The 53,418-nt window shown below is 66.6% G+C and carries 35 protein-coding genes; 23 read left to right on the top strand and 12 right to left on the bottom strand.

Annotated features, from left to right (window positions below):
* From ACO1P8_RS19770 to ACO1P8_RS19740, 7 genes are all read left to right on the top strand, one after another.
* A partial coding sequence (locus ACO1P8_RS19770) for a 2-oxoglutarate dehydrogenase E1 component (RefSeq protein ID WP_486297583.1) occupies window positions 1–2,106 on the top strand: 2,106 nt, incomplete at its 5' end.
* An 89-nt stretch (window positions 2,107–2,195) separates the two neighbouring features.
* Window positions 2,196–3,416, top strand: coding sequence for a 2-oxoglutarate dehydrogenase complex dihydrolipoyllysine-residue succinyltransferase (odhB, locus tag ACO1P8_RS19765; RefSeq protein WP_486297582.1), 1,221 nt, complete (start codon window positions 2,196–2,198; stop codon window positions 3,414–3,416).
* A gap of 165 nt (window positions 3,417–3,581) precedes the next feature.
* Window positions 3,582–5,009 (top strand): dihydrolipoyl dehydrogenase, encoded by a 1,428-nt coding sequence (gene lpdA, locus ACO1P8_RS19760; RefSeq protein WP_094843043.1) that lies wholly within the window; start codon window positions 3,582–3,584, stop codon window positions 5,007–5,009.
* Between the two features lie 156 nt (window positions 5,010–5,165).
* Window positions 5,166–6,257: a cell division protein ZapE gene (gene zapE / locus ACO1P8_RS19755; protein ID WP_486297581.1), complete on the top strand. Its 1,092-nt coding sequence runs from the start codon at window positions 5,166–5,168 to the stop codon at window positions 6,255–6,257.
* A gap of 31 nt (window positions 6,258–6,288) precedes the next feature.
* Complete coding sequence (locus ACO1P8_RS19750; RefSeq protein ID WP_486297580.1) at window positions 6,289–7,674, top strand: tryptophan--tRNA ligase; 1,386 nt, start codon at window positions 6,289–6,291, stop codon at window positions 7,672–7,674.
* Between the two features lie 404 nt (window positions 7,675–8,078).
* The gene (locus tag ACO1P8_RS19745) at window positions 8,079–13,127 is read left to right on the top strand and encodes an NEL-type E3 ubiquitin ligase domain-containing protein (protein ID WP_486297579.1); all 5,049 of its coding nucleotides are present in this window, start codon (window positions 8,079–8,081) and stop codon (window positions 13,125–13,127) included.
* Window positions 13,124–17,905 carry an NEL-type E3 ubiquitin ligase domain-containing protein gene (locus ACO1P8_RS19740; protein WP_486297578.1) on the top strand — a complete coding sequence of 1,594 codons (4,782 nt, stop codon included), beginning with the start codon at window positions 13,124–13,126 and terminating at the stop codon, window positions 17,903–17,905. Before ACO1P8_RS19745 ends, ACO1P8_RS19740 begins: the two co-directional genes overlap by 4 nt.
* Before the next feature lie 67 nt (window positions 17,906–17,972).
* Here ACO1P8_RS19740 and tex read toward each other — a convergent pair whose 3' ends face one another.
* Complete coding sequence (gene tex / locus ACO1P8_RS19735; RefSeq protein ID WP_486297577.1) at window positions 17,973–20,375, bottom strand: RNA-binding transcriptional accessory protein Tex; 2,403 nt, start codon at window positions 20,373–20,375, stop codon at window positions 17,973–17,975.
* A 162-nt stretch (window positions 20,376–20,537) separates the two neighbouring features.
* Between tex and ACO1P8_RS19730 the strand changes: the two genes are divergently transcribed.
* A complete protein-coding gene (locus tag ACO1P8_RS19730) occupies window positions 20,538–22,700 on the top strand; it encodes an ATP-dependent DNA helicase (protein WP_486297576.1) in 2,163 nt (720 codons plus the stop codon).
* A gap of 143 nt (window positions 22,701–22,843) precedes the next feature.
* On the opposite strand, the gene ACO1P8_RS19725 is transcribed toward ACO1P8_RS19730, so the two are convergent.
* On the bottom strand, window positions 22,844–23,701 hold the full coding sequence (locus ACO1P8_RS19725; protein ID WP_486297585.1) for an outer membrane protein assembly factor BamD: 858 nt from the start codon (window positions 23,699–23,701) through the stop codon (window positions 22,844–22,846).
* A gap of 49 nt (window positions 23,702–23,750) precedes the next feature.
* On the opposite strand from ACO1P8_RS19725, the gene ACO1P8_RS19720 reads away from it, so the two are divergent.
* The 11 genes from ACO1P8_RS19720 to ACO1P8_RS19670 all read left to right on the top strand — a co-directional run bounded on the left by ACO1P8_RS19720 (window position 23,751) and on the right by ACO1P8_RS19670 (window position 34,216).
* Window positions 23,751–24,710, top strand: coding sequence for an RluA family pseudouridine synthase (locus tag ACO1P8_RS19720; protein ID WP_486297575.1), 960 nt, complete (start codon window positions 23,751–23,753; stop codon window positions 24,708–24,710).
* 56 nt (window positions 24,711–24,766) lie between these two features.
* A complete protein-coding gene (gene pgeF / locus ACO1P8_RS19715) occupies window positions 24,767–25,507 on the top strand; it encodes a peptidoglycan editing factor PgeF (protein ID WP_486297584.1) in 741 nt (246 codons plus the stop codon).
* 125 nt (window positions 25,508–25,632) lie between these two features.
* A complete protein-coding gene (gene phaC / locus ACO1P8_RS19710) occupies window positions 25,633–27,273 on the top strand; it encodes a class I poly(R)-hydroxyalkanoic acid synthase (protein WP_486297574.1) in 1,641 nt (546 codons plus the stop codon).
* 56 nt (window positions 27,274–27,329) lie between these two features.
* Window positions 27,330–28,067 carry an acetoacetyl-CoA reductase gene (gene phbB / locus ACO1P8_RS19705; RefSeq protein WP_094843034.1) on the top strand — a complete coding sequence of 246 codons (738 nt, stop codon included), beginning with the start codon at window positions 27,330–27,332 and terminating at the stop codon, window positions 28,065–28,067.
* A gap of 151 nt (window positions 28,068–28,218) precedes the next feature.
* Entirely contained in the window at window positions 28,219–28,782 is a 564-nt protein-coding gene (gene phaR, locus ACO1P8_RS19700) for a polyhydroxyalkanoate synthesis repressor PhaR (protein ID WP_486297573.1), read from the top strand.
* 466 nt (window positions 28,783–29,248) lie between these two features.
* Complete coding sequence (locus tag ACO1P8_RS19695) at window positions 29,249–29,785, top strand: iron transporter (RefSeq protein WP_094843032.1); 537 nt, start codon at window positions 29,249–29,251, stop codon at window positions 29,783–29,785.
* A complete protein-coding gene (locus ACO1P8_RS19690; RefSeq protein WP_486297572.1) occupies window positions 29,785–30,135 on the top strand; it encodes a cupredoxin domain-containing protein in 351 nt (116 codons plus the stop codon). Before ACO1P8_RS19695 ends, ACO1P8_RS19690 begins: the two co-directional genes overlap by 1 nt.
* A 30-nt stretch (window positions 30,136–30,165) precedes the next feature.
* Window positions 30,166–31,023 carry an FTR1 family iron permease gene (locus ACO1P8_RS19685; RefSeq protein ID WP_486297571.1) on the top strand — a complete coding sequence of 286 codons (858 nt, stop codon included), beginning with the start codon at window positions 30,166–30,168 and terminating at the stop codon, window positions 31,021–31,023.
* A gap of 37 nt (window positions 31,024–31,060) precedes the next feature.
* On the top strand, window positions 31,061–32,446 hold the full coding sequence (locus ACO1P8_RS19680; RefSeq protein WP_486297570.1) for a 4Fe-4S binding protein: 1,386 nt from the start codon (window positions 31,061–31,063) through the stop codon (window positions 32,444–32,446).
* Window positions 32,447–32,509: 63 nt separating this feature from the next.
* Window positions 32,510–33,409 (top strand): PhzF family phenazine biosynthesis protein, encoded by a 900-nt coding sequence (locus ACO1P8_RS19675; RefSeq protein ID WP_486297569.1) that lies wholly within the window; start codon window positions 32,510–32,512, stop codon window positions 33,407–33,409.
* A 348-nt stretch (window positions 33,410–33,757) separates the two neighbouring features.
* A complete protein-coding gene (locus ACO1P8_RS19670; RefSeq protein ID WP_486297568.1) occupies window positions 33,758–34,216 on the top strand; it encodes a hypothetical protein in 459 nt (152 codons plus the stop codon).
* 247 nt (window positions 34,217–34,463) lie between these two features.
* Here the strand turns inward: ACO1P8_RS19670 and ACO1P8_RS19665 are convergent, their stop codons facing one another.
* The 4 genes from ACO1P8_RS19665 to cphA (ACO1P8_RS19650) form a co-directional block, all read right to left on the bottom strand.
* Window positions 34,464–34,808 carry a BON domain-containing protein gene (locus tag ACO1P8_RS19665; RefSeq protein WP_486297567.1) on the bottom strand — a complete coding sequence of 115 codons (345 nt, stop codon included), beginning with the start codon at window positions 34,806–34,808 and terminating at the stop codon, window positions 34,464–34,466.
* A gap of 45 nt (window positions 34,809–34,853) precedes the next feature.
* On the bottom strand, window positions 34,854–35,015 hold the full coding sequence (locus ACO1P8_RS19660) for a DUF1328 domain-containing protein (protein ID WP_066353213.1): 162 nt from the start codon (window positions 35,013–35,015) through the stop codon (window positions 34,854–34,856).
* A 247-nt stretch (window positions 35,016–35,262) separates the two neighbouring features.
* Window positions 35,263–37,845 carry a cyanophycin synthetase gene (gene cphA, locus ACO1P8_RS19655; protein ID WP_486297566.1) on the bottom strand — a complete coding sequence of 861 codons (2,583 nt, stop codon included), beginning with the start codon at window positions 37,843–37,845 and terminating at the stop codon, window positions 35,263–35,265.
* Between the two features lie 47 nt (window positions 37,846–37,892).
* The gene (gene cphA, locus ACO1P8_RS19650) at window positions 37,893–40,508 is read right to left on the bottom strand and encodes a cyanophycin synthetase (protein ID WP_486297565.1); all 2,616 of its coding nucleotides are present in this window, start codon (window positions 40,506–40,508) and stop codon (window positions 37,893–37,895) included.
* A gap of 274 nt (window positions 40,509–40,782) precedes the next feature.
* On the opposite strand from cphA (ACO1P8_RS19650), the gene ACO1P8_RS19645 reads away from it, so the two are divergent.
* Together ACO1P8_RS19645 and ACO1P8_RS19640 are read left to right on the top strand one after the other, a co-directional pair.
* Window positions 40,783–43,086 (top strand): cyanophycin metabolism-associated ABC transporter, encoded by a 2,304-nt coding sequence (locus ACO1P8_RS19645; RefSeq protein WP_486297564.1) that lies wholly within the window; start codon window positions 40,783–40,785, stop codon window positions 43,084–43,086.
* The gene (locus ACO1P8_RS19640) at window positions 43,061–43,543 is read left to right on the top strand and encodes a cyanophycin metabolism-associated DUF1854 family protein (RefSeq protein ID WP_094843023.1); all 483 of its coding nucleotides are present in this window, start codon (window positions 43,061–43,063) and stop codon (window positions 43,541–43,543) included. Before ACO1P8_RS19645 ends, ACO1P8_RS19640 begins: the two co-directional genes overlap by 26 nt.
* 12 nt (window positions 43,544–43,555) lie before the next feature.
* Here ACO1P8_RS19640 and ACO1P8_RS19635 read toward each other — a convergent pair whose 3' ends face one another.
* The gene (locus tag ACO1P8_RS19635; RefSeq protein WP_486297563.1) at window positions 43,556–45,022 is read right to left on the bottom strand and encodes a mannitol dehydrogenase family protein; all 1,467 of its coding nucleotides are present in this window, start codon (window positions 45,020–45,022) and stop codon (window positions 43,556–43,558) included.
* A gap of 48 nt (window positions 45,023–45,070) precedes the next feature.
* Here ACO1P8_RS19635 and manD point away from each other — a divergent pair, with 48 nt between their 5' ends.
* Complete coding sequence (gene manD, locus ACO1P8_RS19630) at window positions 45,071–46,279, top strand: D-mannonate dehydratase ManD (RefSeq protein WP_486297562.1); 1,209 nt, start codon at window positions 45,071–45,073, stop codon at window positions 46,277–46,279.
* 100 nt (window positions 46,280–46,379) lie between these two features.
* Window positions 46,380–47,102 carry a GntR family transcriptional regulator gene (locus tag ACO1P8_RS19625; RefSeq protein WP_486297561.1) on the top strand — a complete coding sequence of 241 codons (723 nt, stop codon included), beginning with the start codon at window positions 46,380–46,382 and terminating at the stop codon, window positions 47,100–47,102.
* 1 nt (window position 47,103) lies between these two features.
* On the opposite strand, the gene ACO1P8_RS19620 is transcribed toward ACO1P8_RS19625, so the two are convergent.
* From ACO1P8_RS19620 to ACO1P8_RS19600, 5 genes are all read right to left on the bottom strand, one after another.
* Window positions 47,104–48,120, bottom strand: coding sequence for a diguanylate cyclase (locus ACO1P8_RS19620; protein WP_486297560.1), 1,017 nt, complete (start codon window positions 48,118–48,120; stop codon window positions 47,104–47,106).
* Between the two features lie 17 nt (window positions 48,121–48,137).
* On the bottom strand, window positions 48,138–49,160 hold the full coding sequence (cheB, locus tag ACO1P8_RS19615) for a chemotaxis-specific protein-glutamate methyltransferase CheB (protein WP_486297559.1): 1,023 nt from the start codon (window positions 49,158–49,160) through the stop codon (window positions 48,138–48,140).
* The gene (locus tag ACO1P8_RS19610; RefSeq protein ID WP_486297558.1) at window positions 49,157–51,493 is read right to left on the bottom strand and encodes a response regulator; all 2,337 of its coding nucleotides are present in this window, start codon (window positions 51,491–51,493) and stop codon (window positions 49,157–49,159) included. Before ACO1P8_RS19610 ends, cheB begins: the two co-directional genes overlap by 4 nt.
* Window positions 51,490–52,224, bottom strand: a complete 735-nt coding sequence (locus tag ACO1P8_RS19605) for a chemotaxis protein CheW (RefSeq protein WP_486297557.1) — start codon at window positions 52,222–52,224, stop codon at window positions 51,490–51,492. Before ACO1P8_RS19605 ends, ACO1P8_RS19610 begins: the two co-directional genes overlap by 4 nt.
* Window positions 52,217–53,418 (bottom strand): CheR family methyltransferase (locus ACO1P8_RS19600; protein WP_486297556.1); only part of this gene is annotated, 1,202 nt, incomplete at its 5' end. The genes ACO1P8_RS19605 and ACO1P8_RS19600, both read right to left, overlap by 8 nt.

Genomic DNA, 53,418 nt, shown 5'->3' with positions numbered 1-53,418 from the left:
GAAAACGGCGTGCAGGAAATCGTGGTCGGCATGGCCCACCGCGGCCGCCTCAACATGCTGGTCAACATCATGGGCAAGATGCCCGGCGATCTCTTCGCGGAGTTCGAAGGCAAGCACGCCGAAGGCTTGAGCGACGGCGACGTGAAGTACCACAACGGCTTCTCCAGCGACCTGTCCACGCGTGGCGGCCCGGTGCACCTGTCCCTGGCCTTCAACCCCTCGCACCTGGAAATCGTCAACCCGGTGGTCGAGGGCAGTGTCCGCGCCCGCCAGGAGCGCCGCGGCGACCATGAAGGCATGCAGGTCCTGCCGGTGCTGGTGCACGGCGATGCCGCCTTCGCCGGCCAGGGCGTGGTGATGGAAACCCTGAACCTGGCGCAGACGCGCGGCTACGGTACGGGCGGCACGCTGCACATCGTCATCAACAACCAGATCGGCTTTACCACCTCCGATCCGCGCGATTCGCGCTCCACGCTGTATTGCACCGACGTGGTCAAGATGATCGAGGCGCCGGTGTTCCACGTGAACGGCGACGATCCCGAAGCCGTGGTCTTCGTGACGCGCCTGGCGCTGGACTACCGCGCCCAGTTCCACCATGACGTCGTGGTCGATATCGTCTGCTTCCGCAAGCTGGGCCACAACGAACAGGACACGCCGTCGCTGACGCAGCCGCTGATGTACAAGCGGATCAGCCATCATCCCGGTACCCGCAAGGCCTACGCCGACAGGCTGGTGGCGCAGGGCATCCTCACGGACGCAGATGCCGATCAACTGGTCAAGGATTATCGCCAGCTGATGGAAGATGGCCATCGCACCATCGAACCGGTGCTGACCGACTACAAGAGCAAGTACGCGATCGACTGGTCGCCCTTCCTGGGTGCGAAGTGGACGGATCAGGCCGACACCGGCGTGCCGCTGGCCGAACTCAAGCGCATCGGTGAGCGGATCACCACCGTGCCGGAAGGCTTCACGGTCCATCCGCTGGTGGCCCGCCTGCTGAACGACCGCCGCGCCATGGCGCGCGGCGAGCTGAACCTGGACTGGGGCATGGGCGAACATCTTGCGTTCGCGACCCTGGTATCGTCCGGCTATGCCATCCGCATTACCGGCCAGGACTCGGGCCGCGGCACGTTCACGCACCGCCACGCCGTGCTGCATGACCAGAACCGCGAACGCTGGAACGATGGCACCTATATTCCGCTCCAGAACGTGTCGGAAGGCCAGGCGCCGTTCGTGGTGATCGACTCGGTGCTGTCCGAAGAGGCGGTGCTGGGCTTCGAGTACGGCTACTCCAGCGCGGAACCGAATACCCTGACCATCTGGGAAGCGCAGTTCGGCGACTTCGTCAACGGTGCCCAGGTCGTGATCGACCAGTTCATCAGTGCCGGCGAAGCCAAGTGGGGCCGCCAGTCCGGCCTGACCATGATGCTGCCGCACGGCTACGAAGGCCAGGGTCCGGAACACTCCTCCGCCCGCATCGAGCGCTTCCTGCAGCTGTGCGCCGACAACAATATGCAGGTCGTGCAGCCCACGAGCGCGGCGCAGATCTTCCACCTGCTGCGCCGCCAGATGATCCGGCCGTTCCGCAAGCCGCTGGTCATCCTGACGCCCAAGTCGCTGCTGCGCAACAAGGACGCCGGCTCGCCGTTGTCCGACCTGGCGGGTGGCGGTTTCCGTCCCGTGATCGGTGAAGTGGACGAAAGCATCAAGGGCGCTTCCGTCAAGCGCGTGCTGGCGTGCTCGGGCAAGGTCTATTACGACCTGGTGAACGCGCGCAAGGAACGCGGGCTGGATAACGTCGCCATCATCCGCGTCGAGCAGCTCTATCCCTTCGCCCACAAGGCGTTCGAGGCGGAACTGCGCAAGTATCCCAATGCCACCGAAGTCATCTGGGTTCAGGACGAACCGCAGAACCAGGGGCCGTGGTTCTACGTGCAGCACCACTTGTACGAAAACATGGCCGAAGGCCAGAAGCTGGCCTATGCTGGCCGTCCCGCGTCGGCTTCGCCGGCCGTGGGGTATCTGGCCAAGCACCAGGAACAGCAGAAGGCCCTGGTGGAGCAGGCCCTGGCGGCCAAGTACAAGGGCTTCATGCTGACCAAGTAAGCGCGCATTGGCACAGGGCCGTGCATCCCGGCGCGGACACGGCCCCGCGCGCGTAGATCTCACGAATATCTTCTTTTACGGAAAAAATAATGGCCAATACCGATGTCGTAGTTCCCCAGCTGTCCGAGTCCGTCTCCGAGGCAACGCTGATGACCTGGAAGAAGCAGCCCGGCGCAGCGGTCCAGGCGGACGAAATCCTGATCGAAGTCGAGACCGATAAAGTCGTGCTCGAAGTGCCGGCGCCGGCTTCCGGCGTGCTGGCCGAAATCGTCAAGGCCGACGGCAGCACGGTGACCTCCGGCGAAGTGATCGCCCGGATCGACACGGCTGCCAAGGCTGCCGCCCCCGCCCCCACCGCGCCCGCCGCCGAGGCCCCCAAGGCCGCCCAGGCCGCTGCCGCCGCCGCACCCGCTGCCGCGCCGGCCGCCGCCGCCAGCACGGTGGCCTCTCCCGCCGCCGCCAAGATCCTGGCCGACAAGGGCGTCTCGCCCGACAGCGTCTCCGGTACCGGCCGCGGTGGCCGCATCACCAAGGGCGATGCGCTGGAAGCCGCCGCCAAGCCCGCCGCAGCCGCTCCCGCGCCGGCACCCACCCAGCTGTCGCTGGATGGCCGCCCGGAACAACGCGTGCCCATGAGCCGCCTGCGTGCCCGCGTTGCCGAGCGCGTGCTGCAGTCGCAGCAGGAGAACGCGATCCTGACCACGTTCAACGAGGTCAACATGCAGGCCGTGATCGACCTGCGCAATAAGTACAAGGACAAGTTCGAAAAAGAGCACGGCGTCAAGCTGGGCTTCATGTCGTTCTTCGTCAAGGCCGCCGTTGCCGCGCTGAAGAAGTACCCGGTGCTGAATGCGTCGGTCGACGGCAAGGACATCATCTATCACGGCTATTTCGATATCGGGATCGCTGTCGGCAGCCCGCGCGGCCTGGTGGTGCCCATCCTGCGCAATGCCGACCAGCTCAGCATCGCCGAGATCGAAAAGACCATCGGCGACTTCGGCAAGCGTGCCGGCGAAGGCAAGCTGGGCATCGAGGAAATGACCGGCGGTACGTTCTCCATTTCCAATGGCGGCGTCTTCGGTTCGATGCTCTCCACGCCCATCATCAATCCGCCCCAATCGGCCATCCTGGGCATCCACGCCACCAAGGAGCGTCCGGTGGTCGAGAACGGCCAGATCGTGATCCGTCCGATCAACTACCTGGCCATGTCCTATGACCATCGCATCATCGACGGCCGCGAAGCCGTGCTGGGCCTGGTCGCCATGAAGGAAGCGCTGGAAGACCCGCAACGCCTGCTGCTGGAGCTGTAAGCCGCGCATGCGGTCCCGGTGGATGTATCCCGGGACCGCGGGTTCCCCCTGGCGGCCGCGTGCCAAGGCGCCGCCAGGCGTGGGACGGAATCAACGCCTTGCGCCTCACCCCGTCGGTCGGCCGGCAGCATGCCGGCCCGCACCGCACCAACCCGCGAGAAATTCATGTCCAAACAATTTGACGTCATCGTCATCGGCGCCGGCCCCGGCGGCTATATCGCGGCCATCCGCGCCGCCCAGCTCGGCATGTCGGTTGCCTGCATCGATGCATGGCAGAACGCGCAGGGCGGCCCCGCTCCCGGCGGCACCTGCACCAATATCGGCTGCATTCCGTCCAAGGCCCTGCTGCAGTCGTCCGAGCACTACGATCAACTGAATCATCACTTCGCCGAGCACGGTATCGAAGTGAAGGGCGCCAGCGTCAAGGTCGAGACCATGGTGGCGCGCAAGAATTCGGTGGTCAAGCAAAACAACGACGGCATCCTGTACCTGTTCAAGAAGAACAAGATTTCCTTCTTCCATGGCAAAGGCGAATTCGCCGGCCAGGTCGAAGGCGGCTGGGGCGTCAAGGTAACGGGCCCGACCCAGGACGACCTGGTGGGCAAGCACATCATCGTGGCGACCGGTTCGGCGCCGCGCGCGCTGCCCGGCCTGCCGTTCGACGAAAAGAACGTCCTGTCCAACGACGGCGCGCTGTCCATCGGGGCGGTGCCGAAGAAGCTGGGCGTCATCGGCGCCGGCGTGATCGGCCTGGAAATGGGCAGCGTGTGGCGCCGTCTGGGTTCCGAAGTCACCATTCTGGAAGCGATGCCGGAATTCCTGGCCGCGGCGGACCAGCAAGTGGCCAAGGAGGCGCTGAAGGTCTTCACCAAGCAGGGCCTGAACATCCAGATGGGTGTGAAGATCGGCGAAGTCAAGGCGACGGCCAAGTCCGTGACGGTGCCCTACACCGATGCCAAGGGCGAGCAGCAGACCCTGACGGTGGACAAGCTGATCGTCTCCATCGGGCGCGTTCCGTATACCGACGGCCTGAAGGCCGATACGGTCGGCCTGAAGCTGGACGAGCGCGGCTTTGTCGCGGTGGACGCCGAATGCAAGACCAACCTGCCGAATGTCTGGGCGATCGGCGACGTGGTGCGCGGCCCGATGCTGGCGCACAAGGCGGAAGAAGAAGGCGTCGCGGTGGCCGAGCGCATCGCCGGCCAGCACGGCCACGTCAACTTCGATACCGTGCCTTGGGTGATCTATACGTCGCCCGAGATCGCCTGGGTCGGCAAGACGGAACAGCAGCTCAAGGCCGAAGGACGCGAATACCGGGCCGGCAGTTTCCCCTTCCTGGCCAACGGCCGGGCCCGCGCGCTGGGCGACACTACCGGCTTCGCCAAGGTGATCGCCGATGCCAAGACCGACGAAGTCCTGGGGGTGCACATCATCGGGCCCATGGCGTCGGAACTTATTTCCGAAGCCGTAACGATCATGGAGTTCCGTGGCGCGGCGGAAGACATCGCGCGCATCTGCCATGCTCACCCAACCTTGTCGGAAGCCGTCAAGGAAGCCGCGCTGGCGGTGGACAAGCGTACGCTGAACTTCTAAGGCATGGCCGCCTTCCGGCCTTGCCGCGGTACCCACGCGGGGCCGCGCGGGCCGGGACGGTGGCTGGACCAACGCCGGCCGCCCCATGACGGGGCGCCGGCGCGGCCGGGCGGATTTCGACGATCCGCTTTTTTTTTGGGTTTTCGGGAACACCCCATGAATGTCCGCGAGTATTACGAGCATGCCCTGGCAGAGCGCGGCTATCGGTCCGACGCGGCGCAGGAACGCGCCGTGGATCGCCTGCAGAAGTATTACGACGACTGGGTGGGGTTCAAGGCCTTGCGTTCCAACGCCTTGAAAAAGCTGTTGAATCGCCCCGACGTTCCGCGCGGGGTGTACCTGTGGGGTGGGGTGGGGCGCGGCAAGAGCTTCCTGATGGATGCCTTCTATGCCACGGTGCCGGTGGTGCGCAAGACGCGCGTGCATTTCCATGAATTCATGCGCAGCGTCCATCGGCAACTGCAGGAAGTCAAAGGCATGCAGGATCCGCTGGATGAAGTCGCCCGGCGCGTGTCCAAGCGCTACCGGCTGATCTGCTTCGATGAGTTCCACGTTTCCGACGTGGCCGACGCGATGATCCTGCATCGGCTGCTGCTCAAGCTGTTCGAAAACGGCACGTCCTTCGTGATGACGTCGAACTACGAGCCGGACAAACTGTACCCCGAAGCACTGTACCGCGAACGCATCCTGCCCGCGATCGCACTGATCAAGTCGCGCATGGATGTATTGAACGTCGATGCCGGCGTGGATTATCGCCGGCGCACGCTGGAGCAGGTACAGGCCTACCATACGCCGCTGGGACCGGAGGCAGACGCTGCCCTGCGGCTGGCTTTTGACAAGCTGGCGGACCGCCCTCCGGAAAAGCCCGTGCTGCATATCGAGCATCGCGAGCTGCAAGCCAAGGCGCTGGCCGGCAGCGTGGTGTGGTTCGACTTCGCCACGCTGTGCGGCGGGCCGCGTTCGCAGAATGACTATCTGGAGCTGGCCAGCCGCTTCCAGGCGGTGATCCTGTCCGACGTGCCCAGGATGGCACCGCGCAATGCCTCCGAGGCGCGCCGCTTTACCTGGCTGATCGATGTTTTCTACGACCATCGTGTCAAGCTGATCATGTCGGCCGCGGTGGAGCCGGAACTGCTGTACACGGAAGGTTCGCTGGCCAACGAGTTCCACCGTACCGTATCCCGGATCATGGAAATGCAGTCCAGGGAATATCTGGAGTCGACACGGCGCGATACGGTGGCGCTGTAAACTTGCCCTTTGTTCTATTCGTGCGAACGCCATGCATACCCGCGTCCTTACCGGTATCACCACTTCCGGCACACCCCACCTGGGCAATTACGCCGGTGCCATCCGCCCCGCCATCCAGGCCAGCGAGCAGCCCGGCGTAGACGCGTTTTTTTTCCTGGCGGACTATCACGCGCTGATCAAGACCACCGAGGATCCGGCGCGCGTGGCGCGATCCCGGCTCGAGATCGCGGCCACCTGGCTGGCCGCCGGGCTCGATCCCGAACGCGTCACCTTCTATCGTCAGTCGGACATTCCAGAGATCCCGGAGCTCTGCTGGTTGCTGACCTGCGTGACGCCGAAGGGGTTGATGAATCGCGCGCACGCCTACAAGGCGTCGGTGGACCAGAACACTGCCAAGGGCGTGGACCCGGACGACGGTATCAGCATGGGGTTGTTTTCCTATCCCGTGCTGATGGCCGCGGATATCCTGCTCTTCAACGCGCACAAGGTGCCGGTCGGCCGCGACCAGATCCAGCATCTGGAGATGGCGCGTGACATCGCGCAGCGTTTCAACCATATATACGGCGCCGATTATTTTGTCTTGCCGGAAGTGGTGATCGCCGAAGATGTCGCGACCTTGCCGGGCCTGGACGGCCGCAAGATGTCCAAGAGCTACAACAACACCATTCCGCTGTTCGAGGGCGGCGCGTCCGCCTTGCGCGCCGCCGTCATGCGCATCGTGACGGATTCGCGCCAGCCCGGCGAACCCAAGGACGCGGAGAATTCGCATTTGTACACGCTGTACCGGGCCTTCGCGCCGGCGGACAAGTCCGGCGCTTTTCGCAAGGCGCTGGAGGACGGCATGGGCTGGGGCGATGCCAAACAGGCCTTGTGCGAGCTGTTGGAGGCCGACCTGGCGCAGATGCGCGAGCGATATGTCGAATTGATGGGCCGGCCCGAACGCATCGAGGACATCCTGATGGCGGGCGCGGAGAAGGCCCGCAAGCTCGCCATACCTTTCATCGCGCGGCTGCGCGATGCCGTCGGCCTGCGTCGTCTGGTGGCCGTGAAACCGGCCGCCACGGGCCAGGGCGGCAAGAAGGCTGTTGCCCGGGGGCCGCGCTTCGTGAGCTTCCGCGATGAATCGGGCAGCTTCCGTTTCCGTCTGCTGGCCGCGGATGGCGAGGAACTCCTGTGCTCGATACCCTACGCCGATCCCAAGGCGGCGGGCGCGGTGATGCGTCGCATGCAATCCGAAGCGGTGGATTTGCGGGATTCGACGCAGCAGCAGGGCGTGGCCTTTGCCGCGCTCCTTGACGGCGAGGAAGTTGCGCATGGGCCGTGTCAGGCGGACGCGGCGGCACGCGATGCCGCGGTGGCGCGCGTGCGCGCCGCGCTGGACGCGCTGGCGCAAGCCATGCGCGATTCGGCGTCCTGACGGCCGTTAGATGCGACATCACTAGGAACTTCGCCCGCTTCGTATCGACCCACGGCGGCATGGGCGTCATCCGCCCATGATCCGCGCCGGCCGGCGAATATCTTCGGCCGGTACGTTTGTCGAGGGCGCGCGTTGAGTGAAACAGTCGCACGCGTGGGCGGCCGGGTGGCCGGCCACGCACGAATTCATGGATCGACAGATGCGGAGACGCGTCCGGCTCGATGGCGCCGGACGACGACTCCTTGCCGGCGCCGACGACCCGTCGCGTCGGCGCAATCCATTTGTCGAGGTGCCGATTGAGTGTCCAGGTTCGGGGGGCGGGTACGACCGTCCAGGGCAGCATCCATGATGTCAACACTACGCGGGAACGCAATGACGCAGCGGTCGCGACCCTGGGCAAAAACATGGCAGAGCTGCTCGCGACGGTGGCCCCAGCCAGGGATGTTGCCGTGGCAAAGGCAACCGACGGCACGCCACGGTTCGCGCGTGATGCCGGGCGGCCGGGCGCCCCGGCCGGCGGCGATTCGCCGGCAGCGCGCGTGCTCGGTCATGCCGATGTCCTGAAACCGCTGCCGCCTGGCGCGCCGGCCGCGGAGCAGGCGTCGGAGTCGGGCGCCGACATCGCGGTGCCCGAAGAGATCGGCGGGGATGGCCGGCGCCGGATGCTGTTCAAGTTGGGCGTGCTTGCCGCGCGCGAGCTCGCATTGGACACGGGCGAGCTATCGGCGCAGGACCTGTTGGCCCTGGGCCGGCAGACGGTGGCCGATCATATGATGGCGGGCACGGCCGACAACGTTCTCCTGGCCATGGCGCGCGCCGAAGGCAAGGTGGACGACGCGGCGTGGAAGGCTCGCGATAGCGAGAAGATCGCCGACCAGGTCGATGCGTTCGTACGCACCGAATTCAAGGACGAGATCGCGTTGCACCGGTCGCTGGCGGGGCTGGCGGCCGAGCCGCCCTTGCTGGGACGGCGCGAGCTGGCCGATGCCTTGTTGCGCGAGCAGGGTATCGATACGGAAGCGCGCCTGGGCGGCCGCGACGTGAGCGCCGAGGAGTTGGCGCAGGGGGAGCTGGATTACGAGCACAGCAGCATCGCGGGATCGTCGGCGCCGCTGATTCGCAAATGGCAGGCCGGACAGGAGTATTTCAACCGGGACACGCTTACGGCAGGGCTGCTGCGCAAGATGCGCATGCGCGGTGGCGGCACGCCGAGCGAAGACGACATCGCACGGATACTTCGGGCCTTGCCGGCGTCGCTGGACGAGGAGTTCACGCGCCGCTTCGATGAGCACCAGCGCAGGATGTCGGGGTACTTGTCGGACTGGATCGCCGCGCGGCTGTCCTTGTACGCCAGAGAGCACGGCATCGATCTGGCCGGCACGACGGTGACGGTGTCGCGCGCCACCCTGCGGTTTCTCAGGTCCATGGCGACGCTCGGCGGCCGATATTCGGCCCAGAACACCATCGTCAAGCCCTTGTGTGGTTTCACGATTGCCATCCAGGGCCGGGATAAGACCTCACATTGCTTTGTTTCGAGCCGTACCGGCGCTGTCCATGCGGTGCCAACCGATACGTCCATGGAGTCGTGGCTGAGAGAGCACCACGAGCTGGCCTTCGAGGACGCGGCGACGCGCGCCGAACTGGATGCCCGTCCCGGACGGTGGGTCAGCAGCATCAGGGCGGAGGAGGCGGTGTCGGGGCCGCATGACACGATCCGGGAACGCCTGGCCGGCATGTTCCATGGGGAGATCGAGCAAGGTCGCGAATCCGCCCGCGGCGAAAACCTGACCGAGGGGCTGATCGACGGGCTTCTCAACCTCATTCCGTTCCGGGCAATGGTGGTATCGCTGCGCAAGGGCGATATCCCGGCGGCGATCATGATGGGTGCGCTGGATGTGCTGTCCTTGCTGCCGCTGGTGGGCGCGGGGGTACGCCTGGGAGGGGCGGCGGCGAAGTCGGCGGCGCCCTGGGTGGCGATGGGGATGCGGTTCGGCGGTACGGCGGGGCGACAGGGATTGAGCAGCGGCCTGCGGCGCGCGGCTGCCGGCATAGGTACGGCTTCGGCGCGGTATGACGGTATCAGGACGAATCTCGCGTTGTCCGCGATGCGCGGATGGGGACGTTTGCGCCCGCTGGACTTGCAGCGGATCGTAGCCGCTCTACGCGCGACGTCGCCCAAGCTGGCCGATCTGCTGGGCGGGATTGCCGCGCGCGCCCGCGGCGAGACGATTCCCGCCGGCGTCTGGCGCGTCGGCGGGCACGCGGCGACCGCTGCCGAAGCAGGGCATGCGATCGGCGCGATATCGCCGGTCAGCGCGCGCAGCCTGGGCGGTGCGAGGCTGCCACTGGTGCCCTACGGCAGCCGTGCCGGCGTTTATACGCAAATCGATGCCGCCGGACGGAGGATCGGGGCACTGCTGGTGTCCGATAGCGGCGGGTGGCTGCACCAGGCCCTGCCCGTGGACAGTCTGGAGCGCTACCGCGTTGCCGCGCCCGATGTACTGGCCGCCTTGACGGACAAGCGCGCCGGACCGGACGGGACCGTGGCGTTGGGCGATACGCGCTATGTCCGCCTGGGGGACGACTACCTGGAGGTCATCCACGACGTGGCTGTGTCGACGCCGGGGCGTTCCATATGGCGAGCGGTGGCGCCCACGCATATGGCGCCGGATGTCATCGCCCATCGACTCGCCTACGACGCGAACGAGGGTTTGTGGCGCCAGGCCGACGTTGCGGGCCTGGCCGGTGGCGGAAGAGGCCTGTGCAGCGTGCCGGCGTGCGCAACGGTTAATGTCGAGACTGCTTCGGGCGCCGGGTTGTTGCCGGATGCCGCGCAGCTGGCACGTTATCGGGCCACGCTCGCCGCCGGTCTGCGCGGCGGGACACCGGAACAGGTCCAGGCGTTCGAGGCGCTATTGGGCCGGATCGGGAGCGATAAGCGCGGTGCCGCGATTCTGCGGGCGATGGCGGTCCACCATGAGCTGCTGGGGCAGGCGCCCGACATCATCCTGCGCCAGACGGCCGATGTACCGCGAGCTCGAGCGCAACCGCAAGGCCAGTCACAACCCCAAGGCGAGTCCCACCTCCAAGGCCAGGCAGAGCCGCAGCCACAGCCGCCTTCGCATCTTCGGCCATCGCTGGATCGGCCCGTGCCCGGCACTGCCTGGAATATCGATCTGGAAGCGCTCAGGTTCGGTACGACGGACGCGGCGGTCCAGGAGCTGGCGGCGGTCTACAACAACATGACGGGGCTCCTGCAAAACGAGGATCCCTACGCCGATATGCTGGCGCTGGGCCAGCCCGCGCTGGATCCGGGCCTGGAACAGCAGTGGGCGGACTGGATCATGGAGACCCCGAACTCGATCGAGCGCGTTTCGACCAGGAACTATCTTGCGGGGCAGTTGCGCGAGATGCGCTGCTATGGCGGATTGAGCCGGGAGACCTTCAAATCGCTGTTGAGAAACCAGCCGGGTACCTGGACCGTAAGAGTCAAGCTTTCCTTTCGCGGCCTGACCAGCATACCGCCGTTGCCCCCCGATACGGACACGCTGATTGTTTCCCACAATCTTATCGAGGATTGGCGTCATCTGCCCAAGAAGCTGCGGGTCCTCCACGCGGACCACACGGGTATGGCGAAATTGCCCGCGAACCTGTCCATCGACCTGGAAGAGCTGAATGTGTCCAGCAACTTCCTGCGCGGCGCTTCGCTGGCACTGCCGCCCAAACTCAAACGCCTGGAGATCGCGGGAAATAATCTGAAGGCAGCGCCCGCGCTGCCAAACTCGCTGGAGGAGCTTGTCATGTATGACAACGCCATCCAGGCGCTGCAGCGCCGTCTGCCACCCGGGCTGCGGTTGCTCGACGTGTCGGGCAATGCGCTGACCCGCGTGCCGAACGAGTGGCCGTCCAGCCTCCGGCAGCTTTATCTCGCGGATAACCGGTTAACGGACTTGCCCGACCTCTCGCGTACCGGTTTGCTGGAGCTGGACGTATCTTCCAATAATCTCCAGACCCTGGCGTCGCTGCCCGACACCTTGGTCGAACTGGATGCCAGCGGCAATGCGCTCACTGAATTGGTCATCGACCTGCCGCGCGACCTGCGGCTTATGCGCGTGGACCGGAATCGCTTGACGCGTGTGCCCAATCTATCGCGCACGCGCTTGGAACAGGTTGATTTTTCCGACAACAGCATCGAGACATTGCCGGCGCTTCCGGACACCTTGCGTACGCTGATCGCGGATGGAAACCTGTTGAGCGAGTTATCGGCGGGCCTGCCGCGCGGATTGAAGATTATCCGGGTTTCCGGCAATCAGCTCAGGCGCTTGCCGGACGATTTGCCCACGGGGTTGACTATTCTCTCGCTGGAAAGAAACCTGCTCGGCCGGCTTCCCCTGAATATCACCGAACTGGAATCGTGCGAGGTCTACCTGCATGGGAATCCACTGCCGATGGTCGGCGTTCCCAGCGTGGCCGCCCATCGTGCCGGACCGAGCTTCTTCCTGACGGCGCTGAGCTTCAGCGGTGGTGCGACGCAAGCGGTACGTCCGCTGGCGCAGGCGGTGCGGCATTGGTGGAGCGAATCAATCGACGCTCAGGCGCGATGGAAGGTCATCGAGCAAAAGGTCGGAACGCAGCGCGATGCCATGGAATTTTCCCTGTTCCTGGACAGGCTGCGGCGTACGGTCGGCTATCGGGACGAGGCGTTCCGGGCCCAGGTCGCGGAATGGCTGGTGGAGTTGTCCAAGCCTGAACGCAAGGACTTGTTCGAGCAAAGCCTGCAGACCTGCCTGGGGGCGACGGAGACCTGCGGCGACCGTGTCATCGCCACGTGGAACGATCTGCAAACCCTGCGCCGGAATGATGACATCGAACATGGTATGTACGACAACCGCGAGAAAGACGTCATACAGGTCGCGCGGGAAATGTTCCGTCTTGGCGTCCTGACCGATATCGCACGCGACAAGGAGCGCGAACTGACCCGTATAGGTTCGCCTGGAGGACGGGAGCCTGACGAGGTCGAGGTTTACCTTGCCTATGTGTTCGGCCTGCGCGAATCGCTGGGCCTGAGGACGATAGCGCCCTATATGCGGTTTCACCATTTATCCGGTGTGACCGAGCAGGACCTGGCGACCGCGAGGGAAGCCGTGCTCGCGCAGGAGCGCGTGGAGTTCGACGCGTTCCTGACGCTGGACTACAGGCCGTGGCAAACATTGCTGCGGCGCAAGAATGCCAGAGCGTATGCCGATGCGGAGGCCGCCGCGCTGCGGGGGCTGGAGGACCGATTCGAGTCCGAGCTGCAGCAGGAGCTGGATAAGCTCGGTCTCGATGCCAACGACACGCCTGCGCTGGCGGACGCCCGCAAGCGGCTGGGACCGGACGTCATGAGGCGGATACGCTACGACGCGATGGCGCCGCTGACCCGGCAGGCGCGGCCTGAAGGGGATACACGTTGAGCGCGCCAATCGGCGGCGCGAGCCCCGCGTCGGCGCGCGATGGCATGAGCGGACAGGGCGCGCAGGATTGCGCCGCGTCCGGCCATGCGGCCGACATGAGCGGGATGTTTGCCGCGGTGCGCGCGCCACGAGACGCCGCGCGGGCGCCCGAGGCGGAATTGGAGGCAGCGGACGTATTGCGCCTGTTGCCGCTCTTGCTACCCCATGCGGCGCGGCAGCCCGGGATGGGCGCGATCGAAGTCCCGGAGGCGGTCGGCCGCGACAGCCGAAAGCGCATCGCCTACAAGGTGGGCGTGCATGCGGCACGCGAACTCGGTTTGGAGAGCCGCGCGCTGGGTACCGAAACCCTGGTGGCCCTGGGTCGGCAGGCCGTGGCCGATCATGCGCTGTCCGGCACGCCTGAAGGCCTGCTCGTCGCGGTCGCGCGCATGGAAGGCAAAGTGGACGACGGAGCCTGGGCGAGCGGGGACAAGGACAGGATCGCCGCGCAGGTCGACGACTTCCTGCGCGCCGAATTCAAGGACGAGATGGATCTTTACCAGGCGCTGGATGGGCTGGCCACCGAGCCACCTTTGTTGGGGCGCGGGGAGTTGGCCGACACGCTGTTGCGCGAGCAGGGCGTCGATCCCGAAGGCCTCCTGGAGGGACCCCGTTACGACACGGAGTATCCCAGCGTTTCGGCCTCGTCGCCGCCGTTGGTGCGCAGCCAGCGGGCGGGGGACTACTACTTCAATCGCGACAAGCTGACCGCCGACGGGGTCCGCAGGATGAGAGCGAGCGGTGGCGCGACTTTGACGGACGAGCACGTCGAGCGGGTGTTGCGCGCGCTGCCCGATTCCCTGGACGCGGAATTCACCCGGCGCTTCGATAGTCACCAGCAACGCATGTCCGCGCGGCTGGCGCAATGGCTGTCCGCCCGCCTGTCCCTGCATGCCAGAGAGGCCGGTATCGGCCTGACCGGCGCGACGGTATCGATATCGAGGGCGACGATGCGTCTTTTCGCGCCGGCTCCGGGCATGCGGATAGGCAACGGGGGCAAGTACTCCGAGGTCTATGGCACCCGGCCATCGCGCGGCTTCCTGGTGTCCATCCAGAGCGCCGGCAAGACGCACCCGTGCTTTGTGTCCAGCCAGACCGGCGCGGTGCGGGTGCTGCCCGAGGATGCGTCGGCCGAGTCCTGGCTGCGCAAGGAGCACGAGCTGGCGTTCGACGATGGCGCGGCGTTGGCCGAGCTGGCGGCCACTCCGGGCCGTTGGCTTGCCCGCGTGACGGTGGAAGAGAAAGCGTCCGGTCCTTCCGATTCCATTCGGGAATGGTTGCGCGCCATGTTTCATGCCGAAATCGAAAAGGGACGCGAAGCCGCACGCGGGGAGACGCTTGCGGAGGCGGGCGTGGATGCCTTGTTGAACCTGATCCCGTTCCGCGCCATGGTGGTCGCGCTGCGCAAGGGCGACATCCCCACATCGATCGTGATGGGCGCGCTGGATACGCTTACCCTGATCCCGCTGGTTGGCGCCGGCGTGCGGTTGACCGGCGCGGCGGCTAGGTCGGCGACGCCCTGGCTCGCCATGGGCGTGCGGTTCGGCGGTGCAGCGGCCCGGCCTGGTCTGAATGGTCTGCGGCGCCTGGCTGGCGGGGTCCCGCAGTTGCGGGACCGCATCAAGCAAAGCCTGGTGGGGTCCGCCGCCCAGGGCTGGGGGCGCCTGCGGCCGCTGGATGTCCAGCGGGTGGCGCAGGCGCTTCGGCCCACCGCACCGGGACTGGCCGATGTCCTGGAGGGCGTCGTCGCCCGTTCACGCGCGGCAGCCGTCCCCGATGGCGTGTGGCGCATTCGCGGCGCGGCCGCGGCCACGGCCAGGGCGGAGGCGGGCGATACGATCACGGCGGTCCGCGCCGTTACCGCGCGCAACATGCGGGGCGGCATGCTGAATCTGCTTCCCTACGGCGAACGTGGCGGCGTTTACACGCAGGTCGACGCGGCGGGACTGCGGACGGGCGCGCTGCTGCTTGCCGACAGCGGCGGCTGGCTGCACCAGACCATGCCCGTGTCCAGCCTGGAGCGCTATCGCGTCGCCACACCGGCCGATATACGGATGCTGGAGCACGGGCGCGTCGAGCCGGACGGCACCGTTGGCTTGAATGGCAACCGCTATGCGAGGCTCGGGGCCGACTACGTGCGGGTGATCCCGGACGCCGCAGTGTCCACAGTGGCTCGACCGATATGGCGCGTCGCCGCTCCGCCGGGCGTGGTTCCCGACCTTATCGTGCATCGACTGTTTTACGACGGGCGGGATGGCTTGTGGCGCAGCGCGGACGTGCCCGGTCTGGCCGGCGGCGGCAATCAGTCGTCACGTTACGGCCTGCGCGGCCGCTGGCGGGGCAGCGTCGCGCCCGGGATGGACGTCCGGGTGAGTCCCGACTCCAGGCGGCTGGCGCGGCTACAGGATGCCATGGCGGCCAGCGCGCTGCGCGGTGCCCTTCCCGATGAGATCGATGTACTGCGCGCGCTGTTCGATCGGATCGCGCGCGATCGCCGGGGGCTGGCCATCATGCGTGCCATGACGGCGCACTACGAACTGACGGGGCAGGCGCCGGAGATCGTTTTGCGCGCCGCGGGCGATGCGGTGGCGCGGCCGTCGCTGGACCATCCGACGCGTACCCATATCTGGCACCTGGACCTGGATGCCATCGGGAATGTGGGCGAACAGGCGATCGACGAGTTCGCGGCGGTCTACAACAACATGACGGGGCTGCTGCAGAACGACGACCCCTTGGCGGCCCTGCGGGCCGAGGGCCTGCCCGCGCTGGACCCGCGGTTGGAGCAGGCCTGGGACGAATGGCGCCGGCAAGGAGCCGAGGCGGCGCGGTCGGGCGGGATGCCGGCCGGGCAAGGGGCGACCGCGATCGCGCCACGGGAATTGGCCGTGCGCAGCCTGCGCCGGCAACTGGAGGAAATCCTGTGCTATGGCGGCGTCGACAAGGCGACCTTCAAGGCGATCCTGAGGAATGAGCGTACAAGCCGCGGGATGAAGATCGATCTGTCCCATCACGAACTGGACAGCGTGCCGCCCCTGCCGGCCGACGTCAGGGTTCTGATCATGTCCCATAATCCCGTCCGCGACTGGAGCAACCTGCCGGAGAGGCTGAGCGTCCTGCGCGCGGAGGGTACGCGCATGACGCGATTGCCCTCCAACCTTCCCGCCGGCTTGTTGGAGCTCGATGTTTCCGGGAACCTGCTGAGAACGCCGGCACTCGTGCTCCCGTCACGGCTCCGTCGGCTGGATATCGGCCGCAATCGGCTGGGGTCGTTGCCGCTCCTGCCTTCATCGCTGCGCGAGCTTATCAGCGACGGCAACCACCTGCGCGATCTGCCGGGCCTTCCCCCCGATCTGCGCCTGCTCGACGTGTCGGACAACCAGATCGCGCGACTGCCGGCGAATCTGCCGCCGAGCCTGAAAGTGCTGTATGCGAGCCGCAACCGCCTGGCGCAGTTGCCCGGCCGGCTACCCGCGACGCTCGATGAACTCGACGTCTCTTCCAATCGCCTGCGTGAGTTGACACGTTTGCCGGATACACTGCGTATCCTCGACGCGGACACCAATCTGCTGGAGGAATTGCCGGACAATCTGCCGCGCGGAATGCAAATACTCGCCGTTTCCAGCAACCGGCTGCGGGGGCTACCGAGGGACCTGCCCCCGGACCTGCGGATCCTGGCCCTGCAGCGCAATGACATCGTCGAACTCCCGCCCGGCATCGCGACATTGGAGGCGGCGCGGATACACCTGGACGGCAATCCTTTGTCACTGGAGGACATTCCGGTGATTTCCGCCGATCGCGCCGGACCGCGGATTTTCTTTTCGATGCTGAGAACGAGCGACCAGCGGGTGCAGCATGTGCGGACGCTGCTGCAGGCGGTGCAGCAGTGGTGGTCGAAGTCCGGCAGGGAAGACCGGGCCAGGTGGGAAGCCGTCGCGCAGGCAATGGGCAGGCATGACGGCGCCACGCAGTTCTCGCTGTTCCTGGATCTGCTGCGTACCAGCGTCAGCTACAGCGACGCGGCGTTCCGGACCCAGGTCGAGGACTGGCTGGTGGAACTGGCGAAGCCGGAGCGCAATGCGCTGCTGCAGGACACATTGGCGGTATGCCAGGGAGCCGCGGAAAGTTGCGAGGATCGTATCGTTTCGGTCTGGAACGATATGCAGAAACTGCGGCTGAACGACGATGTACGGCAAGGAGTGTACGACAGCCGCATGGCGGATGTGGTGGCCATCGCCCGCCAGATGTTTCGTATCGACGCACTGACCGACATCGCCCGGCAAAAGGAGCGCACGCTGAGCGTATCCGACGAAGTGGAGGTGTATCTCTCTTACGTGGTGAAGCTGCGCGATTCGCTGGGCCTGACGACCGTGGCGCCCGGAATGCGGTTCTACGACCGCAGGGAGGTCACCGCCGAGGATCTGGAAGTGGCGCTGGAACAGGTACGTGCGCGCGAGCGCGATGGCTTCGAAAAATTCCTCGTCCTGGATTATGAACCGTGGCAAAACCTCCTGAAGCGCCGGGATGCGAAGGCATACGCCGATGCCGAGCAACGGTCGCACGATATGCTGGAGGCTTTCGAACGGCGTTTGCAGCAGGAAATCGATAGGCTCGGCCTGGACCCGCAGGACCAGACCTTGGTGGCCGACGCGCGCAAGGATCTCGGTCCGGGCATCATGCGCCAGATCCGGTATGAGGCGATGGCGGAGCTGACGACCGGTTACCTTCGGTCAGAGGGTTAGCCTGGACGCAGGCGCGCGATGCGCCCGTATCCAGGCCCTACCGCCATGCGGCGGCTCCGCTGCGGTGCTAGCGCTTCAGCTTGGCCAGGGCCTGCGCCATCGCATCGGCCATGGCACCGCCGGCAGCGGGCGCCGCACCGCGATTATCCTGGCCGGCGCGCCGCGACCGGTCACCCCCTTGCCGGGATGCGGGGGTGGGGCGGTTGTCGCCACCGCCCGCGCGACGGGCCGGCGCGGCGCTGTCGTTCAAGCGCATGGTCAAGGCCACGCGCTTGCGCGCCACGTCGACTTCCAGCACCTTGACCTGGACGGTTTGCCCCACGCGGACCACATCGCGCGGATCCTTGACGAATTTTTCGGACAGGGCCGAGATATGCACGAGGCCATCCTGGTGCACGCCGATATCGACGAAGGCGCCGAAGTTGGCGACGTTGGTGACCACGCCTTCCAGGATCATGCCTTCGTGCAGGTCGTTCAGCGTCTCTACGCCTTCCTTGAACTGCGCGGTCTTGAATTCCGGACGTGGATCGCGGCCCGGCTTTTCCAGTTCGGCGAAGATGTCGCGCACCGTGGGCAGGCCGAAACGTTCATCGGTGAACTCGGCCGGCGACACGCCCTTCAGGGCCTCGCGCTGCCCCATGACGGCGCGCACGTCGGCCTGGATGCGGGCGAGGATGCGCTCGACCACCGGATAGGCTTCCGGATGCACCGAGGAGGCGTCCAGCGGGTTTTCACCTTCACGGATGCGCAGGAAGCCGGCCGCCTGCTCGAACGCCTTGTCGCCGAAGCGCGCCACTTTGCGCAACGCGTCGCGCGAAGGAAAGGCGCCGTGTTCGTCGCGCCAGGCGACGATATTCTTGGCGAGCAAGGAATTCAGGCCCGACACGCGCGACAGCAGCGGCGCCGAAGCGGTGTTGACGTCGACACCCACCGCATTCACGCAGTCTTCGATGACGGCATCCAGCGACCGGGCCAGCTCGCGCTGGTTGACGTCGTGCTGATATTGTCCGACGCCGATGGCCTTGGGTTCGATTTTGACGAGTTCCGCCAGAGGGTCCTGCAGGCGGCGGGCGATGGAGACGGCACCGCGCAGGCTGACATCCAGTTCCGGGAATTCCAGCGCCGCCAGTTCCGACGCCGAGTAGACCGAGGCGCCCGCCTCGGAGACGACCACGCGGGTCAGGCTCAGTTCAGGGTGGCGTGCCATCAGATCGCCGACCAGCTTCTCGGTTTCGCGGGAGGCCGTGCCGTTGCCGATGGCCACCAGTTCGATCTTGTGCCGGGCCGCGATGGCGGCCAGCGTCGCGATGGCGCCTTCACGGTCGCGGCGGGGCTCGAAGGGGTAGACGGTTGCCGTCTGCACCACTTTGCCCGTCTGGTCGATGGCCGCGACCTTGACGCCGGTGCGGATGCCGGGATCCAGCCCGAGGACGGCGCGCGGACCGGCCGGCGCAGCCAGCAGCAGATCCTTCAGGTTGGCGGAGAAGACCCGGATGGCCTCGGCTTCGGCGCTTTCGCGCAGGCGGGCCACCAGTTCGCTTTCGAAGGCCGATAGCAGCTTGACGCGCCAGGTCCAGCGGCATACTTCGCCCAGCCAGCGGTCGCGCGGCGAGGCGTCGATGTCGAACAGCCGCGTGCCCAGCTTGAGCAGCCTGGCGATGCGCGCCACGCAAGGGTGCGGCGTCAGCGCTTCCTGTTCCGCTTCCAGGCCCAGGCGAAGTTCCAGCACGCCCTGCTGGCGACCGCGCAGCAGCGCGAGCACGCGGTGCGAAGGCAGGGTGCGCAAGGGCTCGTTGAAGTCGAACCAGTCGCGGAAGTTCGCACCTTCCGCTTCCTTGCCTTCCGCCACCTTGGAATACAGCAGTCCGGTGGACCAAAGGTGTTCGCGCATGTCGGCCAGCAGGTCGGCGTTTTCCGCGTAGCGTTCGGCCAGGATGTCGCGCGCGCCGTCCAGCGCTGCCTTGGCATCGTTGATCGAGGCTTCGGGATTCAGGTATTGCTGGGCCAGTGGCGCCGGATCGCAGGCCGCATCGGCGAGGATCGCGTCTGCCAGGGGCTCCAGGCCGGCCTCGCGCGCAATCTGCGCACGCGTGCGGCGCTTGGGCTTGTAGGGCGTGTAAAGATCCTCCAGGCGCTGCTTGGTATCCGCCGTTTCGATTTCCTTTCGCAATTCGGGCGTGAGCTTGCCTTGCTGGCCGATGGAGTCCAGGATCGCGGCGCGGCGTTCTTCGAGTTCGCGCAGGTAGCCCAGGCGGACTTCGAGATTGCGCAGCACGGTATCGTCCAGGCCGCCGGTTGCTTCCTTGCGGTAGCGCGCGATGAAGGGAACCGTGGCGCCGTCGTCCAGCAGTTCGACCGCGGCGGCGACCTGGTTGGGCCTTGCGCCGAGCTCGGCGGCGAGCTGGGCAATGATGCGGGCTTGGTCGACGGCGGGTGCCGCGGCGGACGTGGTAGCGGAGGTCTCAGGCATCTCTTGGGCGACAAAGAAGGAAAAACTACGAAAAACAAGCGCCGGATTTTGCCACAAGGGCGGACGGCGAAAAAATGCGCCCGGGATGATTTTGTCCCTCATTAGGGTCGGGCACCGCCACGGACGGTATGATTCCAGCCTGTACCGCCACCTTATCTTTCCATGTTGCATCTGCAGCTTGCCGAGTATTTCGCCGAAGACGGCCCGCTTGCGAAGGCGTCGCCCGGCTATCGCCTGCGCCAGTCCCAGGTAGAGCTGGCGCAGGCCATCGAACAGACCATTTCACGCCGCTCCACCCTGGTCGCCGAGGCGGGCACGGGCATCGGCAAGACCTGGGCCTATCTGGTGCCGGCCTTCCTGGGCGGCGGCAAGGTGCTGATTTCCACCGGCACCCGCACGTTGCAGGACCAGCTCTTCAATCGCGATCTGCCCCGCGTGCGGGCTGCGCTGGCCGTGCCGGTGACGGCCGCGCTGCTGAAGGGGCGGGGCAATTATCTCTGCCATTATCATCTGGACCGCCTGTCCGGCGATGACCGCGCGCTGAAATCCCGCGCGGAAATCAGCCAGCTGCGGCATATCCAGCGCTTCGCCGCGCACACCAGCACGGGCGACCGCGCCGACCTGGCCCAGGTGCCGGAAGACGCCGACATCTGGCAGCGCGCGACTTCCACCCGCGAAAACTGCCTGGGCCAGGAATGCCCGCGCATCCGCGATTGCTTTGTGGTGAAGGCCCGCCGCGAAGCGCAGGAGGCCGACGTGGTGGTCATCAATCACGCGCTGTTCATGGCGGACCTGGTGCTGCGCGAAGAGGGGATTACCGACCTCCTGCCGGAAGCCGACACGGTTATTTTCGACGAAGCGCACCAATTGCCGGACACCGCCACGCGCTTTTTGGGCACCAGCCTGTCCACGCACCAGTTGCTGGACTTCGGCCGCGCCGCCGAAGCCGCCGGCCTGGCCTATGCCCGCGAAGCGATGAACTGGGGCGAAGCGTCGCGCAAGCTGGAGCACGCCGCGCGCGAATTGCGCCTTTCCTGCGGGGCGATCGAGCATATGCCCGGCCGCAAGGCCAACTTCGAGGCCGTACCGGACGCCGATGGCTTTCATGAAGCGCTGCATACCCTCAACGATGCGGTGCACGCGGTCACGCGCGGCCTGACCCAGGTGGCGGAAAAGCATCCGGACCTTGCCGCGGCCGCGCGGCAGGGCGCGGACATCCTGCTGCGGCTCAAGCGCTGGGCACCGCCCGCGCGGCCGGATGCCGCGGGGGCGCCCGGGCCAGAGGAAAGCGACGACGCGGTCATCGCCGCCTGGTCGGCCGCAATGGCCGCGGGCGTATCGGCGGCCATCGCATCGGACGCATCGCACGCGGCGGCCACCGGGTCCGATGCGCCCCGCGCGCCGGCGCCCGACGGCACGCGCCCCAGTCCCCAGGCGATGGTGCCGCCATTGGCCGACTGGACCGGCCCTTCCGTGCGCTGGGTCGAACACGGCACTCATCATGTGCGTCTGCATGCGGCGCCCCTGTCCGTTGCGCAGGCTTTCTCCAAGTACCGCAAGCCGGGCCAGGCCTGGGTACTTACATCCGCGACGTTATCGGTGCATGGCGACTTCGGCCATTTCACCCGGCAGCTGGGCCTGGACGATGCCGTGACGGGGCATTGGGAGTCCCCCTTCGATTACGGCTCGCAGGGGCTGCTTTTCGTGCCCAAGGACCTGCCGGAACCGCAGGCGCCGTCCTTCGCCGAACGCTTCGTCGCGACGCTGATGCCCCTGCTGCACGCCAGCCCCGGCGGTGCGCTCGTCCTGTGCACGACGCTGCGCGCGGTGGACCGCTTCGCGGGCCTGCTGGCCGATGCCTTCGATGCCGACGGGGTCGAATGGCCATTGCTGCGGCAGGGCGAGGGGACTCGGCGCGACCTGCTGGAACGCTTTCGCACGCTGACCCATCCGGTGCTGGTGGGCAGTGCCAGTTTCTGGGAAGGCATCGACCTGCCTGGCGATGTGCTGACACTGGTGGCGATCGACAAGCTCCCGTTCGCGCCGCCGGACGATCCCGTCATCGAGGCGCGTTTGCGCGAGTGCCGCGCGCGGGGCGGCAATCCCTTCGCCGAATACCAGCTGCCCGAAGCAGCCATCGCCCTGAAGCAGGGCGCCGGACGCCTGATCCGCACCATGGGCGACTGGGGCGTGCTGATGGTCGGTGATGTCCGGTTGGTCGAGAAAAGCTACGGCAAGCGCCTCTGGCGCGGCCTGCCGCCCTTTGCCCGTACGCGCGAGCTGAACGAGGCCCTCGCGTTTCTGTCGCGCAAGGCGCAGGGTTAAGCCCACCCCCGAAGCGCTTCGCGCTTCCCCCTCAAGGGGGCGACGCTGGCGGACCGGCGGAGCCGGATCCGCTGCGTCCCTGATGGGGCCAGACTGTTTCAGGATACGGTGCGGTGGCGCGTAGCGTCACCGGGCTGGCCGGTTTACATCCAGCTCCAGGGATCCCACCAGTTCTTATCCTTTTTGAACCCTTGGCTGGGGAATGTGCTGTTGGGGAAATTGGTGTTCAACACCCGGCGGGCGTCGGCTTCCAGCTTCGGCATTTTCAGCTTTTCGTAGGATTTGTAGAGGATGTACAGGGCCTCTTCCGATGCCGGCGCTCCCTGGAAATCCGTGATGACGGTCTGGGCGCGGTTGGCCGCCGCCACGTAGGCGCCGCGCTCGTAGTAGTAGCGCGCGACGTGGACTTCATTCATCGCGATGGCGTTCACCAACCACACCACGCGCAGGCGGGCGTCGGCCGCGTATTTGCTGTCCGGGTAGCGCTTGATCAATTCGTTGAAGGCGTCATAGGACGCACGCAGCCCCTTGGGGTCCCGTTCGCTGGGATCCTGGCCAGTGATGTTGGTCATGAAGGCGCTGGCCGGCGTGAAATTGATCAGCCCCTTCAGGTAGAGCACGTAGTCGGTGCCGGGATGATTCGGATACAGCTGCTGGAAACGGTCGATGGCCGCCAGCGCCTGATCGTTTTCGCCGTCCTTCCAGTTGACGTAGGCCAGGTTGATCAGCGCCTGCTGGGCGTAGACACCGAAGGGATAGCGGCTTTCGACGGCCGTCAGGCGTTCGCGGGCGTCTTTCCAGTTGCCGGCATCCATTTCCTGCTTGGCGTCGTTGTAGAGCTGTTCCGCGCTCCAGTTGGCGGTTTTGTCGTACTTGGCGCCGCTGGTGCCGCACGCTGCCAGGAGGGCGGTAAAGGCGAGCGCCAGACACAGGCGCGCGACCGACCCGAGGCGGAGGGCGGCAAACGGGGAGGCGGGAACGCGGGGAGTCACGACGGTCATTTCCTTGGTGTTAGCATGGCTGGCTGCGTCGATTATATGATTTGTCTCCATGTCCGAGTTAGCCGCCAGCGCGGATCTCCCTTCCGATGACGAACCGCAAACGCTGCGGGTCCCGGAAACCGTCCAGGCCGACCGGCTGGACAAGGTGTTGTCCGGGCTGCTGCCCGAGCATTCCCGCAGCCGCCTGCAGGGATGGATCGAGGCCGGCTACGTGCAGGTGAACGGCGCACCCGCCAAGGTCCGCCAGGCGGTCGGTCCCGGCGATCTCATCGCCGTCTGGGAGCAGCCGGCGCCGGACGCAATGGCGTTCGAACCGGAACCGGTGGATTTCCACGTCATCGCCGACAGTCCGGCCTGGGTCGTCGTCGACAAGCCGGCCGGCCTGGTGACGCATCCCGGCGCCGGCAACTGGCGCGGCACGTTGCTCAACGGTTTATTGTTCCGCTACCCGGAGCTGCGCGGCGTGGCGCGCGCGGGCATCGTCCATCGCCTGGACAAGGACACCTCCGGATTGCTCGTCGTGGCACGCACGGAACAGGCGCAGACCCATCTGGTGCGCCAGTTGCAAGCCCGTACCATGGGGCGCGAATACGTGGCGCTGGTGCATGGCCAGGTGGCCGGGCCCGGCACGGTGGACCGGCCGTTGGGCCGCGACGCCCGCGTGCCGGTACGCATGAGCGTGGACCGTCCCATCGCCCCCAAGCATGCCGTGACGCATTACACGCCCGTAGCCCGCGGCCTGGCCGATGGCGCGCGGGTTTCCCGTGTCGTGTGTCGCCTGGAAACCGGCCGTACGCACCAGATCCGCGTCCACCTGGCCAGCCTGGGGCACCCTTTGCTGGGAGATACCCTGTATGGTGGCAAGGCGCTGGCGGGGGCCACGCGCCAGATGTTGCACGCGCGCGCCTTGCGCTTCGAGGACCCGGCGGGCAGCGGCCCCCTGTCGTTCGAGGCGCCGGTGCCGGCGGACATGGCAACCGTCTGCCAGGCCATCGCCTGGGACGCATGAGAGGGCAACCCGTGAACTTTCCCGCATCCGCATCCTTCGGGGCCGAGTCGACCGTCCTGCCCGTGGTGACAGGCCCCCAATGGGCCGGTGTGCGCTATTTCTGCACTACCCGGGCCGGCGGCGTGGGCACGGCGCCGCATGACACCTTGAACCTGGGCCTGCGCGCCGACGACCAGCCGGAAGCGGTGGCGGAAAACCGGCGCCGCGTGCGGGCCGTGCTTCCGGCCGATCCCCTCTGGTTGCGGCAAGTGCATGGCGCCCGGGTCGTCGATGCCGATGCCCCCCTGGAAGAAGAGCCGGCCGCGGACGCCGCGGTCACCGCGGCCGCGGCCCGCCCGCTGGCCATCATGGTGGCCGACTGCCTGCCGGTGCTTATTGCCGATGCCGGCGGCCAGGTCCTGGGCGTGGCGCATGCCGGCTGGCGGGGGCTGGCAGGCGGTGTCCTCGAAAATACCTTGCAGGCCCTGCGGCGCAAGTGCCCTGAGGCATCGGCATGGCGGGCGTGGATCGGGCCCGGTATCGGTCCGGATGCGTTCGAGGTCGGCGCCGACGTGCTGGACGCGTTCGCCGCCGACGGGCCGGACGCGGCCGGGCTGTTCGTCCCGCGCGCGGGCCTGGCCGGCAAGTGGCTGGCCGATCTGCCGGCCCTGGCCGCGCTGCGCCTGGCCCGCGCCGGTGTCGGCGTGGTGCACCGCAGCGGGCTTTGCACGGTGTCGGATCGCGAGCGCTTCTTCTCGTATCGCCGCGACGGCCGCACGGGGCGGATGGCGATGCTGGCCTGGCTGTCGCCGCAATGAGCGATCAACCGGCAGGCCGCATCGCCGGGAACGCGTTGGCGCGCCCCCTGCGAATACCCGCATTGACACTCCATGCACCGCAATGCACCATCCTTTTTGAAAAGCGACCATAACAAGGTGTCGAGTTGACTGCCCATCCATCCGCAGCATGGCCCGTTCCAGTGGGTGTCGCGCCGGATATCCTGGCGCAGATACAGGCCGACTTTTCCCGCGACTGGCAGCGCCTGGCCGACGATGCCCGCGCCGGGCGCCTGGAGCCGCCCGCGGATAAGCGGTTCGCCGGCGAAGCCTGGCGGCGCAGCCCCCATCATCTGGCCATGGCACACGCCTATCTGTTGTCCGCCCGTGCCATGCAGCGCATGGTGGACGCCGCCAGCGTCAGCGAACCGCTGCGCGACCGGCTGCGGTTTTCCATCATGCAGTGGCTGGACGCCATGGCGCCGTCCAACTTCCTGGCCTTTAATCCCGATGCGCAGGAATCCATCTTCGCCTCGGCCGGCAAGGCCCTGAACGAAGGCATGGCCAATCTGCTGAACGACCTGCGCAAGGGCCGCATCACGCAGACCGACGAAAGCCAGTTCGAAATCGGCGTCAACGTTGCCGTGACCCCCGGGCAGGTGGTCTTCGAGAACCCGCTGTTCCAGTTGATCCAGTATTCGCCTTCGACGCCCAAGGTGCACGAGCGGCCCCTGGTTATCGTGCCGCCGAATATCAACAAGTTCTACATCCTGGACTTGCAGCCGGCGAATTCCTTCGTACGCCACGCGGTCGATGCGGGCTTCACTGTTTTCATGATGTCCTGGCGCAACCCCGTATCCGCCGACGGCGACGGGGTCGATCGGGCACAGTGGGACGATTACCTGCTGAACGCCGTCCTTCCCGCCTTGCGCGTGGCGCGCGAGATCGCCGGCGTGGAGCAGGTAAACGCGCTGGGTTTCTGCGTGGGCGGGACGCTGCTGGCGTCGGCGCTGGCCCTGGCGCACGCGCGCGGCGAAAGGCCGGTTGCCGCCTTGACGCTGCTGACCGCCTTGCTGGATTTCCGCGATACCGGTGTACTGGATGTGTTCGTGGACGAAACCCACGCCTTGCTGCGCGAACGCCAACTGGGCGGCGGCGGCCTGATGTCCGGCCGCGAGCTGGCCACCACGTTTTCCTTCCTGCGTCCCAACGAACTGGTGTGGAATTACGTGGTGGACAACTATCTGAAGGGCCGCACGCCGCCGGCCTTCGACCTGTTGTTCTGGAACGCGGACAGCACCAATCTGCCGGGACCGTTCTTCGCCTGGTATTTTCGCAACACTTATCTCGAGAACAATCTGAAGGTGCCCGGCCGCTGTGTCGTGGCCGACGTGCCGCTGGACCTGACCAGCCTGGACATGCCGGCCTATATCTTCGGTTCACGGGAAGATCACATCGTGCCGTGGACATCGGCTTATGCTTCCACGCAGTTGTTGCGCGGCACGCAGCGATTCGTGCTGGGAGCTTCCGGACATATCGCGGGCGTCATCAACCCGCCGGCGAAGAAACGGCGCAGCTACTGGACCACCGGTGCAACCCCCGCCGGATCGCCGGCCAAGCTGCCCGGCGATCCGGCGGCATGGCTGGCGAGCGCGCAGGAACATCCGGGCAGCTGGTGGCCCGACTGGACGGAGTGGTTGGCCGGCCAATCGGGCCGACTGATCCCGGCGCCGGCGCGGGCGGGCAGCGCAGCGTACGCGCCCATCGAGCCCGCGCCGGGACGCTATGTAAAGGTAAGAGCCATGTAGTGGCACGCAGGACCGACAGCAGGACATTGAGTGCGCAAGCACACAGGAGAACATCAATGAGCGGAAAACTGGCATATGTGACGGGCGGCATGGGCGGCATAGGAACTTGTATCTGCCAGCGTCTCGCCAAGGACGGGTTCCGCGTGGTCGCGGGTTGCGGACCCAGCCGCAATTACCAGCAATGGCTGGACGAACAGGCGGCGCAGGGCTATACGTTTTACGCCTCGGTCGGTAACGTCGCCGATTGGGATTCCACCGTACAGGCATTCGAAAAAGTGCGTGCCGACTACGGTACCGTGGATGTGCTGGTGAACAACGCCGGCATTACGCGCGATGGCTTGTTCCGCAAGATGTCCCTGGACGACTGGCGCGCCGTGATCGACACCAATCTGAACGGTGTGTTCAATGTGACCAAGCAGGTGCTGGACCACATGGTCGACCGTCAATGGGGCCGGATCATCAACATCAGCTCCGTCAACGGACAGAAAGGCCAATTCGGCCAGACCAACTATTCCACCGCCAAGGCCGGCATCCATGGATTCACCATGGCTTTGGCCCAGGAAGTGGCGAGCAAGGGCGTCACGGTAAACACGGTATCGCCGGGCTATATCGGCACGGACATGGTGCGTGCCATCCGGCCGGACGTGCTGGAGAAAATCGTCGCGACTATTCCGGTGCGGCGCCTGGGCACGCCCGAGGAAATCGCGTCCATGGTCTCATGGCTCGCATCCGATCAATCGGGCTTTGCCACGGGCGCGGATTTCTCGTTGAACGGCGGCTTGCATATGCATTGAACCCGGCGCCCGCGCCGCGTCCGGGCGGATCCGGTGCTTTCCAGCCGCGAGCAGGACTAAGATATGGCCATCGCTCAGGCGCCGCGGGTGGCCGTATCAATCGGTATTACATCCATAAGTACAACACGATCGACCCGAGCAGGGGACAACCATGACGCAAGCCCAAGCAGGCGCCAGTACGCGCCTGATCAAGAAGTACCCGAACCGCCGTTTGTACGATACGCAGACCAGCACGTACATCACCCTGGCGGATGTCAAGCAACTGGTGCTGGCCAACGAGTCCTTCCAGGTCGTGGACGCCAAGAGCGGCGACGACCTGACGCGCAGCATCCTGCTGCAGATCATTCTGGAAGAAGAGGGCGGCGGCGTGCCGATGTTCTCTTCCAACATGCTGGCGCAGATCATCCGTTTCTACGGACATGCCATGCAAGGCATCATGGGTTCCTACCTGGAAAAGAATATCCAGGCCTTCATGGAGATCCAGGAACGCATGGCTGAGCAGTCCAAAGGCCTGTATGGCAACCAGTTCGGCCCGGAGGCCTGGACGCAGTTCATGAACGGCCAGGCCCCCATGATGCAGAACATGATGAACAGCTACATCGAGCAGAGCAAGAACCTGTTCGTGCAGATGCAGGACAAGATGCAGGACCAGACCCGGTCCATGTTCTCTACCTTCCCCTTTCCCGGCGCCACCCCCGGCAATCGCGGCAAATAGGAAGGCGAAGCCGTAAACGCCGGGGATGCCCTTGGGGCATCCCCGGCGGGCGTGGCTGGCGCGCGGTGTTCGTGCTTGCATCGCGGCGCTTTACACGCAGCTTCAACGCCCCCGCTTCCGCACGTGTCCCCTTTTCCCTAGCGACTCGCGACGGCGACCCGCGACCTAGCCGCGCGGGGTCGCCGCGGGCAACTTGCCTTGCCGGCGTGTCCGGCCGCCCGCCTTCTGGGCAGGTACCGGCCTTCCCGAGGGAACCCAGTCCCGCGAACGGGGTCTACCGTGCTGGCCGGCGGCGGCGCCGGCGCCAGGCCTGGGCAGCAACCGGGCCGCCGCGAAACGCGTCCAGGGGTGGGGCCGTTCAGCGGCTAGTATGAAAACAGTTCTTGTTTGCATTCATCCTTACTTTTCCCTATCCTTTTAACTTTACGGTCGCATGACGGCGCGCAGTCGCCGGAAGGAACACTCGATGATCAAACAGGCTCTTGCCCTGGCCGCCGGCCTCGCCCTTTGCGCTGCCGCCCAAGCCGCTGAATATCCCATTGGCAAGCCTGCGGAAAAGGGCGGCATGGAAATCGGCGCCGTCTATCTGCAGCCTATCGAGATGGATCCGCCGGGGGTCATGCGGCCGGCCAAGGATTCGGACATCCACCTGGAAGCCGATATCCATGCCACCGCCCAGAATCCCACGGGGTTTCCGGAAGGCGAATGGATGCCTTATCTGGTGGTCAAGTTCGAATTGCAGAAGGTGGGCAGCAACAATGTTCAGAAGGGCATGCTGATGCCCATGGTCGCGAACGATGGTCCGCACTACGGCGACAACGTCAAGCTGGAGGGACCGGGCAAGTACAAGCTGAAGTTCCTCATTTCCCCTCCGACCGCGGACTCGCACAGCCACTTCGGCCGCCATATCGACAAGGAAACGGGCGTCGGGCCCTGGTTCGCGCCCTTCGAGCTCGACTATGAATTCGTCTACGCCGGCACCGGCAAGAAGGGTGGCTATTGATGAGGTACCTGGCCCGCGCAGGGTTGCCGGCGCTCGCGCTGGCGCTGACGTTGGCCGCGGGCCCGACCCGCGCCGACGAGTTGCCGACGTTCCAGCTGACCTTCAAGCCGGACGGCACCTTCGAACCCGTGCGGCTGGAAGTGCCGGCCGGGCGCTTCAAGATCGAGCTGATCAACGAAAGCAAGGAGCCGGTGGAATTCGAAAGCATCCCGCTGCGCAAGGAAAAAGTATTGGGACCCGGCGTGAAATCCTTCGTCGTGATCACCATTTCGCGGCCGGGCGAGTACCCCTTCTTTGACGACTTTCACCAGAACGTCAAAGGCACGCTGGTCGTTAAACCCAAGGATTGAATGGGGCGCATAAGCGCCCCCGGCGGTGTCATGGAACAGGTCTCTTTTATCGTTTGGCGCGAATCCGTCGAAGCCTTGCTGGTCGTGGGCATCCTGTATTCCTGGCTGCGCGCCTCCCCGGAAGGCCGGCGCGGCCTGCCCTATCTGTGGGGCGGCGTGGCGGTTGGCCTGGGACTGGCTGTCGCGCTGGCGCTGGTACTGCTGGGTGTTTCGTCCTGGCTGTCCGACACAGGACAGGAGTGGTTCCAGGCCGGTATGGCGCTGGTGGCCTGCGTGCTGGTCGTGCAGATGGTCTTCTGGATGAAGAAGCACGGCCGCACGCTGAAGGGCGAACTGGAAAGCGGTGCGCGCGATTCGGTGCGCGACGACAACTGGTGGGGCCTGCTGATTCTGGTGATGATCGCGGTCGCGCGCGAAGGCAGCGAAACGGTTGTATTCCTGTACGGCACGGTCTCGGCCGGTGCGGAAAACGCCAGCAGCTGGATGCTGGGGCTGGCCGGATTGGCGGGCTTCGTGGTGGCGCTGTTGACGTTCTGGCTGCTGCAACTGGGCGGCAAGCTGATCACCTGGCGCCGCTTCTTCCGCGTAACGGAAATCCTGCTGCTGCTGCTGGCGGGCTCCCTGCTGGTGGGTGGCCTGGACCACCTGATATCGCTGGGCGTGGTGCCGCCGCTGGTGGACCCGATCTGGGACAGCAGCTGGCTGCTCGACGACAGCAGCGGCATAGGTAAAATCCTGGCCGACTTCGCCGGCTATCGCGCGTATCCGGCGCTGATCACGGTGCTGGTCTGGATCGCCTACTGGATCGTGGTGTGGGCGCTGTTGCGGCGTGCCGGTCCGGCGGCGCCGCGCGCCGCCGCTGCCTCGGCATCGGCCAGCGCGCGTTGAGGGCCCGAGGCGGAGTCTCTGTAAAGGTGATGAACCGATGGCTGTAGCTGTGGCGCGGGCAACCGTCCGCGTGGCCGATTTCCTCCGTGACCATGCCCCTTTGCTGCGCAAGCTGCAATGGGGCATTGTTGCTTTGTATGCATTCCTGCTGATCGTACCGGCAGTGATGCCCCTGCCGAACAACACCGCGTCGGTGTTCAACAACCTGACGGTGGTCGCGCAGTTCGCGTTCTGGGGTATATGGTGGCCCTTCGTGCTGGTGTCCATGCCTATCATGGGCCGGGCGTGGTGCGGCCTGTTCTGCCCTGAAGGCATGCTGACCGAATGGGCCAGCGAACGCGGCAAGGGCCTGGCGATTCCCCGCTGGATGCGGTGGGGCGGCTGGCCCTTCGTGGCATTCGCCCTGACGACCATCTACGGCCAGTTGGTCAGTGTGTACCAGTATCCGCTGGCGGTCCTGGCGGTGCTGGGCGGCTCGACCGCGGCCGCGATGGTGGTGGGCTGGCGTTACGGCCGCAGCAAGCGCGTCTGGTGCAAATACCTGTGTCCGGTCAACGGCGTCTTCAATCTGCTGGCCAAGCTCGCGCCCTGGCATTTCAAGGTCGACGAACAGGCCTGGCGGCATCCTGTTATCCGGATCCAGGCGGTCAATTGCGCGCCCCTGGTGCCGCTGCGCCACATGAAGGGCGCGGCGGACTGCCATATGTGCGGACGCTGCAGCGGCTATCGTGGCGCCATCGCGCTGACGCCACGCTCGCCCGAGGCCGAGATCGTCGACGTGGCCGGGGGCGACGCCTGGCAGACCGCGCTGGTGGTCTTCGGCATGATGGGCATCGCCATCGGCGCCTTCCTCTGGAGCTCCAGCCCCTGGTTCGTGACCGTGAAGCAGGCGGCCGCCACCTGGCTGATCGACAAGGACATCATGTGGCCGCTGCTGGACAACGCGCCCTGGTTCATCCTGACGCATTATCCGGACGTCAACGATACGTTCTCCTGGCTGGATGGTGCCTGCATCCTGTTTTTCATCGCCGCCACCACGGTGGTCGTGGGCGGTGCGCTCTACGCCGGGCTGTGGCTGGCCGATCGCGTGTTGCCGGCCGTGCCGGGACGTACCGCCTGGGGCGGGGCCGGCCTGCACAAGCTGGCGCAGCCGCTGATACCGGCCGCCGGTATCGGCGTCTTCCTGGGCCTGTCCGCCACCACCATTACGCTGCTCAAGCACGAGGGCGTGCGGGCGCTCTGGGCCAACCCCGTGCGCTTTACGCTACTGAGCCTGGCGGTGGCCTGGACGCTGCGGCTAGCGTGGCGCGTCATGGGGCAGCGTACGCAGTCCACGGGGCGCAAGCTGGCCGCGTGGTTGCTGTTCGCGGCCGGGCTGGTGCCGTTCTGCATTGCTTGGCTGCTGCTTTTCGTGGCCTGGTAACCCGCCTTGCCGGCGACGCCGGGCCGGCGCGGCGGGCCCTGGGGCCTGCTGTAACATGCACGGATGAGAACGTACCGCTATCGTCTACTGAATGTCTTCGCCGAAAGCACTTTCGGCGGCAATCCCCTGTGCGTATTCGAGGATGGCAGTGGCCTGAGCGATGCCGAAATGCAGGCACTCGCGCTGCAGTTCAATCTTTCCGAAACGACCTTCATCCTGCCTTCGTCGTCGGCCACCGCCCGTGTGCGGATTTTCACGCCGGACTTCGAAATGCCTTTCGCCGGCCATCCCACTCTGGGTGCCTCGCAGGTGGTGCGCGCGCTGACCGGTGCGGGCGACAGCCTGACGCTGGAAATGCGGGCGGGGCTCGTGCCGGTACAGGCGCGGGACAATACCTGGACGCTGACGGCCCCTGGCGGCAGCACGCCGGAAGTTCGCCGGCCTGCCTTGCCGGCCGCCGCCATTGCGGCCCAGCTTGGATTGGGCGAGCAGGACCTGCTGTCCGAACCATTGTGGCTGGATACCGGCGCGCACCAATTGTTGGTGCCGCTGGAATCCGCCGATGCCGTGCGTCGCGCCAGGCCTGACGCGGCGCGGCTGGCTGAATGGGAGCCCAACAAAGGGGGCCGTCGCGCCGCCTATGTCTTCGCGTTCGAGGGCAGCGCCGGCGATGCCGCGGATGACACGAACGGTGGGCAGGGTATCCAGCGCGTGCTCGCCCGCTATTTTTTCATCTCATCGACCGGCGGCGTGGTAGAAGACCCGGGCACCGGCTCGGCCTGCGCCAACCTGGGCGGGTGGTGCGCCGCGACCGGCCGTCCCTTGCCGGCGCGGTTGCGCGTCGCGCAAGGCGAGCAAGCGGGTCGGCCCTGCTTCCTGGGGCTGGAGGTCACCGTCGATGGGCAAGTCCGCGTATCCGGGCAGGTGCTGGAGCTGGGCAGCGGGACCATCACGCTGCCTTGAGGCCCGGCGTCGGGGCATGACCCTGCGCTTTCCTTCATTTCAAAAGAAAAAGCGCACTTTAAAACGCCTGTATCGAGCGTGCTTGCTATCTTCGCTAGACCGATATCGCAGGCGTGCCTCGCTGAATCGAATTCGAGCGCGCATTCCGATGTCCACCGAAGCCGCCGGAGGGCACGATGCACGACGAGACGCGAAGACACGCTCATTTCGAAGAACTCGCGCGTATCGCGATTCCGGTCGGCCTGTCCAACGGTGTATTGCCTACCTGCTTCCTGGACGGGATCGTGCCGTCCGCGGATTCCAACTATGTTTCGGCCGCGCTGGTCGGGCAGGTTTTGGGGGGCCGGTTTGGGGATCGCCGGCCTGGAAAATTCCGGTGGTTCGAAGAAATTCACGATAGTCCAGGCGCCGCCGTTGTCGCCGGAAAATCCATCGACATGGCCCTCCGGCCCGTCGGTGGACGCGGCCTGCGGCGTAAGTGGCGGGCGGGTGGCGTTCGCCACCCGCGACGGGGTGATCTACGGTTTCACCAAGGACCCGATCGGCGACCGGAATGCCTTCTTTGCCGTCGCGGCGAAAGATTCGGCAAACCCGGCCGTCTATTACTACGAAGGCATGCCGGCGGAAGTGTTTTTCTATAAGAGCATGGTGGACGGCGATCCAACGGATCCCATGATGCAGCGGCGAATCGGGTTTCACTACGAGAAGCTGTACGCCATCGGCGGTGGATGGAAACCTGGGGCTGCTATACCTGTTGGGCCCGGAGCGCTCGTCACCCCCTCGTCCTTCGCCGGTCCTGGCCATTGATGTGGCGACCAATACACCGCTCGCCGTCGAGGGCAACCCGCCCCGCGGCAACGAGGTCGTTTCGCTGCCGTCGGCATGGGCGGACCGGGTCAATAACCTCTATTACGTGTCCGGAGTAAAGTCCGCGCCGGGAAGCGGCAGCGCCCTTGCCATCGGCGTATACCGCGTCTCCGTCGCCCGACCTGGAGCGTCCAGGAACCGGGCGCGACGAGCGGGCGGCGGCGACCGTTCATCGCCTTCCCGGCATTTACTTCTTGGCCTTCGTCGGATCGACCTTCAGATTGTTCTTCACCTGCTTGACGCCTTCGACGCCGCGCGCCGCATGCGTGGCCTCGTCGCTTTGCGCGGCGGACGCTACCGTGCCCGTCAACGTGACGACGCCATTATTGGTTTCGACCGCGATGTCCAGCGCGCTCAGCGACTTGTCGGCGACGATGGCGGCCTTTACCTTGGTGGTGACCACGGTGTCCGAGGCGTATTCACCCACGGATTGCTTGGGCTTGCCGCCCGTGGCGTTGTCCGCGGCGTGGGCGGCTGGCAGGGCGGCGCTCAGGCCCAGGATGGCACCGATGATGAGCTGGCGGGTACGCATAGGCGTTTCTCCTTGTTCAGTTGGGGGGTAAGCCGTATGCCGGCGTTATCGTCGGAATACGCCGCCCAGGACGGACAGAAGCGCCAGGACGAGGAAAACGATGAAGAGGATTTTCGCGATGCCGGCGGCGCCGGCGGCAATGCCGCCAAAGCCCAGTACGGCTGCGATGATGGCGATAACGAAGAAAACAGCGGCGTAGTACAGCATGGTGTGCCTCCCGATTCGGAAAAGCGCCGGGCTCGCGGGGCGGCCCGGACGGTGGCCTCGATGCCGGGCCGGTGTGGCCGGGCGTTCGGGTTAGCACTACGCTACGTGTCCCGCGCAAGCGGGGTCAAACGAGGATGTGGGCAAATGTAAACAGCCTTGCGCTGTTGCCGTTATCAGCCGCATGGCGGCACCGCTGTTACAACTGCGCAACCCTTGGCCGGGTTTTGACGGACACGGGTAACAGCGGTCATGCGATGGCAGCGGCCTCGGCCACGCGCCTGGCGATATGCGCCAGCGCCTCTTCAACCTGGTCGACCAGGATCAGGCAGAGGTCGCCGGCCTGCAGGCGTGCCAGCGCCGCGTCGATGGCCACGAATTCACCGTTGATCTCGGTGGAATAGGTCGTGCGGCTGGCATTGCGCAGGCCTTCGCGCAGCAGGGCGATGACTTCGCCATCGGCGCGGCCCCGTTGGCACTGGTCCTCGTACAGCAGCACTTCGTCGAAGGCCTCGCCCAGGAGCTCGGTCTGCCGGCGGATATCTTCGTCGCGGCGGTCGCCGGCCCCGCTGATCACCACCGACCGGCGCACCGCCGGCATGGCTTCCACGGCCTGTACCAGCGCACCGATGGCATCGGGATTGTGTCCATAGTCGGCGATGATGGTGGCGCCGCCGTAATCGAATACATTGAAGCGGCCCGGGGCGGTCGCGGCATCGTTGATGAAGGTCTTCAGGCCGCGGCGAATATTTGCCCACGGCGTATCCAGGGCCCAGGCCGCGCCGACGGCGGCCATTGCGTTTTCTATCTGGAACGCGATGCTGCCGCCGCGCGTCAGGGGGATATCGGCCAGCGCGATGCGTTCCTCTTGAGAGCCTTGCGCCGCCACCAGGTGGTCGCCGTTGCGGTAAACCACCCGGCCGCCCTGCGCCCGGTGCGTGGTCATGCGCGGATTCTGGCCGTCCAGCGCGAAGAAGACGATGCCGCCCGGACAACTGGCCGCCATCTCCGCGACGATGGGGTCGCCCGCGTTGAGGACGGCGTAGCCGGCCGGTTGCACGTACTGCACGATGACCCGCTTGACGACGGCCAGGTCCTCGACGGTGCTGATATAGCCCAATCCCAGGTGATCGCCCATGCCGATATTGGTGACCACCGCGACGTTGCAGCGGTCGAACGCCAGGCCTTCGCGCAGGATGCCGCCGCGGGCGGTTTCCAGCACGGCGGCGTCGACATCCGGGTGCGCCAGCACGCTGCGCGCGCTGCGCGGGCCGCTGCAGTCGCCCGTATCGATGCGCCGCGCGCCAATGTACACGCCGTCCGAATTCGTCATGCCGACGCGTGTGCCGTCCTGGCCGATCAGGTGGGCGGTCAGGCGCACCGTCGTCGTCTTGCCGTTCGTTCCGGCCACGGCAACCACGGGGATGCGCCCGTCGTCGCCGTCGGCGAACATATTGGCGATGATCGCTTCACCTACCGCGCGCCCTTTGCCGAAGGAGGGCGTCAGGTGCATGCGCAGGCCCGGGGCGGCGTTGATTTCGACGATGGCACCGCGCTGTTCCTCCAGCGGCAGGTGCATGGTTTCGGCGACGACGTCCACACCGCACAGGTCCAGTCCAATCATTCGCGCGGCGGTCACGGCGCGCGCAGCCAGTTCGGGGTGTACTTCGTCGGTGACGTCGGTGGCCGATCCGCCGGTGCTCAGGTTGGCGTTGTTGCGCAGCACCACGCGGGCGCCGGTCGGCGGTATGGAGTCCACGTCGTAGCCCTGCTTGGCCAGCGTGGCGACGGCGATGTCATCGATGCGTATCTTGGTCAGCGATGTCGCATGGCCGTCGCCGCGCAGCGGATCCTGGTTGACCTGTTCGATGAGCTGGCGCACGGTATGCACGCCGTCGCCGGAGACCTGCGGCGGATCGCGGCGCGCCGCAGCTACCAGGCTATCGCCGACGACAAGCAGGCGGAAATCATGGCCGGGAATATAGCGCTCGACGATGACGTCGCGGCTGATTTCCGCGGCGGCCGCATAGGCGGTCATGACGCGCTCGCGGGTTTCGATGTTGACCGCGACGCCGCGGCCCTGGCTACCGTCGCGAGGCTTGACGACCACCGGGCCGCCCAGTTCCTGCGCGGCGGCCCAGGCGTCTTCGGCGCTGGACGCGGTGCGGCCGAACGGCACCGGCACCCCGGCGGCATCCAGCAGCATCTTGGTCAGGTCCTTGTCCTGCGCGATGGCCTCGGAAATGGCATTGGTCCGGTCGGTCTCGGCGGCCTGGATGCGGCGTTGCCGGGATCCCCAGCCGAACTGCACCATGCTGCCCTGCGTCAGGCGCCGGTACGGGATATTGCGTGCGACCGCCGCGTGGACGATAGAGCCGGTGCTGGGTCCCAAGCGGATGTCCTCGTCCAGTTCGCGCAGCCGGTGCAAGGCGTCGGCCAGGTCGAAAGGGGTATCCTGACGCGCGGCCAGGCACAGCTTTTCGGCAAGCTCCAGGGCGAGGCGTCCGACGGGTTCTTCGCTGTATTCGACGACAACCTGGAACACGCCCGGCTCGATGGTGGCGGCGGTACGGCTGAAGGTGACGGGGCAGCCGGCATGCGCCTGCAGCAGCAGCGCGACGTGTTCCAGTACGTGTGCCAACGCGACGGTGCCCTCGTGGCCTTCCGGGCGCAGCAGGCCCAGTTGCGGGAAGCGCGCGCGCAGGCGCGGTTCCAGGTCGGGCAACAGATCGATCGAGCATTCGACGTCGTCGCAAGCGACGATGGCCTCGATGGCGGTGTTGCGGCTCCACAGGTTGGGGCCGCGCAGAGCGCGTATGCGGGAGACTTCCATGCTGTGTTCCTGTCGGCCGGTGCGCCGTGACGGCGGCGGCATAGTCCTCAGTTCTGCTCGATCCAGTGGCGCAGCAAATCGAGCGTGGGTTCGGCGCCGCCCTCGTTGCATTGCATGATGACGAAATCGCCCGGACGCACGCTGTCGAGTACCGTGCGCACGGCGGTGGCATGGTCGGGCTGGTCCACGATGGCGGTCGCGCGGGCGCCTTGCTGGGCGCCGGCCCGCAACAGGCCGCGCGCCTGCCCGGCCGGACGATGCGAGGATACGGTGGTGTCGTCGTAAAGGACCAACTGGTCGAAGGCGTCGCCGAGCAGGGCGCCCTGGTCCAGCAGATCCTGGTCGCGGCGGTCCTTGCCCGCGCCATAGACGATGCGGCGCCGCCGGGCCGGGAAGCGCTCCGCGGCGGCGACCAGGGCCCGCAACGCCGACACGTTGTGCGCGCCGTCCACCACCACTGTCGCGCCCTTGTGTTCGATCGCCGTGAATTGCCAGGGGGCATCGGCGCGATCGGCATCGAAGGTTTCCACGCCGACGCGAATGATGTTGGCCGGCCCTCCCAGGGCCCACGCGGCACCGACCGCCGCCAGGACGTTCTCGACCTGGAAGTCGACGCGCCCGCCCGCGGTCAGCGGCAGGGCCGATACTTCGCTGACGCGCTGTTCGCGGTTGCCCTCGGCCAGTACCACGTGGCCGTCGCGCACGAATACCGCGCGCTTGCCCAATGCGACATGCGACGCGATCGCTGGAAGGCGGGGGTCCAGTCCGAAAAACACCACGTCGCCGTCGCACAGGCTGGCCATCTGGACGACGCGCTCGTCGCGGGCATTCAGCACCGCGGTGCCGGTGGGCAGCACCACGTCGACCTGAGTGCGCAGGACGTTGTCCATGCCATCCAGGTCGCGGATGTCGTGCTCGCCCAGATGGTCGCCTTCGTCGATGTTGGTCACGATGCCCACCTGGCAGCGGTCGTAGGCCAGGCCCTGACGCAGAATGACCGTACTGCTGTTTTCGATGACCGCCGCATCGATGGAGCGGTTCATCAGTATGCGCCGGCCCGAGGCCCAGTCGCCGCGATCGCCGCGTTCGACCTGGCGCTGGTCGAAGTACAGGCCTTCGCTGCAGGCCAGGCCGACATGCCGGCCCCACAGCTGGAGCAGGCGTGCCGTCAGCCGTGCCACGACGGTCTTGCCGTTGGTGCCCGTGACGCCGACGACCGGTATGCGGCCGTCGTCGCCGTCGGGGAACAGGTGGTCGATGATGGCCTTGCCCACCGGCCGAGGCGGGCCGTCGGCGGGTTTCAGGTGCATAAGCAGGCCCGGACCCGCGTTGACTTCCACAATGGCGCCGCGCTGTTCTTCCAGGGGCCGCGAAATGTCCTGCGCCACCAGATCCACGCCGGCCACGTCCAGGCCGACGATGCGGGCGGCCAGCGTCACCGCGTGGGCCACCTCGGGATGCACCTGGTCCGTGACGTCGAAGGCCACGTTGCCGTTGCGCTGGATCAATACTTTTCGTCCCGCGGCGGGCACGCCGTCCGCGGCCAGGCCCTGTCGGGCGATTTCCAGGCGCGCGGCGGAATCCAGCCTGACCTTGTTCAGCGGGCAGTCCTCGCCGCTGCCGCGCCTTGGATCCGTATTGATCTGCAATTCGATCAGGTCTTCGACGGTATGCGCGCCGTCGCCGACGATCCAGGCCGGTTCGCCGCGCGCGGCGGCGACCATGCGGTCCCCCACGACCAGCAGGCGATGTTCGTTGCCGGTGACGAAGCGTTCCACCAGCACGCCACTGCCTTCGTCCTGGGCGACGGCGTAGGCTGCCTTGACCTCTTCGTAGCTGTTCAGGTTGGTAAAGACCCCGCGGCCGTGATTGCCGTCATAGGGTTTGACGACCACCGGCAGGCCGATGTCCTGCGCGGCTTCCCAGGCTTCTTCCTGCGATTCGACCAGCCGTCCCTCGGGCACCGGCACGCCGCATTCGGCGAGCAGGCGCTTGGTCAGGTCCTTGTCGCGCGAGATGCCTTCGGCGATCGCGCTGGTGCGGTCGGTTTCGGCCGTCCAGATACGGCGCTGGCGCGCGCCGTATCCCATTTGTACGAGATTGCCTTCGAACAGGCGGATATAGGGAATATCGCGGTCGTCCGCGGCGTCGACGATGCACCCCGTGCTGGGGCCCAGGCAATGGCGGTCCACCATGTCGCGCAAGCGCTCGATCGTGGCCGGGACGTCGAAGGGGCGGTCTTCCATGGCGGCCATGACCAGGTCGCGCGCCTCGCCCAGCGCGGCGCGGGTGACGTCTTCCTGCCAGGCGCGCACGATAACCTTGTAGACCCCGCGCACGGCGGTTTCCCGGGCCTTGCCGAAACCGCCGGGCAGGCCCGCCAGATTCTGCAGTTCCAGCGTGACGTGCTCCAGGATATGCGCCGGCCAGGTGCCTTCGCGCAAGCGTTGCAGGAAGCCTCCGCGCACGCCGGGGCTGCATCGGTGTTCGATCAGTGTCGGCAGCCACGTCGACAGACGCTCGTAAAAGCCGGGAATGGTGTTGGAGGGATAATCCTCCAGTTCGCCGATATCCACCCAGGCTTCCAATACGGGTCGATAGGTCCAGATGTTCGGGCCGCGCAAAGCCACGACATCGAGAAATTCAATGTCTTTCTTTTTCATGTTCTAATTTGCCGAAAATTCCGATGGCGAACGGAAGAAATTCCTGGGCTTTGGGCGGTTCGTGGGTTATCCCGTGTAGGTATACGGTGCGCGTTTCGTCGGTGCCAGGATGCTCTGTATATGCCGCCGATTATAGAAATATCGGTAAGAAGGCGGCGACGCCGATTCTATCCATGACGTCCGGTATGTTGCAAGGAAGGAACACGTTTTCAGCTTCGCGCCGAAATCGGGGTCCCGGTCTGCTGGTTTCGCCGCGGCTGTGAATACGTTTTCCATGAAGAAACCCGTTTTAGACTTCGTCCCGGATGGAGCCGTCCTGCCAGCCGACTGGCACGCCGACATGGTCGCCCAGCTGGGTGAGGGCGAGACATTGCTTGCCTGGCTGCCGCTAGACCTGGACGCGGCGCTGAAGTTCCGCAACGGCCTCGTCTTCGTCACCGACCGCAACATCGTCGCGCGCGAGCCCGGCCAGGACCAATGGCGCCGCTGGCCTTACGAAGCGACGGACAACGTAACGGTCTCGGACCATGCCGGCGTCGGGACGCTGGAATTGCACGGTCCGGACGCGCGCCTCGCCGTCTGGCGCTACACGCTGGGACGGAATCCGGCCGCATTGCGGTTGCGGGACGCCTATGAGCGCCAACGGGATCGCCTGCGCGGCGTGCCGGGCCTGGCCGAATCGCGCGACCGGCTCTGCGCGACCTGCCTGGAGCCCCTTACTGCAGAGCAGGACGCCTGCCCCGTCTGCAATCCGCCGCCGCGCGAACCGCCCGCCACCTGGGCCCTGCTGCGCCTGTGGCGTTTCGCCGTGCCGTACCAGGTGCCGCTGATCATCGGCTTCGTATTGACGCTGCTGGCCACGGCAGCCACCCTGGTGGCGCCGTATCTGACCATGCCGCTCATGGACGAGGTGCTGATTCCCTTCCAGAACGGGGCGCCCATCGACAACGAGCGGGTGGTGATGTACCTATCGGGCCTGTTCGCCTCCGCCTTGCTGGCCTGGGGGCTGGGGTGGGGCCGCACCTACATCCTGGCCTGGGTCAGCGAGCGCATCGGGGCGGACCTGCGCACCACCACCTACGAGCACATGCATCATTTGTCGCTGGCGTATTTCGGCGGCAAGCGCACCGGGGACCTGATCGCGCGCATCGGCAGCGAGACCGACCGCATCTGCATCTTCCTGTCCGTGCACCTGCTGGACTTCGCGACCGACGTGCTGATGATCCTGATGACGGCCATCATCCTGATCACCATCAATCCCTGGCTGGCGCTGGTGACGCTGGTGCCGCTGCCCTTCATCGCCTGGATGATCCACGCCGTCCGCGACCGTCTGCGCCACGGTTTCGAGAAAGTGGACCGGGTGTGGTCGGAAATCACCAATGTGCTCGCCGACACGATCCCGGGCATACGGGTGGTCAAGGCCTTCGCCCAGGAAAAGCGCGAAGTGCGCCGCTTTCGCGAGGCCAATCAGCGCAACCTGGACGTCAATGACAGGGTCAATACGGTGTGGGCGCTTTTCTCGCCCACGGTGACGCTGCTGACCGAGATCGGCCTGCTGGTGGTGTGGATCTACGGTATCTGGCAGGTTTCCCGGCACGAAATCACGGTCGGCGTGCTTGCGGCGTTCCTGGCGTATATCGGCCGCTTCTATACCCGCCTGGATTCGATGAGCCGCATCGTCTCGGTGACGCAAAAAGCGGCGGCGGGGGCCAAGCGCATTTTCGATATCCTGGACCACGTATCCAGCGTGCCGGAGCCGCGCAATCCGGTGCAGATCGGGCGGGTGCGCGGCCGCATCGAAATGCGCGACGTGGGTTTTCGTTATGGCAACCGGTCCGTCATGCATGGCCTGGACCTGACCATCGAACCCGGCACGATGGTAGGCCTGGTCGGCCACAGCGGTTCGGGCAAGAGTACCCTGATCAACCTGATCTGCCGCTTCTACGATGTGACCGAAGGCGCGATCCTGGTCGATGGCATCGACATCCGCACGATGGGTATCGCGCAATACCGGCGCAACATCGGCCTGGTGCTGCAGGAGCCATTCCTGTTCTTCGGCACGATCGCCGAAAACATCGCCTACGGCAAGCCGGAGGCCACGCGCGAAGAGATCATCGCGGCGGCGCGCGCGGCGCATGCGCACGAATTCATCCTGCGGCTGCCGCACGGCTACGATTCGCTGGTCGGCGAGCGGGGCCAGGCCCTGTCGGGCGGCGAGCGCCAACGCATTTCCATTGCCCGCGCGCTGCTGATCGACCCGCGCATCCTGATCCTCGACGAAGCCACGTCGTCCGTGGATACCGCGACGGAGAAAGAAATCCAGAAGGCCCTGGACAACCTGGTGCGGGGCCGCACGACCATCGCCATCGCGCACCGGCTCAGCACGCTGCGCAAGGCCGACAGGCTGGTGGTCCTGGACCGCGGCCGCATCGTCGAACAGGGTAATCACGAGCAGCTGATGGCCGTCGGCGGCGCGTATCACGCGCTGTACCAGGCGCAGGCGCGGCAGGCGGAGGTGGACGCGGAAGTGCGGGGCGACGAGGAGGATGACGATGACGATCTCGTCGCCGAAGCCTGATTTCCGGCTGCAGCGCAATGCCCATGGCCGGCTGGTGTATGTGGGCGCCGATGGCACGACCATCGACGGTATCGTGCCGGTGCGGGCCTTTCCCATATCGGCACCGGAAGGCGGCTGTTCCCTGGTGGATCCGGCTGGCCACGAGGTGGCCTGGATCGACCGCGTGGACGACCTGCCGCATGGCATGCGGGTGCTGGTGCAGGAGGCGTTGACGGCGCGCGAATTCATGCCGCGCATCCAGCGCATCGTGGCGGTGTCCGGCTATGCGACTCCCTGCACCTGGAATGTCCAGACCGACCGTGGCGCGACCTCGCTGGTGCTGCGTGGCGAGGAAGACATAAGGCGATTGGGCGGCCAGGCGCTGTTGATCGCCGACAGCCACGGAATCCATTACCTGGTCGGCGATATGCGCGCGCTGGACAAGCACAGCCGCAAACTGCTCGATCGCTTCCTGTAGCGCGCGGCGCCGCTACAGCGCCGCGTAGCGGCGCGCAGTCGCCAGCGCGCCCTGGCTGGCCAGCGCCTCGTAGGCACGCCGCACCGCCGCCGTAAACCGGACGTCCGCCGCCAGCGGGGCGGGGAATATCTCGCGTATGCCGAGCAGGGCGTCCACGCTGGCGCTTGCGCCCGGCATCGCCAGGGCGCGCAGGCGCGCCGCCATGGGGTCGTTCAGCTCCAGCGGCGCGCCGCTTTCCGACTGCCCCGACAGGAAGCGCATCCATGCGGCGATGCCCAGCGCAAGCCGGTCCACCGCATGGCCGTTGCGCAGGCGATCCGATAGGGTGCCCAGCAGTCGAGGCGGCAGTTTCTGGCTGCCGTCCATGGCGATCTGTATGCACCGGTGCTTCAGCGCGGGGTTGGCGAAGCGTGCCAGCAGTTCGTCGCGGTAGCGTGCGCGGTCGAAGCTGGCGGGTACCGTCAGGGTGGGCGCGATGTCGTCGGTCATGGTGCGGTACAGCAGCGCTCGCAGGTCCGGCTGGCCGACGGCCTGGTCCACGGTCTGCAGGCCCGCCAGCAGCGCCAGATAGGCCAGGGTCGAATGAATGCCATTGAGCATGCGCAGCTTGGCCGTTTCATAGGGCGTGACGTCTTCCACCATGAGCGCGCCGGCCCGTTCCCAGGCGGGGCGCCCGCCCGGGAACCGGTCTTCGATGACCCATGTCCGGAAGCTTTCCGTCGGTACCGGCCACGCATCCGCGCAGCCCAGCACGCGGGCCGCGTCCTGGCGGTCGGCATCGGTGGTGGCCGGCACGATGCGGTCCACCATGGTCGAGGGGAAGGCTACGTTCCGGGCGATCCAGTCGGCCAGTTCGGGGTCCAGCGCGCGCGCGTACTCCGTTACCGCCCGGCGCAGCGCCGCGCCGTTGTGCGCGAGGTTGTCGCAGGACAGCACGGTAAACGGATCGGCGCGGCGCGCGCGCAGGGCCGCCACCAGATAGCCCGGCACGCTTTGGGGGTGCGCCGGATCGTCCAGGTCGCGGGCGATGAGCGGGTGGTGGAGGTCCAGGCCGCCCGTGCCTGAATCGAGGCAATACCCTTTCTCTGTGACGGTCAGCGTCACGATCCGGACGTGCGGATCGCCCAGGGCAGCCAGCACGGCGTCCGGTTCTTCCGATGCCACCAGTATCCGCCGCAGCGAACGCACCACGCGCACCCGTTCGGCGCGCGCATCCCGCACCAGTACGCTGTACAGGTAGTCCTGCGGCGCCAGCGCGTCGCGCGTATCCGGGCGCCGCAGCGACACGCCGCAGATGCCCCAGTCGCCACCGGCGGCCAGCATGGCGTCCTCGGTGTACATCGCCTGGTGCGCGCGATGGAAGTTGCCCAATCCCAGATGCACGATGCCGATGCGCGGCTCGGTCCAGGGCGGGGCGGGCAGGTAGGCGCCCAGGCCGGGGAGGCGGTCGGGCGTGGGCCGGGGCAGAGGCGATGTCATAACTGGTATGGTAGTATCCAAGATCAAGTTCGGCAAGTCGGAGCCGCCATGAAAATTACCCATGCCGAGGTGATCGTCACCTGCCCCGGCCGCAACTTCGTCACCCTGAAACTGGTCACGGACCAAGGGCTGCATGGCGTGGGCGACGCCACGCTGAACGGTCGTGAGCTGGCCGCGGCCTCGTACCTGAAAGACCATGTGTGCCCGCTGCTGATCGGCCGCGATCCCCGCATGATCGAAGATACCTGGCAATATTTGTACAAGGGCGCGTATTGGCGCCGCGGGCCGGTGACGATGTCGGCCATCGCAGCGGTCGATGTGGCGCTGTGGGACATCAAGGCCAAGATGGCCGGCATGCCGCTGTACCAGTTGCTGGGCGGCGCCTCGCGCGAACGCGTGATGGTGTATGGGCATGCGACCGGGCGCGACCTGCCGGAGGCGCTGGACAAGTACGCGGAGCACGTGGACCAGGGCTACCAGGCCATCCGCGTCCAATGCGGCGTGCCCGGCATGAAATCCGTTTACGGCGTGACCAGGCACGGCGGCGCCTACGAACCCGCCACCAAGGGCTGGCCGGAGGAACAATCCTGGTCCAGCGAAAAGTACCTGGACTTCATCCCCAGGCTATTCGAGGCGGTGCGCGAACGCTTCGGCTTCGACACCCATCTGCTGCATGACGTGCACCACCGCCTGACGCCGATCGAGGCCGCCCGGCTGGGCAAGTCGGTCGAACCCTATCGCTTGTTCTGGATGGAAGATCCCACGCCGGCGGAAAACCAGGAAGCCTTCCGCCTGATCCGGCGCCATACCGTGACGCCCGTCGCCGTCGGCGAAATCTTCAACAGCATCTGGGATTGCAAGCAACTGATCGAGGAACAGCTGATCGACTACATCCGCGCCACGCTGACGCATGCGGGCGGCATCACCCACCTGCGCCGTATTGCCGATTTCGCCTCGCTGCACCAGGTGCGCACCGGCTGCCACGGTCCATCCGACCTTTCGCCGGTGTGCATGGGCGCGGCCTTGCACTTCGATCTTTGGGTACCCAACTTCGGTGTCCAGGAATATATGGGCTATCCGCCGGAAGCCCTGGAGGTATTCCCCCATGCATGGGAATTCAGCAACGGCACGATGCATCCCGGGGACGCTCCCGGGTTGGGCGTGGATATCGACGAGAAACTGGCCGCCAGGTATCCCTACGACCCGGCCTATCTGCCGGTGGCACGCCTGCAGGACGGCACCTTGTGGAACTGGTAAGGGGCCATCGCTGGCAACACCGCGAATGCAGCCCGGCACGGACGATATACTCGGGCCTTGCGGAACGACGAAACGAGGGACGACGAACGAGGACAGGCCCATGGGAGTGGCGCGCAACAAGGCGGGCGGTGGGCTGGCGGCGCTGCCGGCGGATACGCAGGGGCCGGTGAACCAGCGGATATACCGGATGCTGCGGGAGGCCATCGTCAAGGGCACGTTCCCGCCGGGATCGCCGCTCTCGGAGAAAGACGTGTCCGAGCACTTCGGCGTATCGCGCCAGCCGGTGCGGGAGGCCTTCATCAAGCTGGGCGAGGCCGGCCTGGTGCGGGTACTGCCCCAGCGCGGCACCTTCGTGATGAAAATCTCGCCCAAGCGTGTGGAGGACGGCCGCTTTATCCGCGAAGCCGTCGAAGTGGCCGTCGCCGGCCGCGCTGCGCAGCGCGTCACCGCCCCGCAGCTGGCGGCCATGGCCGAGCTTCTGGATCGCCAGCGCCGCGCCGCCCGCGACAACGATACCGCCGCTTTCCTGGACCTGGACGACGCCTTTCACCAGGCCATCGCCGGCGCCGCGGATTGTCCGGCGGTGTGGCAGACCATCGAGAACATCAAGGCCAATATGGATCGCGTCCGCTATCTCAGCCTGGCCGAAGTGTCTCCGCTGGAAATGCTGATCGACCAGCACCAGGCCATTTTCCAGGCTTTGCGCGATGGCGATCCGCAGGCGGCACAGGCCGCCATGGGCCATCACCTCAGGGAATTGACCATGTCGTTCGAGCCCATACGGGCGCGCAATCCGGACTGGTTCGGCGCGGACGAGGACTGATTCACTCGTCCGTGCGCGCCATCACGCGATTGCGTCCTTGCCGCTTGGCGTTGTACAGGCCGCGGTCGGCGGCGTCGATGATCTGGGTGTAGCGGTCCGGCCGGTCCGGCACCAGCGTGGCGATGCCGATGCTGACGGTCAGCCACTCCGACGTGGCGGAGTCCCGGTGCGGGATGTGCAGGCCCTCGATGGAGCGGCGGATCTTCTCGGCCACCAGGCGGGCGCCGGACAGCGGGGTACCGGGCAGCACCACGGTGAACTCCTCACCGCCGAAACGCGCGGACAGGTCCGCGGAGCGCTCGCAGCAGCTGGCGATGGTGTGCGCCACCTTCTTCAGTACTTCGTCGCCCGCCATGTGGCCGTAGGCATCGTTGTAGCTCTTGAAATGATCGACGTCGATCATCAGCATGCTGATCTCGGTCTGCTCGCGCATCGCGCGTTTCCATTCCGCGCTCAGGTAGCTGTCGAAATACCGCCGGTTGGACAAACCCGTCAGTCCGTCCGAATTGGTCAGGCGGCGCAGCTCCAGGTTGATCTCCATCAACTGCTGCTGGCTCTGGCGCAAGGCCTGGTAGGCTTCGTCGCGCTGTTGCATCGCCAGGTAGGAGCGCGAATGGTAGCGGATGCGCGCCACCAGTTCGATGGTGTCCGGCAGCTTGACGAGGTAATCGTTGGCGCCGGCGCTGAAGGCGGCGCTTTTGACCTCGGGGTCCTCTTTGGACGAGAGCACGATGATAGGGATGTCGCGGGTCGCCGGATTGGCTCGATAGGCGCGTACCAGCGTCAGGCCGTCGACGCCGGGAAGCACCAGGTCCTGCAGGATAACGGTCGGCCGCGTCTGGGTGGCCACATTCAGCGCTTCCTGCGCGTCGGGGCAGAAATGAAAGTCGATGTTGGGTTCGTCGGCCAGCGCGCGGCGCACGGCTTCTCCCACCATGATCTGGTCGTCCACCAGCAGGACCATCGCGTTCTGCGGCTTGTTATCGAGGCCGGCCACGTAATCGATGACAGGTTCCATTGTGATTTCCTTTGCTGTCAGGCCGGCTTGCGCGCGAAGCGGGCGGCGAGGCTTTCGGCGATATGCGGCAGCGGCGTGATTTCCATGGCGGCGCCCAATTCCGCGGCCGCCTTGGGCATGCCATAGACGGCACTGGTGGCGCGGTCCTGCGCGATGGTCAGGAATCCATGGTCGCGCATGGCTTTCAGGCCGAGCGCGCCGTCCCGGCCCATGCCGGTCAATAGTACGCCCGCGGCGGCGCCGCGCCAGTGGCGTGCCACGCTGTTGAAAAAGACGTCGATGGAAGGGCGATACAGGCCCTCCACGGGATGTTTCGTGTAGTTCAGGGTGCAGTCGCGCAGCAGTACCAGGTGATCGTTGGTGCCGGCCAGCAGCACCGTGCCCGGCTGCGGCGTATCGCCCGGCAGCGCCAGGCGCACCGGCATGTCGATCTGATCGTCCAGCCAGCGCGCCATGTCCTGCGCGAACGAAGCATCGACGTGCTGGACCAGGACGATGCCGGCAGGAAAATCCGCCGGCAGGGCCTTCAGCAGCACGGCCAGCGACGGCGGCCCGCCCGCGCTCGCGCCGATGGCGACCAGCTGGCCCTGATCCGACTGTGGCGCCGGAGCCGGCTCCTGCCTGGCGGGACGCCGGCGGTCGTAGGCGCCGATCAGCCACCCTGCGTTGCGGATCTTGCGCAGCAGCGCCGCCGCCGCGGCGCGCGGGTCGCCCTCCGCCAGGTTGGGTATTTCCATGGCGTCCAGCGCGCCGTGCCCCATGGCGTCGAAGACGTGCGCCGTATGGCGGTCGACATCCGTAGCCACGATGATGATGGCGCACGGCGTATCGGCCATGATGCGCCGGGTGGCCTCGCTGCCGTCCATGACCGGCATCGCCAGCTCCATCAGCACGATGTCCGGCCGCACCGCGGCGCATCGCTGCACGGCTTCGGCGCCGTTGAAGGCGATCCACGCGACCTGCAGCTCCGGGTCCATGGCCAGCGCCTGCCTGAGCGCCTCCACGGCCGCGGGTTTGTCGTTGACGATGCCGATCCTCATGAGCGCGCCCGTCCGATGAGATCCTCGACGGCGTCCAGCAGGGCGTCGTCGTGAAAGCTGCTCTTGCCAAGATAATAGTCGGCGCCGGCGTCCAGCCCGCGCCGGCGGTCTTCCTCCCGGTCCTTGTACGACACGACCATCACATGCATCGATTGCAGGCGTGGATCCTTGCGGATCAGCGTAACCAGCTCGATGCCGTCCATGCGCGGCATATCGACGTCGGTGACGACCAGGTCGAAGTGCTGCGCCCGGGCCATGTTCCAGCCATCCATGCCGTCGACCGCGACCGCGACGTCGTACCCGCGGTTCGACAGCAGTTTGCGTTCCAGCTCGCGCACGGTCAGCGAATCGTCCACCACCAGGATACGCTTGCGGCGCTCCGGCACGCGGGTCGCCGCGTCCGCGTCCACGCGCTGCAGGGTGCCGCTGGCGGCCTGTTTTTCGATCGTCCGCAGCATGTCCTCCACATCGAGGATCAGTACGGGCGCGCCATCCTCCATGACCGCGCCGGCCTGGATGTCCTGCAGTTTGCCGAGGCGCGGATCCAGCGGCTGCACCACCAGGGTCTGTTCCGCGATGAAGCGGTCCACCGCCACGCCGTAATGGCGGCCCTGCTGATCGGTCAGCAGGACCACCGATACGACCTCGCCCAGGGCAGGCTGGCGCGCGTATTGCAGGATTTGGCCGGCTCCCACCAGCCCGATCTGCAGGCCATCGTGGTGAAAATGCTGGCGGCCCTCCAATTGCTCGACGGCATCGCGGGGCAGGCGCAGGGTGCGCGATACGTAGGCCAGCGGAAAGGCATAGCGTTCGCCGGCGATCTCGACGATCAGGCTGCGCACGACGGAAAGCGACAACGGCAACTCCAGGGTAAAGCGGGTGCCTTCGCCGGTGCGCTGGTGCACGCGGGCGGCGCCGCGCAGACGGCGCGCCATGTCGTGGACCACGTCCAGGCCGACGCCGCGCCCGGAGAATTCCGTCACCGAGGATCGGGTCGTGAAGCCTGGCAGGAAGAGGAATGCCAGCGTTTCGCTTTCGCTGAGCGCATCCGCGGTCTGCCGCGTCGCGAGGCCGCGGCGGACGATCTGCTCGCGCAGGGCGGCAACGTCGATCCCCGCACCGTCGTCGGCCACTTCCACCACCAGCATGCCGGCGCTGTGGCGCGCCTGCAGCGTGACGGTACCTTCCTCGCGCTTGCCCGCCGCGCGGCGCCGCGCCGGCGTCTCGATGCCGTGATCGACGGCGTTGCGCAGCAGGTGCGTCAGCGGCGCGTCCAGCCCCTCCAGAATGTCGCGATCCACGCGCGTCGCTACGCCGGCGATCTCCAGGCGCGCCTGTTTGCCCAGCGTGCGAGCCAGGTCGCGGACCATGCGCGGCAGGCCGGCGACGGCATCGCCGAAGGGACGCATGCGGCACCGCAGCGCGGTGTCGTACAGGCGCTGGCCCAGGTCGCCGATGCGCCAGCCGAACTGGTCCGCCTGAGCCATGCGGTCGCCCAGCATTTGCTGGCAGGTGGCCGCGTGCTGGCGCGCCTGTTCGAGCGTGGCCAGGGCGCCTTCATCGACGTCCTTGCCCGCCGCCTGGTGATGTAAAGCGTCGAGCAGTTTTGCCAGTCCGTCCTGCATGCGCTTGAGCGGCAGCAGCGAGGCGGCGAACGGCGACAGCCGGTTGGCTTCGACCAGCGTTTCGCTGGACAGCCCCAGCAGTTCGTCCAGCGTGCGGGCGGTTACCCGCAGGGCGCGCTCGTCGGCGGCTTCGCCTGAGGGCGGGGCCGCATCGATGGCGCCGGCCGCGAGGGCGCGAGTGTGCCGGTCCACGGAAGAGGCGGCGGATCCGGCGGAGTCTCCGTGGGTTTCGGCAAGGGATGGGGCATTTCCCGCGGCGCTTTCGACCGGGGAGGCGTCCGCGGCGGCCGGCGCCTCTTCGGCATGGGCGGCTTCGGTCCGCGCGCTGTCCGGCATCGTCAGCGACGCCACGAATGCGCGCGCGGCGGCGATGTCGGTCTGCGTGTCCTCGCCAGGCATGTTGCGCAGCAGGTCGGTCCCGCGCAACAGCAGGTCGATCGCCGCGGCGTCCAGCGGCGCGTGGCCTTTCTGCGCGTCGACCAGCCGGTCCTCCATGGCGTGCGCGACCTGTACCGGCCCGTCCAGCCCGACGATGCGCGCCGCGCCCTTCAGGGAATGGGCCGCGCGCATGCAGGCGGCCAAGTGTGTCGCTTCCCGCGGCTCGCGCTCCAGCGCCAGCAGACCGGCGTCCAGTACCTGCACCTGCGCGGCCGCTTCCATCTTGTACAGGTCCAGCAGCGAAGCGTCACGCACGCGGTCCGGGCTCATGCGAGCCTCCCTTCGATGGCATGCCCGAGCCGCGTGCTGTCGAGTACGCCGACGGCACGTTCGCGATAGCGCACCACGCCGCTGGCGTAGCGGGCGCCGGCGAGCGTGTCGGGCAGCGGCCCGATGGCCGACGAGGCGAATGACTGTATGCCGGCGACGTCGTCCACCGGCGCAACGACCGTTCCGGTATGGAGGGAAAGCACCAGCATGCGCGGGGTGGCCTTGCCCTCGGGCGTATCCGGCGGCGGTGCGAGGTTCAGCAGCGGGGCAAGCGATATGCAGGGAATCAGGCGCCCACGGACATTGCAGACGCCGGCCACGATGCCCGCGCGCCGGGGCAGGCTGTGGACGGGCCGCATGGGCGTGACTTCGGCCAATGCCGCCACCGGCAGGGCCAGCCATTCGGCATGCAGGCGGAACAGCAGCAGCGAAGTCGCGCCCTCGCCAAGTACCGGGCCGGGCAGTGCGGTGCCGGCGATGTCCGAGGCCGGCGCGATGCCGGCCTCGGACATCGCCGCGCTACGCGTGGCGTCCGGCCGGACCGAGGTCGTCGCTTCGTGGGCCGCGTCGACGCCCGGCGTGACGCGGTTCAACAGACTTTTCGCGGCGGTCGCGTGCACGGGGCATTGTCGGCAATGAATGTACTCGTCCAGCCGCGGACAGGAGCGGTCGCCGCGCACGCCGATGCGGTTCCAGCAATCGTCGATCGTGGTGTCGTCCCGTTCACGCATGTCTGTTCTCGCGCCGTGCCGCGCGCGCTCTCAGTTGTAGGGCCGGCGCCGTTTCGCCGCGCGTTTCCAGCAGCGAGGCCAGATGCAGCAGTGCCTGCCGGTGACCGGGATCGAGGTACAGCGTTTTCCGGTAAGCCGCTTCCGCGGCGGCCGTCAGGTTGGCGGCGTCGTCCAGCAGTCCGATCAGGTAATAGGCTTCGGCGGACGGGCCATGCGTTTCGACGTGCACGGCCGCCACGGCGCGCGCTTCGTCCAGCCGGCCGGCGTCGGCCAAGGCCTGGATGGCCACCAGCGACGACCGTGCGCGGGTATCGCCCTCACGGTCCGCCGGCGTTCCTTGTCCCCGGCCTGGGGTAGCGGTTCCAGAGGGTGCCGGCACCGGTCCGGCCGCGCGCGCGGGCGCCGGATGCATTCTGCCTGGCGCGGCCAAGCCGAATGGACGCGCGGGCGGACGCGATCGCGTCGCCGCGTCGCGCGCGGCGTGGCCGGGCGCCGATCCTGTCGTCCGTGCGCGCCGGGGTTCTTCGGCTGTCGCACGGCCTTGCGCGTTGCGGAAGGCGAACGCGCGCGCCGCGTCGATCTGTTTCATGCCCAGGCGGGTAAGCAGGTTGGCTTCCGCCGGGCCGACGAAGATCACGCCATCCTGCCGGCACAGCCGGCGCAATACCTCGACGGCCGCCTCCTGGGTGGGGTTGTCGAAGTAGATCAGCAGGTTGCGGCAGAACACGAAGTCGTAGGCGTCCGTCGGCAGGGCCAGCGTCGGGTCCAGCAGATTGCCCGACTGGAAGCGCACGTGCGCGCGTACCCGCGGGTTGACCGAATACCCCTGTGGCGTTTCCGTGAAATGGCGGGCGCGGTAGTCCAGCGATTCGCCGCGAAAGGCGTTGCGGCCGTAGATGCCTTGCTCGGCGCGCGCGACCAGCCGGTCGCTGATATCCATGCCCAGCACCGCGAAGCGCTCCGCGTCCACACCGGCATCCAGCAGCGCCATCGCGATCGTGTAGGCTTCCTCGCCGCTGGAACAGGGCAGGCTGAGGATGCGCAGCGCCGCAGCGTGCGCCGCGCGCTGGCGCGCCAGCAGGGCCAGCGTGTCCATGGACTCCGCGTGCCGGAAGAACGAGGTCTCCGGCACCACGACGGTTTCTATCAGTTCCTGCTGTTCCTGCGCGGATCCCGCCAGCAACTGCCAGTACG

Source organism: Bordetella sp., from assembly GCF_057362025.1.
This window is presented reverse-complemented; position numbering and strand designations above follow the sequence as displayed.

Excerpts from the sequence above, each read along its gene's own strand:
- tex (WP_486297577.1), bottom strand. The coding sequence starts at position 20,375 with ATGCCTGAGACCTCCGCTACCACGTCCGCCGCGGCACCCGCCGTCGAC.
- ACO1P8_RS19745 (WP_486297579.1), top strand. The coding sequence starts at position 8,079 with ATGGCAGAGCTGCTCGCGACGGTGGCCCCAGCCAGGGATGTTGCCGTG.
- ACO1P8_RS19620 (WP_486297560.1), bottom strand. The coding sequence starts at position 48,120 with ATGGAACCTGTCATCGATTACGTGGCCGGCCTCGATAACAAGCCGCAG.
- ACO1P8_RS19695 (WP_094843032.1), top strand. The coding sequence starts at position 29,249 with ATGATCAAACAGGCTCTTGCCCTGGCCGCCGGCCTCGCCCTTTGCGCT.
- ACO1P8_RS19690 (WP_486297572.1), top strand. The coding sequence starts at position 29,785 with ATGAGGTACCTGGCCCGCGCAGGGTTGCCGGCGCTCGCGCTGGCGCTG.
- phbB (WP_094843034.1), top strand. The coding sequence starts at position 27,330 with ATGAGCGGAAAACTGGCATATGTGACGGGCGGCATGGGCGGCATAGGA.
- cphA (WP_486297566.1), bottom strand. The coding sequence starts at position 37,845 with ATGGAAGTCTCCCGCATACGCGCTCTGCGCGGCCCCAACCTGTGGAGC.
- phaR (WP_486297573.1), top strand. The coding sequence starts at position 28,219 with ATGACGCAAGCCCAAGCAGGCGCCAGTACGCGCCTGATCAAGAAGTAC.
- ACO1P8_RS19730 (WP_486297576.1), top strand. The coding sequence starts at position 20,538 with ATGTTGCATCTGCAGCTTGCCGAGTATTTCGCCGAAGACGGCCCGCTT.
- ACO1P8_RS19605 (WP_486297557.1), bottom strand. The coding sequence starts at position 52,224 with ATGCGTGAACGGGACGACACCACGATCGACGATTGCTGGAACCGCATC.
- ACO1P8_RS19665 (WP_486297567.1), bottom strand. The coding sequence starts at position 34,808 with ATGCGTACCCGCCAGCTCATCATCGGTGCCATCCTGGGCCTGAGCGCC.
- lpdA (WP_094843043.1), top strand. The coding sequence starts at position 3,582 with ATGTCCAAACAATTTGACGTCATCGTCATCGGCGCCGGCCCCGGCGGC.
- cheB (WP_486297559.1), bottom strand. The coding sequence starts at position 49,160 with ATGAGGATCGGCATCGTCAACGACAAACCCGCGGCCGTGGAGGCGCTC.
- ACO1P8_RS19640 (WP_094843023.1), top strand. The coding sequence starts at position 43,061 with ATGACGATCTCGTCGCCGAAGCCTGATTTCCGGCTGCAGCGCAATGCC.
- ACO1P8_RS19680 (WP_486297570.1), top strand. The coding sequence starts at position 31,061 with ATGGCTGTAGCTGTGGCGCGGGCAACCGTCCGCGTGGCCGATTTCCTC.
- ACO1P8_RS19660 (WP_066353213.1), bottom strand. The coding sequence starts at position 35,015 with ATGCTGTACTACGCCGCTGTTTTCTTCGTTATCGCCATCATCGCAGCC.
- ACO1P8_RS19685 (WP_486297571.1), top strand. The coding sequence starts at position 30,166 with ATGGAACAGGTCTCTTTTATCGTTTGGCGCGAATCCGTCGAAGCCTTG.
- cphA (WP_486297565.1), bottom strand. The coding sequence starts at position 40,508 with ATGAAAAAGAAAGACATTGAATTTCTCGATGTCGTGGCTTTGCGCGGC.
- ACO1P8_RS19750 (WP_486297580.1), top strand. The coding sequence starts at position 6,289 with ATGCATACCCGCGTCCTTACCGGTATCACCACTTCCGGCACACCCCAC.
- ACO1P8_RS19635 (WP_486297563.1), bottom strand. The coding sequence starts at position 45,022 with ATGACATCGCCTCTGCCCCGGCCCACGCCCGACCGCCTCCCCGGCCTG.
- ACO1P8_RS19725 (WP_486297585.1), bottom strand. The coding sequence starts at position 23,701 with ATGACCGTCGTGACTCCCCGCGTTCCCGCCTCCCCGTTTGCCGCCCTC.
- ACO1P8_RS19645 (WP_486297564.1), top strand. The coding sequence starts at position 40,783 with ATGAAGAAACCCGTTTTAGACTTCGTCCCGGATGGAGCCGTCCTGCCA.
- ACO1P8_RS19675 (WP_486297569.1), top strand. The coding sequence starts at position 32,510 with ATGAGAACGTACCGCTATCGTCTACTGAATGTCTTCGCCGAAAGCACT.
- manD (WP_486297562.1), top strand. The coding sequence starts at position 45,071 with ATGAAAATTACCCATGCCGAGGTGATCGTCACCTGCCCCGGCCGCAAC.
- ACO1P8_RS19610 (WP_486297558.1), bottom strand. The coding sequence starts at position 51,493 with ATGAGCCCGGACCGCGTGCGTGACGCTTCGCTGCTGGACCTGTACAAG.
- odhB (WP_486297582.1), top strand. The coding sequence starts at position 2,196 with ATGGCCAATACCGATGTCGTAGTTCCCCAGCTGTCCGAGTCCGTCTCC.
- ACO1P8_RS19720 (WP_486297575.1), top strand. The coding sequence starts at position 23,751 with ATGTCCGAGTTAGCCGCCAGCGCGGATCTCCCTTCCGATGACGAACCG.
- zapE (WP_486297581.1), top strand. The coding sequence starts at position 5,166 with ATGAATGTCCGCGAGTATTACGAGCATGCCCTGGCAGAGCGCGGCTAT.
- ACO1P8_RS19625 (WP_486297561.1), top strand. The coding sequence starts at position 46,380 with ATGGGAGTGGCGCGCAACAAGGCGGGCGGTGGGCTGGCGGCGCTGCCG.